The sequence below is a fragment of the Planktothrix tepida PCC 9214 genome, assembly GCF_900009145.1.
Lineage (GTDB): Bacteria > Cyanobacteriota > Cyanobacteriia > Cyanobacteriales > Microcoleaceae > Planktothrix > Planktothrix tepida.
In genome coordinates, this window is record NZ_LN889782.1 from 937510 (window position 1) to 995180 (window position 57671).

49 protein-coding genes and 3 pseudogenes (1 of these 52 running past the window's edge) are annotated in these 57671 nt (G+C 39.4%); 18 read left to right on the forward strand and 34 right to left on the reverse strand.

Annotation, left to right across the window (positions count from 1 at the left end; genetic code table 11):
- Positions 1–466, reverse strand: the start of a protein-coding gene (locus PL9214_RS07050) for a class I SAM-dependent methyltransferase (RefSeq protein WP_072718084.1). Its footprint begins 665 nt before the window's first position; only the first 466 of its 1131 coding nucleotides appear in the window; it begins with the start codon at positions 464–466; its stop codon lies off the left edge, out of view.
- A 146-nt stretch (positions 467–612) separates the two neighbouring features.
- On the opposite strand from PL9214_RS07050, the gene PL9214_RS07055 reads away from it, so the two are divergent.
- Positions 613–993 (forward strand): DUF3110 domain-containing protein, encoded by a 381-nt coding sequence (locus tag PL9214_RS07055; RefSeq protein WP_072718085.1) that lies wholly within the window; start codon positions 613–615, stop codon positions 991–993.
- Between the two features lie 190 nt (positions 994–1183).
- Here the strand turns inward: PL9214_RS07055 and PL9214_RS07065 are convergent, their stop codons facing one another.
- From PL9214_RS07065 to PL9214_RS07105, 10 genes and pseudogenes are all read right to left on the reverse strand, one after another.
- Complete coding sequence (locus PL9214_RS07065; RefSeq protein ID WP_072718086.1) at positions 1184–2932, reverse strand: helix-turn-helix domain-containing protein; 1749 nt, start codon at positions 2930–2932, stop codon at positions 1184–1186.
- A gap of 824 nt (positions 2933–3756) precedes the next feature.
- Positions 3757–4092 (reverse strand): XisI protein, encoded by a 336-nt coding sequence (locus PL9214_RS07070; protein ID WP_072718087.1) that lies wholly within the window; start codon positions 4090–4092, stop codon positions 3757–3759.
- A gap of 235 nt (positions 4093–4327) precedes the next feature.
- Positions 4328–5062: a hypothetical protein gene (locus tag PL9214_RS07075; protein ID WP_072718088.1), complete on the reverse strand. Its 735-nt coding sequence runs from the start codon at positions 5060–5062 to the stop codon at positions 4328–4330.
- A gap of 270 nt (positions 5063–5332) precedes the next feature.
- On the reverse strand, positions 5333–7507 hold the full coding sequence (locus PL9214_RS07080) for a molybdopterin oxidoreductase family protein (RefSeq protein ID WP_072718089.1): 2175 nt from the start codon (positions 7505–7507) through the stop codon (positions 5333–5335).
- Between the two features lie 223 nt (positions 7508–7730).
- The gene (locus PL9214_RS30015; protein ID WP_083579906.1) at positions 7731–9725 is read right to left on the reverse strand and encodes a nitrate ABC transporter ATP-binding protein; all 1995 of its coding nucleotides are present in this window, start codon (positions 9723–9725) and stop codon (positions 7731–7733) included.
- 33 nt (positions 9726–9758) lie between these two features.
- Positions 9759–11762 (reverse strand): ABC transporter ATP-binding/substrate-binding protein, encoded by a 2004-nt coding sequence (locus PL9214_RS07090; RefSeq protein WP_072718090.1) that lies wholly within the window; start codon positions 11760–11762, stop codon positions 9759–9761.
- A 42-nt stretch (positions 11763–11804) separates the two neighbouring features.
- Positions 11805–12644 (reverse strand): nitrate ABC transporter permease, encoded by an 840-nt coding sequence (ntrB, locus tag PL9214_RS07095; protein WP_072718091.1) that lies wholly within the window; start codon positions 12642–12644, stop codon positions 11805–11807.
- 144 nt (positions 12645–12788) lie between these two features.
- A complete protein-coding gene (locus tag PL9214_RS07100; RefSeq protein WP_072718092.1) occupies positions 12789–14126 on the reverse strand; it encodes a CmpA/NrtA family ABC transporter substrate-binding protein in 1338 nt (445 codons plus the stop codon).
- A 65-nt stretch (positions 14127–14191) separates the two neighbouring features.
- Positions 14192–14515 carry a 2Fe-2S iron-sulfur cluster-binding protein gene (locus PL9214_RS33020; RefSeq protein ID WP_367400315.1) on the reverse strand — a complete coding sequence of 108 codons (324 nt, stop codon included), beginning with the start codon at positions 14513–14515 and terminating at the stop codon, positions 14192–14194.
- A 6-nt stretch (positions 14516–14521) separates the two neighbouring features.
- Positions 14522–16051, reverse strand: a pseudogene (locus PL9214_RS07105) (ferredoxin--nitrite reductase); the annotation flags it as partial.
- 588 nt (positions 16052–16639) lie between these two features.
- Here PL9214_RS07105 and PL9214_RS07110 point away from each other — a divergent pair.
- The 3 genes from PL9214_RS07110 to PL9214_RS07120 all read left to right on the forward strand — a co-directional run bounded on the left by PL9214_RS07110 (position 16640) and on the right by PL9214_RS07120 (position 20999).
- Positions 16640–17968, forward strand: coding sequence for a cytosine deaminase (locus PL9214_RS07110; RefSeq protein WP_072718094.1), 1329 nt, complete (start codon positions 16640–16642; stop codon positions 17966–17968).
- 261 nt (positions 17969–18229) lie between these two features.
- Complete coding sequence (locus PL9214_RS07115) at positions 18230–19834, forward strand: PAS domain S-box protein (protein WP_072718095.1); 1605 nt, start codon at positions 18230–18232, stop codon at positions 19832–19834.
- 142 nt (positions 19835–19976) lie between these two features.
- Complete coding sequence (locus PL9214_RS07120; RefSeq protein ID WP_072718096.1) at positions 19977–20999, forward strand: hybrid sensor histidine kinase/response regulator; 1023 nt, start codon at positions 19977–19979, stop codon at positions 20997–20999.
- A 144-nt stretch (positions 21000–21143) separates the two neighbouring features.
- On the opposite strand, the gene PL9214_RS07125 is transcribed toward PL9214_RS07120, so the two are convergent.
- The gene (locus tag PL9214_RS07125; protein ID WP_072718097.1) at positions 21144–21800 is read right to left on the reverse strand and encodes a DUF2301 domain-containing membrane protein; all 657 of its coding nucleotides are present in this window, start codon (positions 21798–21800) and stop codon (positions 21144–21146) included.
- Between the two features lie 197 nt (positions 21801–21997).
- On the opposite strand from PL9214_RS07125, the gene PL9214_RS07130 reads away from it, so the two are divergent.
- The gene (locus PL9214_RS07130; protein ID WP_072718098.1) at positions 21998–22630 is read left to right on the forward strand and encodes a calcium-binding protein; all 633 of its coding nucleotides are present in this window, start codon (positions 21998–22000) and stop codon (positions 22628–22630) included.
- 103 nt (positions 22631–22733) lie between these two features.
- Here the strand turns inward: PL9214_RS07130 and PL9214_RS07135 are convergent, their stop codons facing one another.
- From PL9214_RS07135 to PL9214_RS07145, 3 genes are all read right to left on the reverse strand, one after another.
- A complete protein-coding gene (locus tag PL9214_RS07135; protein ID WP_222425207.1) occupies positions 22734–23480 on the reverse strand; it encodes a DUF561 domain-containing protein in 747 nt (248 codons plus the stop codon).
- Positions 23481–23826: 346 nt separating this feature from the next.
- Entirely contained in the window at positions 23827–24639 is an 813-nt protein-coding gene (locus PL9214_RS07140; protein ID WP_072718100.1) for a creatininase family protein, read from the reverse strand.
- Between the two features lie 46 nt (positions 24640–24685).
- Positions 24686–25722, reverse strand: a protein-coding gene (locus PL9214_RS07145) for an IS630 family transposase (protein WP_139294985.1) whose coding sequence is annotated in 2 segments (ribosomal slippage) — positions 24686–25590 and positions 25590–25722 — 1038 coding nt in all. Because the reading frame shifts where the segments join, the coding sequence is not laid out codon by codon here.
- 327 nt (positions 25723–26049) lie between these two features.
- Between PL9214_RS07145 and PL9214_RS32200 the strand changes: the two are divergent.
- A pseudogene (locus PL9214_RS32200) lies at positions 26050–27143 on the forward strand (ISAs1 family transposase).
- A gap of 150 nt (positions 27144–27293) precedes the next feature.
- On the opposite strand, the gene PL9214_RS07160 reads toward PL9214_RS32200, so the two are convergent.
- On the reverse strand, positions 27294–28490 hold the full coding sequence (locus PL9214_RS07160) for an LL-diaminopimelate aminotransferase (RefSeq protein ID WP_072718101.1): 1197 nt from the start codon (positions 28488–28490) through the stop codon (positions 27294–27296).
- 157 nt (positions 28491–28647) lie between these two features.
- Here PL9214_RS07160 and PL9214_RS33025 point away from each other — a divergent pair, with 157 nt between their 5' ends.
- On the forward strand, positions 28648–28773 hold the full coding sequence (locus PL9214_RS33025) for a hypothetical protein (protein ID WP_367400316.1): 126 nt from the start codon (positions 28648–28650) through the stop codon (positions 28771–28773).
- Between the two features lie 149 nt (positions 28774–28922).
- Here the strand turns inward: PL9214_RS33025 and PL9214_RS07165 are convergent, their stop codons facing one another.
- Positions 28923–29288, reverse strand: coding sequence for a thioredoxin family protein (locus PL9214_RS07165; protein ID WP_072718102.1), 366 nt, complete (start codon positions 29286–29288; stop codon positions 28923–28925).
- 232 nt (positions 29289–29520) lie between these two features.
- Between PL9214_RS07165 and glpX the strand changes: the two genes are divergently transcribed.
- On the forward strand, positions 29521–30558 hold the full coding sequence (gene glpX / locus PL9214_RS07170; RefSeq protein WP_072718103.1) for a class II fructose-bisphosphatase: 1038 nt from the start codon (positions 29521–29523) through the stop codon (positions 30556–30558).
- Between the two features lie 179 nt (positions 30559–30737).
- Positions 30738–32036: a glutamyl-tRNA reductase gene (locus PL9214_RS07175; RefSeq protein ID WP_072718104.1), complete on the forward strand. Its 1299-nt coding sequence runs from the start codon at positions 30738–30740 to the stop codon at positions 32034–32036.
- A 645-nt stretch (positions 32037–32681) separates the two neighbouring features.
- On the opposite strand, the gene trpA is transcribed toward PL9214_RS07175, so the two are convergent.
- The 4 genes from trpA to PL9214_RS07195 form a co-directional block, all read right to left on the reverse strand.
- Entirely contained in the window at positions 32682–33485 is an 804-nt protein-coding gene (gene trpA / locus PL9214_RS07180; protein WP_072718105.1) for a tryptophan synthase subunit alpha, read from the reverse strand.
- Positions 33486–33558: 73 nt separating this feature from the next.
- Positions 33559–33864, reverse strand: a complete 306-nt coding sequence (locus tag PL9214_RS07185; protein WP_072718106.1) for a DUF3007 family protein — start codon at positions 33862–33864, stop codon at positions 33559–33561.
- On the reverse strand, positions 33864–34082 hold the full coding sequence (gene ndhL, locus PL9214_RS07190) for an NAD(P)H-quinone oxidoreductase subunit L (RefSeq protein ID WP_072718107.1): 219 nt from the start codon (positions 34080–34082) through the stop codon (positions 33864–33866). The genes PL9214_RS07185 and ndhL overlap by 1 nt, the downstream gene beginning before the upstream one ends.
- Before the next feature lie 410 nt (positions 34083–34492).
- A complete protein-coding gene (locus PL9214_RS07195; protein ID WP_072718108.1) occupies positions 34493–35554 on the reverse strand; it encodes an Mrp/NBP35 family ATP-binding protein in 1062 nt (353 codons plus the stop codon).
- Positions 35555–35856: 302 nt separating this feature from the next.
- Between PL9214_RS07195 and hemF the strand changes: the two genes are divergently transcribed.
- Positions 35857–36900, forward strand: coding sequence for an oxygen-dependent coproporphyrinogen oxidase (gene hemF, locus PL9214_RS07200; protein ID WP_139294988.1), 1044 nt, complete (start codon positions 35857–35859; stop codon positions 36898–36900).
- Positions 36901–36959: 59 nt separating this feature from the next.
- Positions 36960–37319 (forward strand): annotated as a pseudogene (locus tag PL9214_RS07205) (STAS domain-containing protein); the annotation flags it as partial.
- Between the two features lie 246 nt (positions 37320–37565).
- Here PL9214_RS07205 and PL9214_RS07210 read toward each other — a convergent pair.
- Positions 37566–38192: a chromophore lyase CpcT/CpeT gene (locus PL9214_RS07210; protein WP_072718110.1), complete on the reverse strand. Its 627-nt coding sequence runs from the start codon at positions 38190–38192 to the stop codon at positions 37566–37568.
- Positions 38193–38286: 94 nt separating this feature from the next.
- Here PL9214_RS07210 and psb29 point away from each other — a divergent pair, with 94 nt between their 5' ends.
- Entirely contained in the window at positions 38287–38973 is a 687-nt protein-coding gene (gene psb29, locus PL9214_RS07215) for a photosystem II biogenesis protein Psp29 (RefSeq protein WP_072718111.1), read from the forward strand.
- A gap of 109 nt (positions 38974–39082) precedes the next feature.
- On the opposite strand, the gene PL9214_RS07220 is transcribed toward psb29, so the two are convergent.
- Positions 39083–39673, reverse strand: a complete 591-nt coding sequence (locus PL9214_RS07220) for a late competence development ComFB family protein (RefSeq protein ID WP_072718112.1) — start codon at positions 39671–39673, stop codon at positions 39083–39085.
- Between the two features lie 226 nt (positions 39674–39899).
- Positions 39900–40769: a M23 family metallopeptidase gene (locus tag PL9214_RS07225; protein ID WP_072718113.1), complete on the reverse strand. Its 870-nt coding sequence runs from the start codon at positions 40767–40769 to the stop codon at positions 39900–39902.
- 129 nt (positions 40770–40898) lie between these two features.
- On the opposite strand from PL9214_RS07225, the gene PL9214_RS07230 reads away from it, so the two are divergent.
- Positions 40899–43208 carry a cation:proton antiporter domain-containing protein gene (locus PL9214_RS07230; protein WP_072718114.1) on the forward strand — a complete coding sequence of 770 codons (2310 nt, stop codon included), beginning with the start codon at positions 40899–40901 and terminating at the stop codon, positions 43206–43208.
- Positions 43209–43239: 31 nt separating this feature from the next.
- Here the strand turns inward: PL9214_RS07230 and PL9214_RS07235 are convergent, their stop codons facing one another.
- The 5 genes from PL9214_RS07235 to PL9214_RS07255 form a co-directional block, all read right to left on the reverse strand.
- On the reverse strand, positions 43240–43668 hold the full coding sequence (locus tag PL9214_RS07235; RefSeq protein ID WP_072718115.1) for a hypothetical protein: 429 nt from the start codon (positions 43666–43668) through the stop codon (positions 43240–43242).
- A gap of 202 nt (positions 43669–43870) precedes the next feature.
- Positions 43871–44986: an ABC transporter ATP-binding protein gene (locus tag PL9214_RS07240; RefSeq protein ID WP_072718116.1), complete on the reverse strand. Its 1116-nt coding sequence runs from the start codon at positions 44984–44986 to the stop codon at positions 43871–43873.
- A gap of 41 nt (positions 44987–45027) precedes the next feature.
- Complete coding sequence (locus tag PL9214_RS07245; RefSeq protein ID WP_072718117.1) at positions 45028–46107, reverse strand: ABC transporter substrate-binding protein; 1080 nt, start codon at positions 46105–46107, stop codon at positions 45028–45030.
- 135 nt (positions 46108–46242) lie between these two features.
- Entirely contained in the window at positions 46243–47115 is an 873-nt protein-coding gene (locus PL9214_RS07250; protein ID WP_072718118.1) for an ABC transporter permease, read from the reverse strand.
- Positions 47116–47123: 8 nt separating this feature from the next.
- Positions 47124–48008: an ABC transporter permease gene (locus tag PL9214_RS07255; RefSeq protein ID WP_072718119.1), complete on the reverse strand. Its 885-nt coding sequence runs from the start codon at positions 48006–48008 to the stop codon at positions 47124–47126.
- Between the two features lie 142 nt (positions 48009–48150).
- On the opposite strand from PL9214_RS07255, the gene PL9214_RS07260 reads away from it, so the two are divergent.
- Positions 48151–48819: an RNA polymerase subunit sigma-70 gene (locus tag PL9214_RS07260; RefSeq protein WP_072718120.1), complete on the forward strand. Its 669-nt coding sequence runs from the start codon at positions 48151–48153 to the stop codon at positions 48817–48819.
- Between the two features lie 26 nt (positions 48820–48845).
- On the opposite strand, the gene PL9214_RS07265 is transcribed toward PL9214_RS07260, so the two are convergent.
- On the reverse strand, positions 48846–49379 hold the full coding sequence (locus PL9214_RS07265; protein ID WP_072718121.1) for a hypothetical protein: 534 nt from the start codon (positions 49377–49379) through the stop codon (positions 48846–48848).
- Positions 49380–49699: 320 nt separating this feature from the next.
- Between PL9214_RS07265 and PL9214_RS07270 the strand changes: the two genes are divergently transcribed.
- Positions 49700–49945: a hypothetical protein gene (locus tag PL9214_RS07270; protein WP_072718122.1), complete on the forward strand. Its 246-nt coding sequence runs from the start codon at positions 49700–49702 to the stop codon at positions 49943–49945.
- A 100-nt stretch (positions 49946–50045) separates the two neighbouring features.
- On the opposite strand, the gene PL9214_RS07275 is transcribed toward PL9214_RS07270, so the two are convergent.
- Entirely contained in the window at positions 50046–50615 is a 570-nt protein-coding gene (locus tag PL9214_RS07275; RefSeq protein ID WP_072718123.1) for a hypothetical protein, read from the reverse strand.
- 113 nt (positions 50616–50728) lie between these two features.
- On the opposite strand from PL9214_RS07275, the gene PL9214_RS07280 reads away from it, so the two are divergent.
- The 3 genes from PL9214_RS07280 to PL9214_RS30500 all read left to right on the forward strand — a co-directional run bounded on the left by PL9214_RS07280 (position 50729) and on the right by PL9214_RS30500 (position 52341).
- Positions 50729–51319, forward strand: coding sequence for a rhomboid family intramembrane serine protease (locus PL9214_RS07280; RefSeq protein WP_072718124.1), 591 nt, complete (start codon positions 50729–50731; stop codon positions 51317–51319).
- Positions 51320–51432: 113 nt separating this feature from the next.
- Positions 51433–52200, forward strand: a complete 768-nt coding sequence (locus PL9214_RS07285; RefSeq protein WP_072718701.1) for a DUF1350 family protein — start codon at positions 51433–51435, stop codon at positions 52198–52200.
- Positions 52201–52236: 36 nt separating this feature from the next.
- The gene (locus PL9214_RS30500; protein WP_367400317.1) at positions 52237–52341 is read left to right on the forward strand and encodes a hypothetical protein; all 105 of its coding nucleotides are present in this window, start codon (positions 52237–52239) and stop codon (positions 52339–52341) included.
- Between the two features lie 92 nt (positions 52342–52433).
- On the opposite strand, the gene PL9214_RS07295 is transcribed toward PL9214_RS30500, so the two are convergent.
- Genes PL9214_RS07295 through PL9214_RS07305 form a run of 3 tightly spaced genes read right to left on the reverse strand, consistent with a single transcriptional unit; the run spans position 52434 to position 57629 of the window.
- Positions 52434–54119, reverse strand: coding sequence for an alpha/beta hydrolase (locus tag PL9214_RS07295; RefSeq protein ID WP_083579908.1), 1686 nt, complete (start codon positions 54117–54119; stop codon positions 52434–52436).
- Positions 54120–54178: 59 nt separating this feature from the next.
- Complete coding sequence (locus PL9214_RS07300; protein WP_072718125.1) at positions 54179–55831, reverse strand: alpha/beta hydrolase; 1653 nt, start codon at positions 55829–55831, stop codon at positions 54179–54181.
- 52 nt (positions 55832–55883) lie between these two features.
- On the reverse strand, positions 55884–57629 hold the full coding sequence (locus PL9214_RS07305) for an alpha/beta hydrolase (protein WP_083579909.1): 1746 nt from the start codon (positions 57627–57629) through the stop codon (positions 55884–55886).
- Positions 57630–57671: the final 42 nt, after the last annotated feature.

Genomic DNA, 57671 nt, shown 5'->3' on the forward strand with positions numbered 1-57671 from the left:
GCAGATGACTAAAGAAAGAACAAGCTAAAATACAATCAAAGGATTGTTGAATTGGATAATCCTGGGGATAGGTGGTTGAAACAATTCCTTGAACCCCAAATTGTTCTTTTTGAAATTCAACCGCTTGAGCATAAATATCCGAAATCCAGATCTTTTGAGGAGGGAGATCCTGAACTAAAAATCGAGTGAAACGTCCATAACCACTGGCAAAATCTAAAAAGGATGAAATTCGATTCAAATCTTCAAAATTCCAGTTTAAAACCTGATGAACTGTATCTAAAATTCGACGGCCATTAAAATAATAACGAATACAGGCGCGCTCCGGTATACCGTGATTCGCTAAGGCAAATAAATACATCTCATCCTGAGCACAAATATCGGCATTAAAGGTAGCGGGACATAAGGTTTGATCTTGAATAAACCGTTGCAAAGCTAAGGATTGACGGGATAAATCAACAAGCTGCATTGACTGTTATAAAAAATAAAAGTATTTCTCTCAATGTCATCTTACAGAAGACTGTTACCCAAAACAATCAGGCAGACCTGAAAAAAATTTTGACGGTTTGGCTGTAAGATAGTAAAGCTATAGTTATTACAACTTCATGAAAAGCTATGCGAGTTTATGTGCTGCTGTTCAATGCGGGAACAGAAAATGAGGGGATTCATACGATTCAGATGGGCGATCGCAATAAAGTGTTAATGTTTGAAGATGAGGATGATGCCACCCGCTATGGCTTGCTGCTGGAGGCTCAGGATTTCCCGACTCCACTGGTTGAAGCTCTTGATGCAGAGGAAATTAAGGAGTTTTGCCAAAGCGTTGACTATGACTGGGAACTGATTGCATCTGGAGAGTTAGCAATTCCCCCGGAACAGAATGTGGATAAAACCGACTGGCAAATTGAAGCCGAGCCCTTAGAAGAGGAACAGGAGGAGCCCGAATTTGCCTCTCCTGAACTGGATGATATTCGGAAACGACTTGAAGGATTATTGTAAATGGGGTTATTGGGACTTAAACAAAAATTAAGCCCAAATCAAGCCTAAACTTGTTTTGTAGGCTGCAAATATATCCCTATTATGCTGGAGCCACTCCACAAATCGAAAAGATATTGCTGTGCGAAAGGCTCCAATGGCATCAGCAAATGTGTTTAAGTTCCACTAAGCTGCTAGAATAACCTGCTTTTTCTCAAATGATCGACTTTATCACCCTCTCAACCTGTCGAGGCGCTTCAATTTCTGTAAATAGTTGAATTGCATTATCAAAATTAGGTTTGCTGTTTTCCCTATCCCCCATCTGTTGATAGGTTAAAGCTTGTTGATAATAAGCTTCAGCTAAATCACATTTTGCCCCAATATTTTCTAAAATTTCTATCGATTCTTGATGATGGGTAAGTGCGGTTGCAAATTCGCCTTGTATTCGGTAAAGTTCTCCTAGACCTGTTAAAGACTTTGCTTTTAACTGAGAATAATTACTTTCTTCTGAATATAGGATTGCTTTATCTCGCTCTCGTGTAATTACTTCGCCTGCATTATCAAAATCTTGGATTGCAACATAGTGATAATAAGCTTCTAAAGCTGTTAATCCATCTTGTAGGGTTTCAATACTCTTAACACTCTCTGTCCAAAACTCCGCAGCTTTAATATTAGCGGTTTCCCAATCTCCACTTTTTCTTAAACGTGCGATCGCTTCTTCTCTAATCATCGGATGTAAAAAGAACTCATCCTTTTTAAATTCCACTAAAGAACGATTTTTTAATGACTCAATTACCCTACGCTGTTCACCTTCTGAAACATCCCATAATAAACACAATAACCCATTATAAGGAACAGTTGGAACATCTTGATAACGATAACATCCCAACCGATTTAATAATTTAAACGCATTAATATCAAGTTCTTGCAAACGCTTAAACTGAGAATTCACTAAATTTTTTAAATCGGGTTTAGCTAAAAGTTCAGCTTTATTAAAATTCCAATAAGCTTGAATATCTCCTTGATCATCTTCTTGAACTGCACCACACAGAATTCGCATTGCCTTGGCATTTCCACCATAGGCTTTGTGCATTTCTGTTAAAATAGACTCATGATTATTAATCTGATAATATTCAAAATATTGTTTCCAGGCAGAATAGTCTAAGTCAGGTAAACGATAGGTTTCAACCGTAATATCCCCTTCACACAACCGTTCACGACTGGTGATTAAAGTTACTGACTGCACCATCGAATCTGTTAACACCCTCAATAGTTCAATATAACTTCGATGGGGTTCAATAAATCTAAACTCAGAATCTAGTGCAGGTTCTAAGTTATCAATTAATATCCCAATTTTTTGATTTTGTAACAGTCGTTTTAGCCGTCCCAAGGACACCATAAAATCCCGTCCAGGTTCCTCTTCAAAATCCTTTTTCAGCCATTCCTCAACAATACTTTCAACAGGCGAGATAGTTTCCCTTTCCTTCGCCATCGTCAAATATAAGATTTTATCAAAATTTTGATTCTTCAGAAATTCTGTAGCCAGAGTTGTTTTACCAATTCCTGCTGCGGCTTGAATTAAAATAATTTTTGCACCTTGATTGATTTTAGTTTGAAGGTGAGCGATCGCATTTTCACGACCGATAAAATTAATATTTTCATTAACAATATTTTCAGGAATGGCGATCGCAACTCTGTTATAGTAGCATTCTACAACTGTTTGCACATTATTCTTTTGAACTCTTTCTCCACATAGGTCTGACAACCGCTGCCACAGTTTAGATGCAGCCATCTTAACACTGTGACCTGAAAAGTTATACCAGCCTCCAATTTCGTTATATCTTTTACCATTTATACCCTTCCAGGCTTCTTCCAAGATTATAGTTTCAAGGGGACTCAAGGTCTTGAGTTTCTCAGCCCTCAGTTGTGAACTGATAAAGCCTAACGCTGAAGTGATGTCCATAGATATATCCAGATAGTAAGCAGCAACCTCTAATAACAATTAGAACTAACTTTATTTTACTTTATTTTACTTTGTGTTGGCTTTTTCTATTGAAGTGTTTACTTTATTTTACTTTGTGTTGACTTTTTTCTATTGAAGTGTTTACTTTATCTTACTTATTTCTATTGCGATATTGCATAAATAGTCGCATAATTAACGATTAAAGGATAAAACACACGATAAAAAGTGTGCATGATTTTCAAGCTCTCTGACGATGGCTGCGTAGCCGATCAACCGAAAAAAAGCCAGTTGATTTGCCGATCAACTGGAAATAGAAGGTTAAATTTTATCATTGTTGGCTTATCGTCCGTTAGTGTATCCGGTTCTTAGCTGCTCGTGTCCGCCAAGCCCAAGCAGCTAGATCCACACATAAAATTACTAAAGTTGTGTCACTTAGTAACCCTGCAATGCCTCCATCGGAAATTCGCATTAGAAGCAGAGGTGGGATCAGGCTAAAACGCAAGTATTTAGGATTCATACAATAAATTATCCTTGTCTACATTACGTTAACCTTCTTGTAGTCATGCGATAGCCGTAGCGTCCTCCCTTCAGGTTGGGGCGCTACTTGGCATCTGCAAAAACTACCTGATGGAAATACTAACAAAGAGTTTGCTTAATCTGCAATACTTTTTGGAATTTTTTTTCAGTCATTGCAAAATAACCCCCTTTTGTCACTTTAAGGGAAAACTTTGATTTTCCGTAGGCTGAAACGGCTTAAATTCGTTCAAATACCCCGAACTGACAATCATAGGGATAACTAAACCCGCCCGTAATTGTTTTTATTATTAATTAACAGCAAACTCCGTGTAAGGACGAATATTAGGGGGATGAAACCCTAAAACAATTTTAGTTTTGGGAATTCCTGCCTTAACTAACTCATTGGCAATTCCATCCTCTAATCCATCTCGATGTATCCAAATTTTATCGCCAATCACCTCTATATGAACCAAACATCCATGAATCTGTACATCATCTTCCCATCCCAAAGTAATCAATAAAAAGTTGTTTCTATCTTCACTCACAATCAAACGACATTGTAAATCCCCATACGCATAGGGGATTTCTGTATATTCTTTAAGTTTTGCTTGAATAATTTCTCGATATTGAACTAAACTATCCATTGAACAATTTCCTCCTTTTGACTTTCAAAAATTAATAAATTAACTCGATATTTATTAATCACTAACCTTACTCCTCAATACTAAAAACTTTAGTCAGTTTTAACCAACTAAAGTTTTAGCTTTATTAATTTTTCAACCTATTTTAATAGGTTTGAGCTTTAATTCAAGGCTCTATTTTGGCTTGATAAATCAATCATCCTAGATAGTGTGAACACTGGGATGGAGTACCCTACAATTAACGAGTGTAACGACCATTATTGGGATAGGGTTGGGGATAGGTTTGATTGTTACGATTATAACGATCATAGCGATCGCTGCCATTATAAGTTCCTGAATTATACCGACCATTATTATAATTTCCGTTGTTGTCTCCCCGTTTCCAAGCTTCATATTCTTGATCTAAACGTTGATCTAACTGAGTGTGAGAATCTCGAATCATTTGGGCTTTTTGGGCTGAGGTTAAATTGTTATATTGAGGTTTTCTCACCTCTTGTCGCATTTGCTGTTCTAACTCCGCATGACGGCGTTGACGATATTGATCAAATGATTGTTGGTTATAGCGATCGTTACGATTATTGTTATTATTGCGATTATTGTTATTATAACGACCATTATTATAACGACCATTGTTATTATTACGGCCATTATTAGATTGCCGTTGTTTCCAGGTTTCATATTCCCGATCTAAACTTTGATCGAGGGCATTATGAGCATCCCGAATCATTTGAGCTTTTTGGGCTGAAGTTAAATTGTTATATTGAGGTTTTTTTACCTCTTCCCGCATTTGCTGTTCTAACTGTGCATGACGCTGTTGACGATATTGATCAAAATTATTTTGAGCTAGAATTAAATCTTGAGAGGACTGTCTTGAAGAAGTTGTGTTAATGGGGTTGTTAGGCATCACAGCATAAGCTGGAAGCATAGAACTGGCTGCTAATACCAATGTCGCTAAGGTTAATGTCGGTTTCATAGGTTTGCTCAACTTGAGAAAATGGTGGATTCTTTTCCTGATTTTAAACTAAAACTTTCTGGGGGCGTTTACATCATCCTGAGAGAAGATTTTAACAGTTGTGATCAGAATTCCGAGGCTATCTGGGGAAAAGGCAAGTCAGCAATTTTCCTAACTCCTGACTTACTTTAATAGTCGATGGACATCGCAAAAGGTTCCCTAACCAGCGAGAACCCAAAAAACCCAGTTTCTATTGATATTTAGTGATTAGTGAAAGCATTATAGAGTGAATCAACTATCCACTTCTTGACTGATAACTGATAACTGATGACTGATAACTGATTTCAGTTGGACAGCACAGGCTTTTAATTCTGGTTGGCGAGAGTCGGGACAGGCGTGAGGGTGGGTTAACGTGTTGGCTTCTGCGTCCGATGCCCATAATGTCCCCCAGTGCATCGGGACAAATACAGTTCCAGGGGCGATAAAAGCGGTTACTTTAGCCGGAAATTGACAACTTCCCCGCCGAGAACGCACTTCAACAATATCACCATTTTCAATCCCTAAATTCCCTGCATCTTTGGGATGAATCTCAATAAAGGGGTCGGGGTGCATTTGTTGGGTTTTGTTGGTTCTTCCGGTGCGGGTGAGGGTGTGCCAATGACCATACAGACGACCCGTTGTTAACACATAGGGATAATTCGGATCACTGGGCTCAGCCAACCCTTTAGAATGATACCCGCCAAAAATTGCCCGACGGTCGGGGGTCGCAAAATGATTATCAGTGTATAAGCGTTGGCGACCGGGCTCCGTACTTCCTGCGGGACAAGGCCATTGGGTCGGCCCTTGATGTTGCAAACGGTCATGGCTTAACCCCGACATATCACAGGGACGACCTGACGTGAGTTGCACAAATTCAGCATAGACATCCGCCGAGGTTTGAAAGGCAAATTGTTCTTTAAACCCTAAGCGTCGTCCGACTTCGGCAAAAATCTCCCAGTCATGTCGAGCTTCTCCCAGAGGTTGATCAAACCCTGGACAGTAGGTAACACGCCGTTCTGAGTTGGTCATCACTCCCGTTTTTTCGCTCCATTGGGTGGCGGGGAGGAGGACATGGGCATAGGCTGAGGTTTCGGTGGGATAGTAGGCTTCTTGATAGACAGTAAAGGGAGATTTTAACAAGGCGGCTTTGGTACGTTCGAGATCGGGTAGACTAACAGCCGGATTTGTGGCGGCGATCCAGAGAAACTGCACTTCATCTTGTTCTAAACCGAGAATCATATCCCAAACGGTGCGTCCGGGGGTGGGAGAAATGCGACCTTCAGGAATTCCCCAAAACTGTTCAACTTCAGCCCGGTGTTGGGGGTTGTTGACAAAGCGATAACCGGGTAATAGATGGGCAAGTCCTCCGGCTTCTCGTCCTCCCATGGCGTTGGGTTGTCCAGTGAGGGAAAAGGGGCCACAACCTGCTTTACCAATTTGACCTGTCATTAAGTGTAGATTAATCAGCGATCGCACTTTTGCAGTACCTTCGGAAGACTGATTTAATCCCATTGACCATAACGATAAAATCCGTTTCGATTGTTGCCAATAACGGGCGGCTGTTTCTAATGCTTCAATTGTAATTCCACACCGTTTAGCTACAATTTCGGGGGTATAGGATTGTAAAAGTTGAGCATATTGTTGAAAGTTGCGAGTACATTCATCAATAAAAACTGCATCAATATCCCCCCATCTTAATAATAAATAACCAATGCCATTAAATAAATCAATATCCGTTCCGGGGCGAATGGGTAAATGTAGGTCGGCGGCTTCGGCAGTTGGGGTATATCGAGGGTCAACAACTATTAATTTAACGTCAGGATTTTTTTTATGATATTTAGCGAAACGATTAAAAACAATGGGATGACATTCTGCGGTATTACTACCGACAATAAACGCACAATCGGTTAATTCTAAATCTTCATAACAACAAGGGGGGCCATCGGAACCTAAGCTTTGAACATAACCTGATACAGCAGAAGACATACATAAACGAGAATTTGCATCAAAATTATTGGTTCCTAAACACCCTTTCATCAGTTTTTGGGCAATATAATAATCTTCGGTAACGAACTGACCGGAACCGTACATAGATAACGCATCGGAACCATAATCACGTTGAACCGTTTGGATACGTTCTACCATCAAATTTAAGGCTTCATCCCAACTCACTTGTCGGAAGGGTTGATCTAAGGTTTCTCGGATCATTGGGTGTAAAAGGCGATCACGACGAATGGATTCTGTGACGGTAGCTCCTTTAACACAGACCATGCCTTGACTAGAGGGATGTTGGCGATCGCCTCGAACTTTCCAAATCGGGTTTCCCTGTTCGTCCCGTTTAATCTCTTGATCAGTTGTTGCTGTAGAGACAATTTCTAAACCACAACCCACACCACAAAATGGACAAAGTGTTTGAATTAATTTCATTGTTTTATCATTGTTTGCTCAAAAAAGAGTTGTTTGGCTGAAGCCTCTCAATCTTTAGCCTAAAGCTCAACAACTCAAGATTTTGTATAAGTATTTATTCTTGCGGATCAACTGGCTATAAAAATCGTACTATTTAGGAATTAACTAATATTCCCTATTCCCCATTCTTTTCCCTAGAGGAATTAGGATAATCATTAACTCCCAATTCCTCCGATTCAATTTCCTATTGAGCCGATTTGAGATCTAAAGTTCCTACGGGAGTAAAGGTTGCCTCAAATTGGGTATAAGGAGTTTGGGTAACATCCGACTTGACTAACTTCGGCAAAGGGGTATTATTAACATTTTGAGTCGCATCGGGAGATTTAGCTTCGTAACTTAAAATATCCCCGGTTCGACTTACCTTAATCAAATAAACGGATACAGCCGTTACCGGAGTGTTTGTCCAAGCTTGATTAATGGTGGCAAAAACCTCTTGATTTAACTGTTCAAGATCCTCAGCACTAGGGGTTGCTGTTGTGCTACTAATGGATGTTGCTGATTCAGTCGGCGAGGTGGTAGCCACCGGAGAAGAAGAAACCGAGGGTGAGGCCGTTGTGGTAGGTGCGGTTGCCGTTGCAGATGGGGAAGTTGTAGTCGCCGCTAAACTTTCAGGCGTTGGGGATGCAGTCGCAACGGGAGAGGGTGAAATCGTTGTTGGGGATGGAGATAGGGTTGTTGTCGGGGCAATAGCCGTTGTTGAACTGGGAGAGGGAAGGGTTGTTGTCGATCCAAGGCTATTGGGACTCGGTGATGTCGTTGCTACTGCGTTCGGTGAAGGAGTTGCGGTTGACTCCAAGGAGGGAGAAGGACTGACCGAGGGAACTGTAGTAGGGGATAAGGTAGCAGTCGGAGTGGGGGATAGGGTGGGAGAAGCCGTGGTGATGGGAGTAACCGTTTCAGCAACGGGGGTGGTTTCTGTTTCCATCGTCGTAGCAGATGGTTCTGGGGTTTCTGCCTCTTTATTTGCGGTAGTGGGCGTGGAATTAAAAACTAATGAGCCCACTAAGGTTGCGATAATCACTCCCCAGAGTGAAAATAATATCGCTGTTTTTGTTGCAGGCGACATTTCTTCAGGTGGAGTCGCCGGATCAACCCCATGAGTAAACTCAGGTTCGGGGGTTTTAGCATAGGGATTTTTATCTGGAATTACCGGATCAACCCCACGAGTGAGTTCAGGTTCAGGCGTTTTAGCATAGGGATTTTCATCCGGGTTAGGTCTATTGGGTTGCATATTCAGCACCTCTGTTGCTATATGACTAGAACTGGGTGCTATTGTAGTGCTTTGTGCTAATCCCGTGTCAGGGGTTTTATCTTCTGTTGTGATCTCTTCGGTAGTCTCTTCATCTTCTTCGTGATGAGCAAAACGTCGGAAGAGAAAATCGAGAGCATAGTTCCGCAATTCATAATATCGCGGATCTTCCATAATTTTCGCCCGATTTCTAGGACGGGAGAAGGGAATGTCTAAAATTTCCCCAATTTGGGCGGCTGGGCCATTGGTCATCATCACCAAACGGTCGGCTAAAAACAAGGCTTCATCAATATCATGGGTAATCATTAAAACTGTAATCCGATGATCTTGCCAAATATTGAGCAGTTCTTCCTGTAATTCTTCGCGGGTAATGGGGTCTAAGGCTCCAAAGGGTTCGTCTAAAATTAAAATTTGGGGACGAGTGGCTAAGGCGCGAGCAATAGAAACCCGTTGTTTCATACCTCCTGAGAGTTGAGAGGGTTTTTTATTCGCCGCTTCGGATAACCCGACTAACTCTAAATTTTCTTTGACAATTTCCAGTTGTTCAGCCGTAGATTTGTCAGGATATACTGACTCAACCCCTAAGTGAATATTTTCTTTGGCGGTCAACCAAGGTAACAGAGAATAATTTTGAAACACCACCATCCGTTCTGGCCCAGGTTCGGTGATCAACTGTCCTTGAACGGATATTACCCCGGTTGTCGGTTGATTAAACCCAGCCACCATATTTAATAGCGTGGATTTTCCACACCCAGAGTGACCGATAATGCAAATAAATTCGCCTTCTTTGACCCGAAGATTAACATCTTCAAGCACAATATATTTCCCTTTAGGGGTGTCATAAACTTTAGACACTTGATCAATCACCAAAAAGTCATCGGATTTTAAGGAAGAAGTGGGTTTAGAGGAAATATTATCTAAAATTTGCATAATGTTTGAGGGTTAACGGTTGACAGTTGACAGTTAAGCAGCGATCGGATCAAGGATAATTTCTTCAATCCGAATTTCCTGTTTAATCTTCAGATTTTTGAGATATTTAATCGGTTCATGGGGATTAAATATTGTGCCATCAAACAGTTTTATACTTTGGCGATCGCGTCCCATATCGGATAATCCTAATTCTCTGGCAGCTTGACCATAAACATCCGTTCTTAACACTCGTTCTATAATGGAAACCCAGTTTCTCGGAAAGGGAATAATTCCCCAACGTGCCATTTCTGCCATGATCCAAAGGAATTCTGTGGCATCGGGGCAATTGGTTTTATCCACAAAAAATTGATTGTAATTGACTAATAATTCGGGTGGTTTACCATCCCCCCGTTGAACCGGATCAATAAATCCTAATCGGGTATATTCCGGTGCAGAACCAACATATTCATCGCGGCATAAAATCTCTAAAATTTCTTCTCGATTTCGGCGATCATCGCAATAATCGCAAGCTTCAATTAAGGCTTTCACCAAGGCAATATGGGTCTTTGGATAACGATTTGCCCAGTCTTCTGTTGCCCCTAAAACTTTCTCTGTATGTCCATTGGGGAAAATATCAAAACTATTGGCAATAATAAAGCCTAACCCTTCATGAACAGAGCGAGCATTCCACGGCCCCCCGACACAATAACCATCAATATTCCCCGCTTTTAAATTCGCTTGCATTTGGGGCGGTGGAATCACGGTTAAATTAACATCTTGATCCGGGTTAATTCCTCCTGCGGCTAACCAATACCTGAGCATTAAATTGTGCATGGAACTCGGATGAACCATACCTAATGTATGCACTTTGTCAAGTTTTTTTTCGATATAATTTTTAAAGTCTTCTAAAGTTATAACTCCGTTTTCATACAACTGTTTATTCAAAGTAATGGCATTTCCATTGCGAGATAAAGTTAAGGCGGTTACCATTGGAATTGGGGGATTTTTACCGAAGCCTAATGTCATGGCTAAGGGCATTCCTGCCACCATTTGGGCTGCATCTAAACGCCCTTCAACTACGCCTTGACCTAACAGTTTCCAACTGGTTTCTCGGCTTAAGTTGACTTCCGTTAAGCCATATTCCTCAAAAATTCCTTTTTCTTTGGCAATAATCAAAGGAGCGCAGTCGGTTAAGGGGATAAAGCCGATATCTAAATTGACTTTTTCTAAACCATTTTTGGCAATAACGGTAGGAGCTTTTTTGAGTGTTGATTTTTTGGCTTTTTTCTGTTGGTTTAGGAAATAAACAATTTCATTTCGCAGGGCATAATAGCTGGGATGATTTACCACTTCCATGCGTTGACGAGGACGGGGAATATTCACATCTAAAATTTGCCCAATATGCGCTTCTGGGCCGTTGGTTAACATGACAATGCGATCCGATAAAAGCAAGGCTTCATCGACATCGTGCGTTACCATCACAGCACTGACTTGGTTCGCTTCGCAGATTTTCATTAACTGCTCTTGTAACCCGCCTCTGGTTAACGCATCTAACGCCCCAAAGGGTTCATCTAAAAGTAATAATTGGGGGCGAATAGCAAGGGCACGGGCGATGGCAACTCGTTGTTTCATCCCCCCTGAAATTTCTCCGGGTAATTTATCAGCAGCTTGTCTTAAACCGACTAATTTAATGTGTCGTTCAATAATCTCTTTTCGTTCAGTTTTAGACCGTTTGCGATAAACTTCATCAACGGCTAAGGCAATATTCTCTCGTACCGTTAACCAAGGTAATAAGGAATAATTTTGAAACACTACCATGCGATCTGGCCCAGGTTCACGGACTTCTCGACCTTCAACAATAATTCCACCTTGACTGGCTTGATCTAACCCGGCAATAATATTTAAAAGGGTCGATTTTCCACAGCCCGAATGTCCGATTAATGAAATAAATTCACCTTTTTTAATTTTGAGTTCAATATTTTTCAGTGCAATATATTGTTCTCCATTGGGGAGATTAAAAACGCGATGAACGTGATCAACTTCGACGAATACAGACATAATTTCAGGTAAGAAAGGTGAACAATTGACGGAAATCAGAGTTTATTTTTGCTCGGCGGGAACCACTTTTGAAGCAATGAAACCAATGGTGCGGTCGAGGATTAAACCCACAACACCAACATAGATTAAAGCAACGATAATGGCACTAATTCGAGAACTATTATAGGCATCCCAAATAAAGAACCCAATACCAACTCCACCGACTAACATTTCCGCCGCAATAATGGCTAACCAAGATAAACCGATGCCAATTCTTAACCCGGTAAAGATATAAGGAACGGCGGAAGGAAATAATACTTTGAAGAAGTATTTTTGTCGGGGTAAACGTAACACTCTAGCTACGTTTTTATAGTCTTGGGGAATTTGTTGAACGCCGACGGTGGTGTTAATAATAATTGGCCAAATTGCTGTAATAAAGATGACGAAAATCGCGGAAGGATTGGATTGTTGAAAGGCAGCTAAGGCGATGGGTAACCAAGCCAGGGGAGGAATTGTTCTGAGGATTTGAAATAAGGGATCTAAGGCATCATACATAAAGGTATTTGTCCCGATTAAAATCCCTAATGCAATTCCAACAATTGCCGATAAGGTAAATCCAATGGCAACTCGTTGTAAACTGGCTAGAACTTGCCAAAATAACCCTTTATCTGTACCTCCATTATCAAAAAATGGGTTAATAATTAATTGCCAAGATTCTTTAACGGTGGTAATGGGAGAAGGTAAGTTAGGGTTTTCTCCTGAACATAACAGTTGCCAAAGGGCGAGGAAAATAACTACTGCAATTAACGGGCGGATGATTTTATTACGGTTTTTATTAAACCAATCAAAGACAAAATTGAGAGGATTATTACTGCTAGAACGGACTTTAATGCTAGTGGTCATGACTGTTAGAGATGAGTGAATTTGAATCAGATTTTTACTGATATATCCCTAGATTTGATCCCCCTAAATCCCCTTAAAAAGGGGGACTTTGATTATTGAGTTACCCTTTTTTTTCATGAGTTAGGGGGGGTCAAATAGAGAATATTAGATTTTTTTGATGGCTAAACCATTAAGATAAGCTTGAGGATCATCGGGGTTAAATTGGACACCATCAAAGAAGGTTTCAACACCACGAGAAGGGGTTGCTGGAATTTGTTCTGCGGGAACATTTAACGATTTTGCGGCTTCCTTCCAGATATCTTCACGGTTGACTTTATCAACGGTGGCTTTAATATCTAAATCGGGCGGTAAATATCCCCAACGAATATCTTCCGTTAAGAACCAAGTATCATGGCTTTTATAGGGGTAAGAAGCGTTATCTCTCCAGAATTTCATCGCAATGGGGCTGGCGGTTACAACCCGACCATCACCGAAGTCAATATTTCCCTTAGAGCGCTCAATAATATCTTTTACAGGTACTTTAAACCACTTATCTTGGGAAACAATTTGACACATCTCTTCAATATTTTCGGGTTTATCACACCATTGTTGCGCTTCTAAGACCGCCATTGTTAATGCTTTTGCGGCTTTGGGGTTTTTATCTACCCAGTCGGCGCGCATACTAAAGGCTTTTTCCGGGTGATCTTTCCACAATTCTCCAGTAATTAATGCCGTATATCCTGCTTTCTGATTCACTAATTGAGCATTCCAAGGTTCACCCACACAGAAGCCTTCCATATTGCCAACTTTCATATTAGCAACCATTTGGGGAGGCGGAACTGGAATAATCGAAATATCACTATCAGGAATTGTCCCCCCTGAAGCTAACCAGTAGCGCATCCATAAATCGTGGGTTCCTCCGGGGAATGTAATGGCGGCTTTGACTTCTTTTCCTGAATTCTTTGCCCCTAATACAAGGTCTTTGAATCTAGCACTATCATTAATAGTTATTTTAGCATCCAGGTAATCTTTCCCTAATGAAATTGCCTGACCGTTGGTATTTAATCGGGCTAAAAGATACATGGGAACGGGTTGTTTGGTAATCGTTCCTAATGTCATTAAATAAGGCATAGGGGATAAAATATGAGCCCCATCAATTCCTCCACCAGCAGACCCTAATTCTAAGTTATCACGGGTGACAGGCCAAGAGGCTTGTTTAACCACCTTAACATCCGTCATTCCATATTTAGCGAATAAGCCTTTTTCTAAGGCAATAATTAAGGGGGCAGAGTCGGTTAAAGCAATAAATCCTAATGTTGCCGTTGGTGTTTCTGGTGCATCAGCCGGATTAATATTCGCTGCGGGAACTGCCGTTGCAGCCGGGGAAGGATTAGAGGCAGTTGTTGAAGAATTAGTACCGGAAGTACAACCATGTACAAAGATGGTTCCCGCCGCAGTAACACCAGCCGTCAAAAGGAATTTACGTCGTGAAAGCTTACTCATGTCCTATGTCTTTATTCCGTGTTGGTAAATAATTGATGGGGTTTTCTTGCTTAATCTTTGAGTCGTTAAGCATCAATAACGACTGTATTTATCGCCTGGGCACTACAGGTTAAAATCATACCCGGTTCTAGGTCTTTCGCAGCATCAGGATTGTTATTATATTGGATCTGCCCTTCAATTAATTTTTGTTGGCAAGTTCCACAATTTCCTGAACGGCAGCTACTGGGAATTGGAATTCCTTCCCGTTCTGCTACGTCGAGAATGAGTTCATTTTCTGTACAGGTAATGGTTTTACCCGATTTAGCAAAAACAATTGTGGCTGTTTTAACGGGTATTTCTGGGGTATTGTTTTGGGAATTAATCTCAGAGTCTGAACTTGTTAAATCCACTCCATCTTTGAGTCTAGCGCCAAATTGCTCTACAAGAATTTGTCGCAAAATGGGTTTTAAATCGTCACAAGGAATGGATTTTTGAACACATTCACCGAGTTGAGCATCTTTCCCAACTTTTCCGCCCATATAGAGGTTAACGCCTTCAACAACTTTACCATCTTTGCGGGCTTTTGTTCCCATTAATCCAATATCAGCGACTTGGGGTTGTCCGCAGGAATTAGGGCAGCCTGTCCAATGAATTCGCACGGGTTTTTCGACAGTTAATTCTGCTTCTAATTCTTTTACTAATGCCGTAGCCCGATTTTTAGTTTCAACTAAAGCAAAGTTACAGAATTGTGCGCCTGTACAGGACACTAACCCTCGGCTTAAACCCGATGGACTAATGGAGAATTTCTCTAAAAGGGGTTCAGTGAGAAAAGCTTCTAAACGGCTATCAGAAATATGGGGAATAATGACATTTTGCTCAACGGTTAAACGAATTTCACCAGCACCATAGACTTCAGAAATTCGGGCTAATTCTAACATATCGTTGGCATACAACCGCCCAACAGGAACGTTTAATCCCACATAGTTGAATCCTGGTTGCTTTTGTTTATAAACCCCAATATGATCCCGTTTTTCCCAGAGAATTTCGTCTTTTTCCGCTTCGGGTTCTAAAGAATAACCCATTTGTTTTTCCACTTCCGAACGGAACTTGTCAATCCCCCATTCATCAATTAACCACATCAACCGAGCTTTTTGACGACTTCCTCTTAACCCATTGTCTCGATAAACTTCTAAAATACCTCGACACAAACCCACTACTTCATGGGGTTGTACCCAGGCATTTAAGGGAATAGCAGCCGCACAACGGGTGGCAGAAAAGAAGCCTCCCACTAAGACATTGAACCCAAAAATATCCTGTTTAAATGCGGGAACAAAGGCAATATCATTGATTTCAGCATGAACGGAATTATCCCGACATCCGGCGATCGCAATATTGAATTTTCGCGGTAAATTAGTAAATTCAATATTGCCTTTTCCGTGATTGGTAATTAAGTCTTGAACTTGTTGGACTAACTCGCGGGTATCATACAGTTCATCTGCATCTAACCCCGCAACGGGTGAACCTGTGATGTTTCGCACGTTATCCATTCCTGACTGAATGCTCGTGAGTCCAACGGTTTCAAAGCGCCGGAAAATGTCAGGAATATCCTCAAGCCGAATTCCTCTTAACTGAAGGTTCTGTCTTGTGGTAATATCAGCATTACCGTCATCACCGTAGCGTTGCACGATTTCCCCCAAAACCCGCATCTGCTCACTGGTGATGACCCCATTCGGTAAACGCATTCGCAGCATGAATTTACCCGGAGTCACCGGACGAAAGAAAACCCCTAACCATTTCAGGCGGTAGTCTCGGTCTGTTTCGTCCATTGCTTCCCAACCCAGTCGGGTTAAGGTTTCGATTTCGTCTTTGACGGCTAAACCGTCTTTTTCTGCTTTGAGTTTCTCAAATTTGTTGGTAGCCACCTTTTGTGGGAGTGTGCTGGTCATAGCCTATTCCTCAGTATTGCTCGGTCTCGAACTCGTTAGGCCAAAATGAAAAATGGATCAAATTTGGCCAAATCCTAACAGGTCTATTCAAGGCAAACCGTATCATGCGAGACTCAAATGTCAAAAATTGCTGAATTTTAGGGTGAAAATCATCCTAAAGTGAGAGCTTTCATCTCTGTTCTTCAACCAAACGGTTAAGGAATATGAATAAGTTAGTGCTGAAAATTCGATACAATCGTAGCTAATGTTACAAAACTTAAAAGTTTATGAAAATTTAGCATTGCTACCATACATTTTTTGCATAATCCTCAATCTTTAGAGAGTTTTTAGCTTTGGCGTAGGAAAACCCTGCTTAGACTCAAAAACCGGGCTTCTTACGGAAGAAGCTAAAAAAGCAGAGAAACCCGGTTTCTAGTCCCCTGCTTAGACTCAGAAACGGGTTTTCTTTCCAGTTGTTGCTGAAATCATGTTAAAAAGCAGAGAAACCCGGTTTCTATTGCTCTACTTAGACTCAGAAACGGGTTTTCTTTCCAGTTGTTGCTGAAATCATGTTAAAAAGTATAGAAACCCTCTTTCTATCCGCCACTTATGATTCCTAATACCTCTTGTTATTGCTTAAAAAATGTTCGTGTTCCCGTTTGTGTACTCAAAGATAAAGATGAGTCCATCGCAAATTCAGTCAATCAAGAAGGTATGGCAGTCGTGGATGTTCAAATTGCATCGGGACTCTTTGAGCAAATTGTGATTGCGGGTCAAAGTGAATCAGATAATATTACAACCGTAGATTTACAGAGACAACAGATTTGGCCTTGTTTTGTAGATGTTCATACCCATTTAGATAAAGGTCATATTTGGGAACGTTCGCCGAATACAAAAGGAACCTTTAACGATGCGTTAACGGCCACGTTTAAAGATGAAGAAACCTGGACGGCGGAAGATATTTATCGACGCATGGAATTTGGATTAAAGTGTAGTTATGTACATGGAACAAAAGCGATTAGGACTCATTTAGATTCTTCAGGACGGTTAATAGACTTAAGTTGGGATGTGTTTAAAACCCTAAGAACAGAATGGGAAAATCGTTTAATCTTACAAGCGGTGGCTTTAGCTTCTTTGGATTATTATTTAACGCCAGAGGGTGAACAACTTATTGATAAAATTGCAGAATTAGGCGGAATTTTAGGGGGAGTTGCCTATATGAACGCTGATTTAGATCAGCAAATTAACCGAGTTTTTGAAATAGCTAAAGAACGGAAATTAAACTTAGATTTCCATGTTGATGAAACGGGAGAAGCAGAATCAATTTGTTTATATAAAATTGCTGAAGCAGCGTTAAAATATAATTTTGAAGGTCAAATTGTTTGCGGACATTGTTGTAGTTTAGCCGTACAACCCGATGATGTTGTTCAACATACCTTAAATTTAGTTAAATCAGCCGGAATTGGGGTTGTGAGTTTACCAATGTGTAATCTCTATTTACAAGATCGTCAATATCATTCCTCTGAATCTCCAAAAACCCCCCACTGGCGAGGGACAACCTTAGTTCATGAATTGAAACAAACCGGGGTTCCCGTTGCTTTTGCGAGTGATAATTGTCGAGATCCGTTTTATGGATTTGGCGATCATGATAGCTTAGAAGTGTTTAAAATGGCGGTGAGAATTTGCCATTTAGATCGACCTTTTGAAGATTGGTTATGTAGTGTTACAACAACTCCAGCCGATTTAATGGGGTTATCAGATGTAGGACGAATTGGTGTCGGACTTCCAGCAGATTTTATTATTTTTAAAGGTCGTTATTTGAGTGAAATCTTATCCCGTCAACAAAGCGATCGCATTGTGGTAAGAAAAGGTAAAATATTAGAGGATAAATTACCCGATTATTCAGAATTAGATGATCTGATTTTCCATCACCCTTAATTAAAGTTGAGATTATAGGCTTCTAAGTTTTGATTAGATCAACCTAGGGAAATTCTTCTCAAAAAAAAGCGGTTTTAAAAAGACAAGATTTTAATGATTTATTTTTGTCTATATTAATAATTGATTGTTATATTTATAACAATCAAAAATATTTATTATAAATTTTAAAAACTAAAAATTTCATAAAGAATCTTTTTTTACTTTACTACAGATTTAAACTATACTTTAATCAAGCAAACCAGATTATGACTTGCACCCTGTATGAATAACAAACCCACCTACACCATTTTAACTGTAGATGATAGTGCAGAAGATAGAGAAATTTTTTGTCGTTATTTATACAAAGAGACGATCTGCTACTATCAAATTTTAGAAGCAGAATTAGTGAGTGAAGCATTAGAGATTTGTGATCGGACTCTACCGGATCTGATCCTGTTGGATTATCTATTACCTGATGATAATGGATTGGTATTTTTGCAGGAATGGCAAAAACGCTATAGAAACAGCGTTGTCCCGGTAATCCTGTTAACAGGAGAGGGAAACGAAACCATCGCCACCGAGGCTATCAAATATGGTGCATACGATTATTGGGTTAAAGGGAAATTGAGCAGTTCTGAGATTCGCCAGAAAACTCTGTTTTTATTACAACAGTTAAGCTTAAAACGGCAAATCGCCCGTCAACAAGAACAGCAGAATTTAGTTAACAGTATTGCCCTGCGAATTCGCGAATCTCTGCGATTAGAACAAGTATTACAAAGGACTGTGGAGGAAGTGCGGGAGTGTCTCCAGACTGATCGGGTTTTAATCTACAAATTTTTGCCTGATTTCAGTGGGGTGATGGTAGCAGAATCCGTATTACCCCCGAATAGGGTCTGTTTCAACCTCCAATTCGAAGATGTCTGTTTTAAGGAAAACTATCTGCAACCCTATCGCCAAGGTAGAGTTTTTGTAGCCTCAGATATTGACATCGCTGACATCGCTGAATGCCATCGCGAGATGTTAAAAAGCTTTGATGTTCGGGCTAATTTGGTTGTGCCACTCTTATTAAGTAACTACAATACTTCAGAAACCAGTTGTTCAATCTCAAAACCAGAAACTGAGTATAATTTATGGGGGTTATTAATCGCCCATCAATGTGATCGCCCCCGTCAATGGCAAGATGACGAAATCAATTTGTTACAGCAGTTAGCGTTACAACTGGTGATCGCCATTCAACAAGCAGAAATGTATGAATGGTTAGAGACAGAACTTTACAAACACATCGATGCTGAATTACTCGAACGCCAGCGCGTAGCGGCAGAATTTCGCGCTTTAGTCGAAAACGCCACAGATATTATTTATCGCATTGATCTCGAAATGCGTTATCTCTACTTTAATCCCGCGATCGAGAAGTTAGTCCAACAACCCGCGTCTAACTTAATTGGCAAGACCCCGGAGGATTTAGGAGTTTGTTCAGAGATTATTAATTTATGGAATACTACTCTCAATCAAATTATTCAGACAAAAACTCAAGAAACTATTGAACATCCCTTTCCTGATTTGAATAGCTCGATTTGGCTTCAAATTCGGATTGTCCCCGAATTCAATGAAGCCGGGGAAGTTTATTCATTTCTCTGTATTGCCCGCGATATTAGCCAGAACAAACATCATGAACAAATGTTAAAATTTCAAGCTGAGATTCTCGAAAGAATCCACGATTCGGTCGTTTCTACTGACCTTTCTGGGAAAATTTGCACTTGGAATCGAGGAGCGGAAAAACTCTATGGTTATACTGCTGCTGAAGCCATTGGTCAAAATATTAGCATACTCTATTATCCTGAAGATTTTCCTNAGCAGTCTATTTTAATCCTGCCATCGAGAAGTTAATGCAACAACCTGCCACTAACTTAATCGGTAAGACCTTGGAAGATTTAGGATTTTGTGCAGAGATTATTAATTTATGGAATACTACTCTCAATCAAATTATTCAGACAAAAACTCAAGAAACTATTGAACATCCCTTTCCTGNATTTTTGATACTTTACTAGCAAAAGAAGGTTATGAATTAGGTTACGTTTCTAAGGCAAAACAAGCTTTTAATCTTCTCGAAACTTCTCAACCTGATGTCATTTTGTTAGATGTGATGATGCCAGAAATGAATGGCATAGAATTCTGTAAATTATTTAAAGCGAATCCCCAATGGTCACATATTCCGGTGATTATGGTGACAGCCCTTTCGAGTAAAGAAGATTTATCCCAATGTTTACAGGCGGGTGCTGATGATTTTATTAGTAAACCCGTCAATGGAATTGAACTAAGAGCCAGAATTCGTTCAATGTTACGCATTAAACAACAGTATGATCGCATAGCAATGTTGATGCAATTGCGAGAAGACATGGTAAACATGATAGTACATGATCTCAGAAATCCTTTGGCGGGTATTCTGTTTTCAACCGCGATACTGAAAAAGCCCAGTTTATTACCGGAAAGACAGCAGAAAAAAATTCAACAAATTGAGGCAAATTCCACTCAATTACAAGTCATGATTGATAGTTTATTGATGATGGCTAAGTTAGAATCAGGGAAGATGATGCTCAATTTTAAAACAATTGATTTAGGTGAAATTTGTAGATTAGCGATCCAAGATTTTGAGTTAATTTCCATGCATAAAAAAATTACAATTGTTTCAGATTTACCTCCTCTGAGGGGCAACATTTCAGTTGATGCTGTTATCCTTCGCCGAGTCATTGATAATTTACTTTCTAATGCAGTTAAGTTTTCTCCCAGTCAAAGCCAGATCTTATTACAAGCAAAATATTTAGAAAATGGGGGCGCAACAGTGAAAGTGATTGATTCAGGGCCAGGTGTTGGTGAAAAAACCCGACAAACACTTTTCCAAAAATATGAGATTGGTACAATTCAAGAAGGTGTGAGTCAAATTGGTTTGGGTTTAGCGTTTTGCAAAATCGCAATAGAAGCCCATGGCGGTAGTATTTCCTTGGAAGATCATCACCCAAAAGGATCTATTTTTACAATTCATATTCCTGGGTAATCAGGTGTCAGATGTCGGGAATTTATCATCAATATTATAGGAGGAATTACCAGATTATTCAGATGATTAAAGCTTTGATCAGATCCCCCTAAATCTGCCTTGTTAAGGGGGACTTTGATCCCTACCTAAAACCTAATTTATGTATTAGGCTGACTGTCTATTTTTTAAATAGTCAAAAACGCTTTTATCCCCAATATCTCCTGGAATATCTTGGAAGATTTTTCGACCCGCAAAAATGATAAATTGAATCGCCCAAAATGCTAAGAAAATTTTTTGAGCAGAAACCGACCAAATTCCCGCAATAAATCCCAGTAATAATAAAGGAACTAGCGGCGTTAATAGTTTGGTTTCCATGCGATTAAAACAGAAGGCTTCTTTAAAATAAATCCCCGTTAACGCAACAAAGGTAAACCCTACCCCAAATAAAGTATAGGGATGGTGATAAATAGTTAACGCTAAAGGTTCGTCATCCACCCAAGCAAATACCGCAGAAGCAATTCCTCCAATTAACCAAAAAAGTTGTAATAATTGGTGTAAAGGGATTAAATAAATATGAATCATGACTAAACTCAACCCTAACCCAAACCAAAAACAGAAGTAGATGGGGGTTAATGCTTGTATAACCAAAGGATTATTTTCTTGGAACAAAATTAATCCGGTTGCTATGGTAAAGCATAGGGCTGCTATGATTAAGCCAGTCCGGTAAAGGATCACACTCCAGCGATCGCTATCATCAATTGTGTACTCACCAAATTGTCCTTGATAAATAACGGGTAGAGAAGGTTGTTGTGTTTGTACCATAATTGTTCCCCTTGATAATTCAAAAAAGACCTGTACCACGATATACTAAATTTTACTCCCTTCCCCATAGAAAAATCTTGAGGTCGAAATGGGTCGAGATGTGGCTTAAAGCATCTCTACAACTAAAAACCTTAAAAAAGATCACTTAAAAATACTCTAGGGTTGAGATAAAGAACTACTGTGCTTGGTGTAACGGAATGTCTAAACTGTATCAAAACAAAAACAAAAAGAAATTACAACCACCAGGAGAGGATTTGAAACCCCTTCAAATCGATGAAACGATTGTATCGGGTTTAGTTAATAAGCAAAGAGAGCATTTTAAAGAAGAGTTACTCAATTCCATGACCAATCTCATTGAACAAATGGAGTCAATGGGATTTTTGAATGTTTCCAGTTTGTTTGAAGATGATGATTTTAATGTTGAAGAATTTGAGGAAAAAATGGAAAAGATTCTAGGTACTGATGACCTAGAAGTAACTTCCAAAACTTTAAATCGATATCTGAAATATTTAAAAGCTCAGATTAAATTACCTTGTTATTTAACAGGAACAGAGGAATTTATTTGGGAAGAAGAATATCTTTATGGTTCAGGGAGTTCTAGTGAATATGAAAAATTGAAAAAAACAAATCCTTCTTACACGGATATTTTTTTGTTAGGGCAATTTCAAGACAAAACTGATGAAATGGAAGGGATTCTGGTTGATGTTAAACGAGTCAGCGATAATCGAAAATTTACAATTCCTTTAGCTGAATTAAAAGTATCCGATGAAGATTCTCCAAACTTTAGTTTAATAGAAGATTATTTAACGTGGTTTGTGAATTATTTATAACAGGGAACAGGGAACAGGGAACAGGGAATAGAAGCGTTCTTACCCATTACCCATTCCCTATTCGTAATTCGTAATTCGTAATTCGTAATTCCCTATTGCCTTTTTAAGCGTAAACTCGGTTAGCTTGAACCGTTGCTAAGGCTTCGACTAAGCTACGAACCACCGCCACCATTGCGACTTCGTTATCGAGACGGTTAATGGCTGAACCCACGCCAACACCCGCAGCACCCGCAGCAATGGCCATCGGTGCTGTGACATTAGAAATACCCGAAGCGCATAATACGGGAACGGAGACGGCGCGAGAAATTTCTGAGGCGGCGGCTAAGGTGGGAGCGGCTTTTTCAATGAGTCCTAATGTGCCACCATGAACCGGGGAAGAACTGGTTCCGCCTTCGGTTTGGATGATATCTGCACCCGCTTTGACGAGTTCGAGAGCCAGTTCAACTTGTTGGTCGAGTTCGAGGATATGGGGAACAGTAACAGACAAGGTAATATGGGGTAATAACGCACGGGTTTCGTGGGTCAGTTGCAGCACTTCTGCGGCTTCAAAACGTCGTCCTTGAGCATAGAACGCATCGAAGTTGCCAATTTCAATTAAGTCTGCACCCGCTTCGATGCAAGTTACAAATTTCTCAGGTTCAACCGCAGAAACACAGATGGGGAGAAACGTTAATTGACGGACGATTTGAACTAAGCTAGGATCGGCTGCGATATCCACAAAGGTTGCACCGCCTTGAGTTGCTGCTTTCACCACAGAGGCGACCCGTCCGACGTTAAAATTGGTTAAACCGCTAATTACTTTCAGGGCGTTACCTTGGTTGAATGCTCGTTGTAAGGATGAATTCATCATAATTCTATTATTGACGTAGTGAGCCCTTCAGGACTCTGACTATCTGAGGTAAAAAACATTGTGCCATAACTTATGACATTCCGGTGATAATAACCCTAAAAATTATTTGTTATCTAAAATTATAGCATTTTTATTTGAGTTTGGTGTGCAATTATATAAATTAAAGTAGTGCGAGCGTCCTCGCTCGCTGGTTATAAAAATCAAATCTATTATAAAAATAAAACCTATTGTTATAGAAATCAAATCTATTGTTATAGAAATCAAATCTATTGTTATAGAAATCAAATCTATTGTTATTGTTAGAGAAACTAGCGAGCGGGGACGCTCGCACTGCATTAATATTTAATTAATCCCTAAATTTTTGGGGTTGTTTGAATTTATATAAATCCTCAATAACTTGTACCCAACTATTAACTAAAGAAGCTAAAATGCGATCGCCTTTTTCCTTAGTCGCCACCGTTGCATCCCCTAAAACACCAGTTTTCGTTAAATCTTGTGTTACCCAAGCAAAGGGTAATTTTCCCTCCATACTTAATAAACTATTTTCGGGTAAACCTTGGGGATATTCACACACCGCTTTCTCCATTTTAACTTGTTCTGGTAATAAAGATAACATTAAACTGGTTTCAGCATCTCCGGCATGAATTCCTAACTCTAATTCTTTCGGAGTTAAGAGTTCCCCAGCAATATTAGCAACCCGCCAAACAAATAAAGGAAATACGGAAAAATCTTCATATTTTTGATGTAAATCCCGCGCCACCATCTCTAATATTTGCGGTTGTCCGCCATGAGCATTAATAAAAGCTAATTTTCTAAATCCCGCCCGATAAATACTTTCGCCTAATTCCATTAATACCGCCATTAAGGTTTGGGAACTTAACGTTATTGTTCCGGGGAAATGCCAATGCTCGTTAGATTTTCCATAATAAATTGTTGGCAAAGCATAAGCCGGAATGTTATCATTAAGTTGGGCTAAAGCTTGACCTGTTACCGCCGTTGCGATCGCAGCATCAACAATTAACGGTAAATGGGGGCCATGTTGTTCAATGGCTCCAATCGGTTGTAAAATAACCACATTATTTTTATCAGCCATTGATTCAATTTCTGCCCAAGTTAAATAAGGAAAAAACCGTTCAGGGGGAATAAAATTGTGGAGCATGGGTTCAATTCCGTTAATTCAAGATAATGATTTAACTATAGCAATCCTAAATAGGTTGTGGCAAAATCCCATACATAAAAATTTTGGGGAAATCAAAAATTTGACCCTGAGCGAAAAACTCGAATAGCCACTTAATTACTTTAAAAGATGGGCATAAATGATAAAATTTTCTCACGAAATTTTTGGTTTGTAACCAAATATCTTCTACAGGATTTTGTTCAGGTGCATTGGGGGCAAAATTTAGACAAGTAATCCGCCATTCTTCTTCCGATAAATTTTGATTAACTTCAGTTAAATAATCTCTAAACTTTTGAGAACAATGATAAGTGGCATTATCCCAGACTATAGCTAACCTTTTCCCCGGATTTTGCTGCTGTAAATACTGGATAAAGTCTACGGTATTTTCTGTATTTCCCGCCGCATAACCTTTGATAATAAATTCTTTCGTTTGGTAATCTAAAGCTCCATAATAAGTTTGCCTTTCTTTTTGATTTTTGATCGGAATTTCTATTCTTCTATCTGTTCTTCCCCACACATACCCTAAAATATCTCCCCAGAGAAGATGACATTCATCAATCATAAACACCGTCAGCTTTCCCGCCTCTATTTCTTCTTTCCAACTCGCTAACTTTTTTTCAATTTCTTCCTTTTTCTCTTGGACTAACTGCTCATTCTTAGCCGGATTCTTCTTTTGGCTTTTTTTCCAACTGATGCCAGCCTCTTCCAGCAAGCTATAATAACTTTGATGGGATTGAAACACGACTCCATACTCCCTTTCTAACAAAACTTGTAAATCAGACAATCTTAACCAATCTCTTTCCCTTAATTCTTCAATAACTTTCTGTTTATCTTCGGGACTTAGATAGCCTTTTCTTCCTTTATATTGGAGTTTTAAACTCTCTACTCCTTCCACAAGAACCCGATTTTTCCACTGGCTAATAAATCCTTTATAACTTGTAATAAGTCTTGAATTTCCCGGTAGGCTTTCCCTTGTAATTTGAGTTTGACAGCGATCGCTCTTTTAATTTCTCTAGGATCTTTTGTCTGATTGATAAAATTGTCTATTTCGTTGATTAGATTCATTTTCCGTTGCCAGCTTTGGAGGATTATTGCTAACCTTACATTTATTATAACTCATTTGGAAGTGCTATACTAATAACACTTCCCATAACCCATACCTTTTTCCCTGACTTTTTCTAAAATCCTTGACTTCTTTTAAATTTTCTATTAAACTTGTTAGCATCTTTATTTTAGAAAAAATGGCGATCGCTCTTCATTTTATCAGGCTGCGATCGCTATTTCTTTACTCTTTTTCCCCCGACTTTGAAACAGCCCTGGGGGGGGCGCAGGGCTGTTTCATTCCGCAGAAGAGACTGCTAAAATAGAAGAGAAACTTCTGGGGAATGAACAATGGAAACAAATCTGGTAGAAGAACTGAAAAAAATTAAAGACTTCCGAATTAATGAAGGGAGAAGACACCCGTTATGGTTAGTATTGCTGATTGTAATTATGGGAACAATGAGCGGATATTTAGGATACAGAGCATTAGGAGATTTTGTAACAAGACATAAGGAAGCATTAATTCAAACATTGAAAGTCCCTAAAAACCGTCTACCCTCTTATTCAACAATCCGTAGAGTGATGATGGGGATAGACTTTGAAGAATTTTTATCGGTGTTTAATAATTGGGCGATCGCGACGATGGAACCGGAAGGGAGGAGGTGGTATGCAGTGGATGGAAAAACTCTAAGAGGAAGCCAGAAAACCTTAGAAGAAAATTATACACAATTTGTACAAGTTGTGTCAGTGTATAGCACAACTCAAGGATTAATAGCGGGAATGGCAGAATGGTTAAGTCAGTCTAATAGTGAACTAATAGTGGTGCAAAACTTAATTAAAACCTTGGGATTAGAGGATGCAGTCTTTACCTTAGATGCCCTTCATTGCCAAAAAAAACCACAGAAGTTATTATTAAGAGCAAAAACCACTATATCATCGCCGTCAAGAAGAACCAAAAAAAGCTGTATGAAATGTTAGAGATGAAACGAGAAAGCTGTGAAAGTGTAGACCAGCATATTAGTCAAGATAATACAAAGGGAAGACAGATTACCCGAAGGGTAGAAGTTTTCGATAATCTCAGTTGTATTAATCAAAATTATTGGAAAGGAATTAAGAGCTTTGTTTGTGTAACTCGAAGCGGAATTAGAAAAGCAAAGCCTTACTACGAGAGAGTTTACTACATTAGCAGTATACTGATTAGTGCGGAAGAATTCGGGGAGAAGATTAGAGAACATTGGTTAATCGAAAACCAAAATCATTGGATAAGGGATGTTTTATTCCGTGAAGATAGTTCTAAGATTCGCTCAGGTTGGGCTGCACAAAACTTCGCCATTATCAGAAGTATTGTCCTTAATCTTCTCAGAATTAACGGCTATCATTCTCCCACAACAACTCAAAGAATGATAGCCGACAATATCAATTATCTTTGCCTTTTGTGTACCTAATTTTTTTAGAATGAAACAGCCCTGGGGGGGGGCGGCCGGTGTAGGTAGTTCACGGAATTTCCATTGAAAAAACCCTGTTTCCAGGCAATTGCTAGAACAGGGGATGAACAAAAAAAGAGTGAAAACCCTAAAAAATCAAGGGTTTAGGGTTTAGGGAGATGATTGTAAAAACTGGGCAATGCGATTGACCGCCGTGACTAATACTTCTGGAGGATGGACTAAGGCAAACCGCACATATCCTTCACCGGATTTGCCAAACCCAACCCCCGGAGAAGCCGCTACTCCCGTTTGTTCTACCAGTTGGCGACAGAACCCAATAGAATCCTGTGACCAAGGTTCGGGTAGTTTAGCCCAAATATACATCGTGGCTTTTGGTTTGGCGACATTCCAACCGATATCCTGCATCGCTTGAATAAAGGCATCCCGTCGTTGACGGAAAATTCCCATATTCTGAATAATATGATCCTGTGGCCCCGTTAAAGCGGCGATCGCCCCATTCAAAATCCCGATATATTGGTTAAAATCAACAGTTGCCTTAATCTGGCGTAAAGCCAAAATTAACTCTGCATTCCCAATGGCAAAGCCAATGCGGAACCCGCCCATATTGTAGGATTTAGAAAAGGTAAAGAACTCAATCGAAACGCTTTTGTCTGGATCAGCTTGTAAAATTGAGGGAGCTAATTCTGCAACCGTCTGATCTTCTCCTTCTGGAAACACAAAATCCATATAGGGAAAATCATGAACTAAAACTAAATCATGGTTTTGGCAAAAGGCCACAGCCTGACGGAAAAACGATAAAGAAGCCGTTGCAGATGTCGGGTTATGGGGATAACTCAACACCATCATGCGAGCTTGGGCTAAGACTGTTTCTGGAATCTCCTCAAAAACCGGTAAAAAGCCATTTTCCTCGCGTAAGGGCATCGGATACATTTGGCCCCCCGCTAAATAAACCCCACCAATATGAGAGGGATAACCGGGATCTTGTAATAAGGCAAAATCACCAGGGTTGAGAATCGCTAAGGGTAAATGGGCCGTTCCTTCCTGGGAACCAATGAGTTGTAAAACCTCCGTTTCAGGGTCAACAGCAATACCATAACGGTTGCTGTACCACTGAGCAACGATTTCTCGAAACCCTTGAGTATTGCGAAATAATAGATAACCATGAGTAGCGGGATCAGACACAGAGTCCTGGATCGGCGTAATAATATGATCAGCAACGGGTAAATCTGAAGAACCCAAGGATAAATCAATTAAATCCTGTCCTGCTAATACAGCCTTGGCTTTGGCTCGATCCATATCAGCAAAAACATTAGAGCGTAACAGGTCTAAACGATTAGCAAATTTCATAATTCATTGAAGGAAATCAAACAATATTGTTGTCTCTGACAGTATTAAGATTAATCTCTATTGCTAATTTATCAAATTTAGTTGCAAAATATTCTATCCCTTTTCTAAACCAATACAAACTAGGGATGGACAATCCCGAAGTAACGCTGCAACAGAAATAGATCAAGCCTTAAAGAGCCTACCGGGTTGGGTAGTCAAAGAAGGCAAATTGTACAAAAAATTTGAGTTTCATTCTTTTAATGAAGCAATAATGATTAGGGGTAAAATTAAATCTGTCACTTAAGAAAGAGACAACCAGCATTCTTCTGTGAAACAAGAATCCCCCGTCGAGCGCGCCAGACTTCGGTGTGAGCGGTAGTTGAGCAATAACGAAACTCAGCCGAACCCTTGACGGGGGAGTGTCAATTAAGCCTGTCAGAAATTGACAGCGACTTAAAGGCTGGAGCCTTTAGGGGTGGGAATGTCAATGGAGGATAAGCCAGTGTCAAGCCATTCGATTAACTTAGGTTTGCTAATGGCGCCCTCATGAGATTGAACAATGTCTTGACCGTTAAATAATCTCAAAGCCGGAACTCCTTCAACCTTACACAGTTTGACGGTATCGGGATTGGGGTCTATTTCCACCTTAACTACTTTCACCTGATCACCATAGGTTGCGGCGATCGCTTCTATGGACGGAGAGACAAGCCGACAAGGGCCACACCAACCCGCCCAAAAATAAACTAAAACGGGTTGTTCAGCTTGCAGCACTTCGGAGTCAAATTCCGAATCTTGAATCACAAGAACGTTATTACTCATGGGTAGTTGCGTAATTGACTGACCTACAAATCTCTATTCCAGATTAAACTGTCTTAGCACTCTTAAGTCGGTCAGACGATCCCCTTGTCACTCAATTTAGGTTGAATGCAGCAAAAATTAACAAAAACGATATTCCCTGAAATGTAAAGGAAATCCCCCCCTCTGATAGACTAAAACACTGGGAGTATGTAATCAATCCGGCAATCTCAAACTGTTGAGAGGAGAAAATTCTGTGGATAATGTTATTGGATTAGAGATTATTGAAGTCGTCGAGCAAGCTGCGATTGCTTCTGCTCGTTTGATGGGTAAGGGAGACAAAAATGAAGCCGACCATGTGGCGGTGGAAGCCATGCGTCAACGCATGAACCAAATTCACATGAAAGGACGAATCGTCATTGGGGAAGGAGAACGGGATGAAGCCCCCATGCTTTATATTGGTGAACAAGTCGGCATCTGTACCCAAGACGATGCCGCTAAATATTGTAACCCGGATGAACTGCTTGAAATTGATATCGCCGTTGACCCCTGCGAAGGGACAAACTTAGTCGCCTACGGTCAAAATGGATCGATGGCTGTATTAGCCATTTCTGAAAAAGGCGGTTTATTTGCGGCGCCTGACTTCTATATGAAGAAGTTAGCGGCTCCTGCGGTGGCTCAAGGTCATGTCGATATTAACAAATCTGCCACTGAAAACTTAAAAATTCTCTCGGACTGCATGAACCGCTCCGTTGAGGATTTAGTGGTGGTGGTGATGGATCGTCCCCGTCACAAAGATCTGATCAATGAAATTCGGACTGCTGGCGCCCGTGTACGTTTGATTAGTGATGGTGATGTTTCGGCTGCAATTTCCTGTGCCTTTTCAGGAACGAATATTCATGCTCTCATGGGTATTGGGGCGGCACCAGAAGGAGTGATTTCTGCGGCGGCAATGCGGGCTTTAGGCGGTCACTTCCAAGGTCAGTTAATTTATGACCCTGAAGTGGTGAAAACCGGATTAATTGGGGAAAGCAAAGAAGGCAATATTGCTCGCCTCAAAGAAATGGGAATTACTGAACCGGATAAAGTCTATAATGCAGAGGAATTAGCTTCTGGCCAAACGGTGTTATTCGCAGCCTGTGGAATTACACCGGGTACTTTAATGGAAGGAGTGCGCTTCTTTAAAGGTGGTGCTCGTACTCAAAGTTTAGTCATTTCTTCTCAGTCGAAAACGGCTCGTTTTGTGGATACTATCCATATGTTTGAGTCACCTAAGAATATTCAGTTGCGCTAAACTTTTCAGTAAATAGTAATCAGTCATCAGTTTTTGGTTTTTATCCAACAGTTAACAGCTATTAACTATTAACTATTAACTGAAAGATATCTACTCTTAACTGATAACTGATAACTGATAACTGATAACTGAATTACTGTTTGATCTTTTTTTAAAACCCTATTTATATCAACTGTTGTATGAATATTGCTGTTGTCGGTTTAAGTCATAAGACCGCGCCTGTTGAAGTACGCGAAAAATTGAGTATTCCTGAACCTCAGTTAGAAGCTGCGATCGCTCATTTATTAAGTTATCCTCATATTGAAGAAGTTGCGATTCTCAGCACCTGTAACCGTTTAGAAATTTATTTAGTCGCCACAGAAACTCAACCGGGAATTCGGGAAGTTACTCAATTTTTATCAGAAAAAAGTAAGTTATCTTTACATCAATTACGCCCCCATTTATTTACTTTGCTTCATGATGATGCCATTATGCACTTAATGCGAGTGGCGGCGGGTTTAGATAGTTTAGTTTTAGGGGAAGGTCAAATTTTATCTCAAGTTAAACAAACTCATAAATTAAGTCAGCAATATAAAGGGATTAGTCGCATTCTGAACCGTTTATTTACCCAAGCGGTGACGGCTGGAAAACGGGTGAGAACGGAAACAAGCATTGGTACGGGTGCAGTTTCTATTAGTTCTGCGGCGGTGGAATTAGTTCAGATGAAAGTCCAGAACTTAAGTAATTATCGCATTACGATTTTAGGTGCGGGTAAAATGTCGCGTTTATTGGTTCAGCACTTATTATCAAAAGGTGGGAACCAAATTACCATTTTAAATCGAACTTTAGGGCGTGCTAAAGAATTAGCTCATCAATTTCCTGATGCGAATTTAAAAATTGATACGATGTCGGAAATGATGTCTGTAATGGCTAATTCTGATATTGTGTTTACTAGCACTTCAGCGACAGAACCAATTGTAGATCGCTCTAAGTTAGAAACGATTTTAACCGCCTCTCAATCCTTAATGTTAGTCGATATTTCTGTCCCTCGGAATGTCGCTACTGATGTGAATGAGTTAGCCCATGTTCAAGCTTATAATGTGGATGATTTAAAAGCGGTTGTCGCGCAAAACCACGAAAGTCGCCGTCAAATGGCTCAGGAAGCGGAAGTTTTATTGGAAGAGGAAGTACAAGCCTTTGATGTTTGGTGGCGCAGTTTAGAAACAGTACCCGTGATTAACTGTTTACGCGATAAAATTGAAGGAATTCGAGAACAGGAGTTAGAAAAAGCTTTATCTCGTTTAGGGACAGAATTTGCTGATAAGCATCAAGAAGTCATAGAAGCCTTAACGCGAGGAATTGTGAATAAGATTCTCCACGACCCGATGGTACAACTTCGCGCTCAACAGGATATTGAAGCTCGACGTCGGGCGATGCAAACCTTACAGACCTTATTTAATTTAGAGCCTGAAAAAAATTCCAGCCAGCAATATAGTTAGGTGGGCTCTGTTTTTCCTGGATTGTTTCTACCAATAACGCGGCGATCAAAAACTGTTTTTGATCGTCGTTAACCCTATTTGTCTAGGGAGATAGGGGAATTAATAACAATCTCCAAGGATTACAACCCACGAAGAACCAAGGTTTCACCCCAGTTTGACAGACCATCATTAATTGAGAATCAAGCCAGAATCCCCTGTAAAAAGGGCGATCAGGTTTAGCCGAGGACATTAAAACTATTGAGTTTGCTTTTTCCCTAGAGCAAAAAATAACTAAAAACAGCCAGCCAAGGGATTTATAGACACCCCTAACCTAAAAAGTGGGTGATTGCAAAAGACCTCTTGAAATCCCTAAGCAAGCTTGCAATAATAAAAAACAGAAAGGCACATTACGAGGGTTTCAAGGAGCTGGAAGTGATGTGTTTATGGGAGCACAATACTTCCAGCGTTCTTGCTTTTTTTCAATGAAACCCGTCAAAGTTCGCCTAGTTATTAAAAAATCAAGTAGATCAGAGTGTATTTAGTAACAACACATCTGCTCAAGATTATACACAAAAATTGTCGAACAGGCTACATTGCTCTTCAAAAAACATTACAATTGCTACATTTATTCCCCTGAATAGGGACTTGCTTTGCAAGTCCTGTATTTTAATTTTGGATTGCGGTTTTTAGATCTTGACAAAATCGACCAATATCTGCTAATGCCTGTTCCGGTGTTCCCTCAGCTAATCGTTTGACAAAAGCACTTCCAACAATCACCGCATCCGCACCCCAATCTCGCATTTGGGTGGCTTGTTCGGGTTGAGAAATCCCAAACCCAACTCCAATGGGTTTATCCGTGAGAGTTCGCATTTCCTTGAGAATATCTTCAACACGGGTTTGGACTTGCGAACGCATCCCCGTTACCCCGGTAACACTGACTAAATAAATAAACCCTTGAGATTGACGAGCGATTAATTCAATTCGTTCTTTAGGGCTGGTCGGTGCCACCAGTAACGTGACTTCTATGCCGATTTGACGGGCAGGTTCTAGTAAAGTTTCGGCTTCTTCTAAAGGTAAATCCGGTACGACTAAACCCCTAGCTCCCGCTTGATAAATCTGTTCTAAAAAGGGTTTAATCCCTCGGTGCAAAATGGGATTATAATAGGTAAATAAAATAATTGGGGCTTTCAGCGTTGGGCTAACAGTTGCCACCATTTCTAATACTTGATCTAAACGAGTTCCTTTTTGTAAGGCGCGAGTTGCAGCCGCTTGAATAACAGGCCCATCTGCCAATGGATCAGAATAAGGAACCCCCAATTCAATTAAATCCGCTCCATTTTGATCCAGAACTTGTAAAGCTTTCGCCGTTGTTTCTAAGTTCGGATCACCGGCGGTAATAAACGGAATTAAAGCACAGTTTTTTTTGTCCGAAACTCGTAAAGATTCAAAGCATTGAGAAACAGAAATCATTCAAATAAACTCAAATAAACTAATTAATTATCCAATAACTTCAGATCCATTGAAGAAGAGAAAAATAAAAGACTTAACTCCTTTTCTCTTCTTCAACTTCAGCTTGAAGTTGAGCCAGTTCTTCTGGAGTCATTTCTTCCAGTCGTTTTTGTAATACCGCATCTTCATAGTTTTTAAGTTGTTGGTTATAAGTCATTTTATGAGTACCAACTCGAAATAAATAAGTTAGTAACCAAATCACTAAACCCCCCACTAAAACCGCTTGACTCCAGATTCCAGCATCGGCGCTATCAAAACCTATCCCTTGGAAGATGAGGTAAATCAATCCACCGCTTAAAAAGACAAGAATTGTAATGACAATGACATCAATTCGTCGCATTAGCTGGCAATTTTTCGAGGTTGAGGACGTAAATTCAAGAAGGGTGCAAGCAGAATTAATCCAGGGAAAAAGAAGAAGACTAAAAAGTACATAAAAGCTCGTTCAAAGGAACTGGCTACATACCAACGAGCATTCATATAGGCATATAAAGCAGCCGGAAGCACTAATAAATAAGCACCAGCAAGAGCCGCATAGAGTAATAGGGTAATCAGTAGCATAATTGCAGGTTTAACGATAAACAGCAGCTAACGTTAGACAATTGTAAACTATAGTGCCCACTGGAGGGAATAGGGACAGGGCTATTTGATTTTCTGCAAAAACGAGTGTTACCTTTCCCCCGACCCGTCTCCAAGATGACTATAGTGCTACTTGAAGAGGGAACAGGGAATAGGGAACAGGGAACAGTAAGAATTGAAAGGGTTTTAGAGTTTAAAAATGTCCTAACCGTCATGCGTAGCGCCATATATTTGAGTTCAGGGGCTAATATCTGTATCGTCGAGAGAGGACTCCCGCCACAGCGTAAGACTTCGGCGTGAGACTTCGGCGTGAGCTCAGTCGAACGCTTGACGGGGGAGTGTCAACAAAAATAGCGTGAGTCCCCACCCGTACCCGTCAACAGTCAATACCCCTAAGTTAAGGCGAAAACAGAGACTTTTCCAGCAATGCGTTGGGCGATCGCCGTTAATTCTAAAGCCGAAGCTGAGTTAGGATCAGAAATCACAATGGGAATTCCTGCGTCTCCCCCTTCTCGCACGGGCATTTCTAAAGGAATAGCACCCAAGAGGGTAACACCAAGCTCGTGAGCGGTTTTTTCGCCTCCGCCAGAACCAAAAATATCGTATTTTTTATCCGGGGCATCAGGGGGGATAAAATAACTCATATTTTCCACAATTCCCAACACCGAAACCCCCAACTGTTGGAACATTTTTAACCCTTTCCGGGAGTCAAGGAGAGAAACTAACTGAGGTGTTGTCACAATTACGACCCCAGACATGGGAACCGCTTGGGCGAGGGTGAGTTGAGCATCTCCGGTTCCCGGCGGCATATCCACCAAAAGATAATCTAATTCACCCCAATTAACTTGATAGAGAAATTGACGAATAATCCCATTTAACATGGGGCCACGCCAAATCACAGGTTGATCTTTATCGATGAGAAATGCCATCGAAACCAACTTTACCCCATGATTAAATGCAGGTTCTAGGACTTCTCCTTGGGGACTTTGCTGCACCCTGACTTGAGCATCTGCCAACCCTAACATCGTGGGGTCATTAGGGCCATAAATATCCGCATCAATTAAACCAACTTTCGCACCCGTTTGAGCTAAGGCAACCGCAACATTAACCGCAACGGTACTTTTTCCGACGCCTCCTTTGCCACTGGAAATGGCTAGAATATTTTTAACCCCTGGAATACCTTGACGGTCAGGTAAAGCTTTTTGTTGAGGGGTTTCGGCGGTAACATCAACAACAACCGTTTCCACCCCTGGGAGTTGTTTAACGGCTTTTTGACAATCTTCGACGATAAATTCCCGTAGGGGACAAGCAGGCGTGGTCAGGACTAAGGTAAAGCTAACCTCACCCCCTTGGATTTTCAGGTTACGAATCATGTTTAATTCCACCAAACTCTTTTGGAGTTCAGGGTCTTGTACAGGTCGTAACACCTCTAAGACTGTGTTGAAATCAAGCATATTGAATCAGAGTGTTTCCAATTTGAGCAATAAATGAAGGGCTATTGTCGGGAGTAGAGAGTCTATCCCCCGTCTATTATTCAAGAATTCGGCAATTTAACGGCTCTTCATATTTTGATAATAAGTGTTAAAAACGCTTAAGCTAACTTCAAATTAAAGTAAAGAAGATTTACAGTCTCAGAAATTTAAGGCATCAGTAGCCATTAGCCACTTGACTCCAGGGACACAATATAGACATGATCATAACGCTTGGCGAGATTAAAACAAATGGTTCGCCAAACAAGATAGGTTAAAAAAAAATTATGACAGCTTCTCAGATATCGGAAATTACTACGCCCCAGTTGATCCCTCCGACTGACTCCAAAACCCGTGTCAGTGAGTTTATGAAACAAATCCAGGATGAAATTTGTCAAGGCTTAGAAAAACTCGATGGCCTTGGCAAATTTAGAGAGGACTCTTGGGATCGCCCAGAAGGCGGTGGCGGTCGGACTCGTGTGATTCGAGATGGGGATGTGTTTGAACAAGGGGGAGTGAATTTCTCCGAAGTTTGGGGCGAAACATTGCCTCCTTCAATTCTGACACAACGTCCAGAGGCAGCCGGACAGGGATTTTATGCCACAGGAACCTCAATGGTACTCCATCCCCGCAATCCCTATATTCCAACGGTACACCTTAATTATCGCTATTTTGAAGCGGGGCCTGTATGGTGGTTTGGGGGCGGGATTGATTTAACCCCTTATTATCCCTTTGCTGAAGATGCTCACCATTTTCATCAAACCTTAAAACAAACTTGCGATCGCCACCATGAAGAGTATTATCCTGTATTCAAACGTTGGTGTGATGAATATTTCTATTTGAAACATCGCCAAGAAACACGAGGGGTGGGGGGCATCTTTTTTGACTATCAAGATCCCCAAAGTCAACTTTATAAAGGCCCTGATCCGAAAGGAACAGCAGCCTTGTATAGTAATGAAGTGGGAACCCCAGATTCGAGAGATTGGGAATCTTTGTTCAGTTTTATTCAAGACTGTGGACAAGCTTTTCTACCTGCTTATGGGCCGATTGTAGAACGGCGGCGTTCTCATGAATACGGAGATCGAGAACGACAGTTCCAATTATATCGGCGAGGTCGATATGTGGAATTCAACTTGGTTTATGATCGAGGGACGATTTTTGGCTTACAAACCAATGGTCGTACTGAGTCCATTCTCATGTCTTTACCGCCTCTGGTACGATGGGAATATGGCTATGAGCCGGAACCGGGAACTCCAGAAGCAGAATTGTATGAGACTTTCTTAAAGCCTCAAGATTGGGCGAACTGGACTGCTCCTAACTCACAGGTCTAAGTTAAACTACTGTCAGATAAGCAACCAACGCAATATCAAAAATTCCGAGGGGACGGTCAGTGATTCATATCGATCAAAAAGAACATACGACCCAGGATGGTACAAAGGTCATTGTCTTGGCACCAACAGGACGCCTAGACATCACAACAGCTTGGCAATTCCGCCTCAAGTTGCAGGAATGTATATCTAAATTGAGTCGCCATGTCGTAGTAAATCTAGGTCAAGTGAACTTTATTGATAGTTCGGGTCTGACTTCACTGGTTGCTGGAATGCGAGATGCTGACAAAGTGAAGGGTAGCTTCCGAATTTGTAATGTTCATCCAGAAGCCAAACTGGTATTTGAGGTGACCATGATGGATTCTGTCTTTGAAATTTTTGAGACGGAAGATGAAGCCCTTGAAGGTGGGGTAAGAGAAAGTTCAGGGGGGGACAATCGCCCCCAACCCAGACAGGGCCGGGGTGGGTTAGAAACCCATAAACCCACAGAAAAATAGCAAGCTTATCCAGTAATCTTTCTATCTCTCTTGTCGCCCCCTGAAAAGAGCCAGTGGAAATCAGATCACGGCACGCTAACCCTACTCGGCTTTCTGTCAAAACAAGAGGCGTACTTCTGTACGTCTCTCAGCAGAAGCCTGATCTGAACAAATTTTCAGTTGGGATTGAGATTAAAGGTCATTAGGCAGTAAAGAAGCAAAACAAGACTGTTTTTGGAATTGAAATGGCCCTAACATCGCCCCCCACAATGGTTTTCCAGTGGTAGGGTCAATACCTTTGTCATAGCTGAAAAATTCATCCTGGGTGGCTTCAAAACCCAATTCAACTTGATAGGTTTTGTTTTGATAACTAAAGCAACAGATTTGGTCTTTTGGAGGTATGGCTTTGAATCGATAATGATTAGGGCTTAAGACTTGATAAGTAATATTTAAGGTACAACCGGGCAAAAGTTTTAAATCCTCTGGGGTAAGATGTTGCAACCGTTCTGGATCTTGTCCAGCACCTTGCACCTGAGAAATATTTTGAGGCATATAATATTGAGCCTCTAAAGGGAACTCAGGATTAAGGGAGGAGCGTAACTGAATAAACCGAGGACGATAGGGTTGATTCAGGTTAACAATATTGGCTTGTTCGGCAAATAGGATCAAGCTGGGTTCGGGAAACAGATTGAAGGGAACTGGACGATGCCAGAGGTGTAAATGGACATACCAAACGGGGTCAGCCAAGGCTTGGGCTTGATTATTAAACTCTCCCGCCATATATTCCGCTAAAGCTCTAAGTTCAGGGGATATTACCATTGGTTGTTTCCGTTGTGATTGTTTAATTTCTAGGATTCAAAATCCTGAACACAAAAAAATTAAAATAGTATTTAGTCCCTTTTAAGATTGGCTTGTGAACAACATCCGCACGGTTTCAGATACAAAGCGTACTTTTTACAGTCTACACACTCGCCCGATCAATTCCATCTATCGTCGTGTGGTCGAGGAGTTGATGGTGGAAATGCACTTGCTCTCGGTCAATGTTGACTTTAGCTATGACCCCATTTATGCGTTGGGTGTTGTAACAGCTTTTGATCGCTTTATGCAAGGGTATCAACCGTCATCCGATCAAGACTCGATTTTTAATGCGCTGATCAAAGCACAACAAGATGACCCGCAAAAATATCGGGGTGATGCTCAACACTTAACAGAATTAGCCAAAACTCTATCGGTTAAAGATTTAATTGTTAATTTAAAGGCTTCTCCTGATGAAGTTGCGGAGACTGAGTTGCTAGGATATTTCCGAACCGTCGCAACTAATCCCAAATGGAAATACAGTCGCTTGTATGCCATTGGTTTATACACCTTGTTAGAGGTTGCTGATCCCAATGGAATTCAAGACAAAGCTACAGGCGAACAAATCTTAACTCAACTGGCTGAAGCATTACACTTGCCTCAAGATAAACTGCTCAAGGATTTAGATCTCTATCGCAGCAATCTTGAAAAAGTGGCGCAAGCCCGCATCATGATTGAAGAAATGACCCAAGCGGAACGGAAGAAACGGGAACAACGAGCTAATGAAGCGGTTGGCTTAAATTGAACGCAGCCAAAAGTTCCCCATTAACATCTCTCAATCAGGAGTTATGAGAGGTTCAGGTTAATCAAAGTTGTCCATCAGCAACCCTGATTGATCTGAACCTATCCCCAACTCAATAATCCTGACCAATTTCATGAACTGAGGAGGTGTTAATCGGTTTAGAGGTCATGTTAGAGGTCGGGTCATAGTTTTGGGCATAGGTCTGTAATAGTGAACTGACTTGAGATAAGACGGCTTCCCCTGTAGATTTCCCGAGAACCGTTTGATTTTGAGCCGCACGGTTTAAGTTACGCTCAATCGCTTCTTTAACCTGATTGGCAATCAGCACTTGGAGTTCTTCTTTGGCTCTTGAGCGTTGATATTGGGCTCCTTCTTCCGTTGTGGCATAGAGGGGAGGAAGACGATTTAACGCATAGGCAGCAATATCCCCCACATCTAAGCTTTGCTCACTATTTTCTTCAATTTCTGCAACCCGAGCGATCGCTTCACTCAGGACTAATTCCTCCATCACATTAATAAATTGTTTCCGGGGTAAAACGACGACTTCACCCGTTAACAAGGCTCCCATCAACCGATCCAGAGCCATATATTCTTCAATGGAAAGTTCTGAGGCGGTATTACAAATTCGTCCAACCTCTGCCTCCATTGAGGGGGTCAGATAACCATCTTGCAATGCTTGCTCAACAATCTTTTCAATACTCATAATGCTTTTACACTTCGCATCATTATGTTTAACTGCTCTTGCCTAAAATATTCCCTAAAAATAGAAATTAATATACTCAGGGAATTAGGTTGAACCGAGCCATAATCTAGGGTTTTGTTTTTTTAACATTCGCTAAGAATATCATATTCAGGCTATGGCTACTTCTTCTAGGATACCATTGGCAAGGTGATGGGAATTAACCGGATGAATCTGGGGAAATACAAATTTAATCAATGGCTGCATAACGCCAGGGAACCGGATCAACAGATTGACCCTGCACATAGAGTCCCCAATGGAGATGGGGGCCGGTAGAAGCCCCGGATGAACCCACCGCCCCAATCACTTGACCCGCTTGGACAAAATCCCCCTCTTTCACATCAATCCGGCTGAGGTGCATCAAAATACTCCCCACCCCTTGACCATGATCTAAACCAATCACATTGCCATGAATCTGAAATCCTTCTGATTCCCGTCCCACCAGGGCGACTCGTCCAGCCGCTGGGGCAATCACCGGGGAACCCATCCCCCCGGCATAATCCACCCCTCGATGATAATAGTCCTCAGCAAAATCCCCATTGTAGTAACGACGCACACCATAAATCGTGGTAATTTCACCTGAATTCGGTCGTAAAAAAGGGCCGTTCCAATATTTTTCCGGGGTGACAAGGGCTTTAAACGCATCGACGCGATCAAATTCGTGATCGGTTCCCTGGAGTTCTTCTTTATCCGGGGGTAGCCAAATCGATTGAGTCGGAAAATCGCGATCGCGCAGTTGTACCGTTACATTCTGTACCTGTGTCCCATCATTAACTTGTAGGGATTTGGTTCCCGGCTGATCTAAAGGCGTGGTGGGTAATAAAACCCGCATTCGGTTCGGGCCAATGGCAAACATGGGATAAGTTTTCCCCTGCCAAGTCACCGTGGGTTGGGTTGCTGAAGCAGCAGACTCCAAAACCACAGACAGGGTATCTCCCAACTCAGGAGAGGAGGGATTCACTCGTACCTGGGCTGCGAATCCTGGAAGGGCCAGGACGACTGCAACCGTGATTAGGCTTAACATTAACGACTTGATCCCCCTACGCACTTTCAGTCTCATCTTTACTCTCTCCAATATTGATGGATCGTCCGGTAAAATTTTAGGGCTGATGTCGGAATCTTGACAATTTTAGTATCCTTAGAATAAGTAACAGAACGTTACATTGAATCACTTAGTCTAAGATAAACCGTGCCAGAAGATTTTCGCTTAATTGTAGATTTAGTTCTTGTCCTTGCGGCGGCGACGATTGGAGGACTGTTAGCATCTTTACTCCGACAACCTGCGATTCTGGGTTATTTGATTGGGGGAATGATTGTTGGCCCTAGTGGATTAGGGGTAATTAAAGAATTAGTTCAGGTGGAAACCCTCGCTCAATTTGGAGTCGCGTTTCTTCTCTTTGCCTTAGGGGTGGAATTTTCCTTTGCGGAATTAAAGAAAGTTCAAGGAATTAGTTTAGGAGGAGGGGGGTTACAAATTGTTTTTACAATATTAATTACCGCCCTAGCTATGGGAATTTTGGGTTGGGATACTTCTCCGATTCAAGGCATCTTTTTAGGGGCAATTTTATCTTTGTCTTCAACGGCGGTTGTCCTCAAATGTTTGATGGAACGCAATGAAATGGCAACCCCGCAAGGTCAGGTGATGCTAGGAATTCTGGTGGTACAGGATTTAGCCTTGGGGTTAATGTTAGCGGTGTTACCTGCTTTAAATCAACCCCAAGGTAATGTGATTTTTGAAGCCGTAGGACGCTCACTTTTATTAATAGGATTATTTGCTTTAGGGGCTATTATTGCGGGGATTTGGATGATTCCTCGGCTGTTACGATTTTTAGCCCAAACCGAAAGCCGAGAGCTTTTTTTATTAGGGGTTGTGGCGTTATGTTTAGGGATTGCACTATTAACAGAACATTTAGGGTTTTCCATTGAAATGGGAGCCTTTGTTGCCGGGTTAATGATTTCTGAAGTGGAATATGCGGATCAAACTTTAACCTATGTGGAACCGATTCGAGATATTTTTGCAGCTTTGTTTTTTGTCGCAGTGGGAATGTTAATTGATCCGGTATTTCTGTGGCAACATTTAGAATTAATTATCGGATTAATGGTATTAATTGTAGTGGGGAAAACCTTAATTATTATTCCGATTGTTAAACTATTTGGCTATTCTTGGAGAACGTCAATTATTACGGGATTGGGATTAGCTCAAATTGGAGAATTTTCCTTTGTTTTAGCCAGTGCAGGGCAAGGATTAGGTTTAGTTTCTCGACGGATTTATTTATTAATTGTGGGAACCACAGCCCTGACATTAATTATTACCCCGTTTATTTTACAATTTGCACCTAAACTCTTAGACTGGATAGAAGAAAAATGGGATTTGTCGAGTGTTTTAGAAAAAAGTCAGAAAATTAAGGAAATTTCTGAAGAATTACCCCAACAAAACCATATTATTGTGTGTGGATATGGACGAGTCGGGAGAAATTTAGTTCGGCTATTACAAAGTCATAATTATTCGGTTGTTGTCATTGATCAATCGGAACAATCTGTACAGGAATTGAGAAATAATAACATTCCTTATTTATATGGAAATGCGGCGAGTTTGCACGTTTTAGAAACCGCCGGAGTGGATCGGGCAACCTCAATGGCGATCGCTCTTTCTGATCCAATGAGTACCCGATTATGCTTAAAACGATCCTTAGAATTTTCACCGAATTTAGATGTAATTGTTATCGCTGATCGGGATAAAGATATTGAACTTTTGTATCAATTGGGTGCGAAAGAAGTTGTACAACCTGAGTTTGAAGCGAGTTTAGAATTATCGACTCATTTATTAACAAGAATGGGTTTACCTGAAAATAAAATTAAACAGGAAATGCAAGAAATTCGTCAAGATCAGTATTCGGATTTTCGCCCTAAACAATCTCCTCAAGAAGTGGCGCGGGATTTACAGCAAGCGACTCAAGAAATGAATAGTAAATGGTATACCTTACCCCCGACTTCTCCCTTAACAGGAATGACTTTAGAAGAAAGTAATATTCGTCCGATGACGGGAATTAGTGTGATGGCAATTCGCCGTTTGACGGGGGAAGAAATTGATTATCCTGATGGTCAAACTCGTTTAGAAAAGGATGATAAATTATTAGTTGTGGGGGAAACGGCAGCGTTAGAAACGTTAGATCAATTGGCAAAAGGGGAGGTGACAATTCCCGCAGAAAGTATTTCTTGTCAATGGTTAAATATTCCTGAAAATAGCACGGTGATCGGTAAACCTTTATCTAAATTAGATTTAGCAAATCGTTTTAGGGTACAAGTTCAAGCTTTACGTCGAGAAGATAAATTTTATCGCTGGCCGAATCGAAATTTAGATTTGCAAGTCGGCGATCGCTTATTACTGTGTGGTAGCTTTCATGATTTAAACCAAGCCAGACGAGAAGTAATTCCTGTTAATATTCCGCCTTTGAAGATATTAAAAGAAACCGAGGAGGATTTAACAATTAAAAATTAAGGGTGTTTACAGTTAACGATTGGCTGTTGACTTAAAACCATTGTCCTCCCCGAAAACGCCATTGGGGGAATAAAATTCTAATTAGACTTTGTGAAGTGATAAAAATAGCAGTCCAAACACAACTGTAGTGAAAAATAAATAATCCTAAATTAAATTTAGAGGGAGAAATACCAGGTAAACCGATCATTTTGATCAAGGTTACTAAAAATAACGCTTCCCAAATCCCGGCTAAGAGTTGAAAAGCTCCTGGCCAATCTCGATCCCAGCGAAATTTTTGAAGCTTGATATAGAGAATATCCCACAAAAATCCAAAACAAGTAATATATCCTAAAATCCAAAAATAAATTGATCGGGGTTGATCACCGATTTGTAGTATAAAAAAAGCTAAGGTTACTAAAACACCAATAGTTGCAAACAGAAATAGACGAGTTTGCCAACGTCCGATTAATGTTGGAGTCATGGAGATAAAAATTGAAAATTTTAGCAGAGATTATTGTAAATTTTTGTTAAAGACTTTGATTTTATATTCCTCTAATCAGTTTAGAATATTATAATATAAATTGATAGCATTGCACCCGGATTGAGCGCCCATTGTGTTAATTATGGGCGTTTTTTTATAAAAAATTGACTCTTCAGTATTGAGAATACTATTCTATCTTAATTTAATATTCAATTATCCGAATACTATTGGGCGGAATGGCTACATTAACCTGTTGACCGATTGTAAAGCGTTGTAAATCATCTTGATGGCAATTTTGAATACGAATCATGATGACCATTTTATCAGTTAAACGGACATTATAACGGGTATCCGTTCCTAAATAAATTGATTCTTCAAGGATTCCTTTCCAAGTTTCAATATTGGGGTCATTTGTCTGATTTTGAGAATGATTAGGATAGAGAGTTATTTTTTCAGGACGAATCACTAAATTAATAATTTGTCCTTCAATAACGGGTTGAGAGGTTGTCAGATGAAGGGTGAGTTGTTCATCGACTAAAATTGTGATTTCTTGTCCTTTAATTTGGGTGACTCGTCCCGTTAAAACGTTAGTTTCTCCAATAAAATCAGCTACAAATTTAGTTTTAGGATATTCATAAATTTCCAGGGGGGTTCCGACTTGTAATAATTCTCCATGATTCATGACACCAATGCGGTCGGACAGGGTTAATGCTTCTTCTTGATCATGGGTAACATAAACAAAAGTAATGCCTAATTGTTTCTGCATTTTTTTGAGTTCTAACTGCATTTCTTTTCGCAGTTTTAAGTCTAAAGCACCCAAGGGTTCATCAAATAATAACACTTTAGGCTGTTTAACTAATGCTCTTGCTAAGGCTACCCGTTGTTGTTGTCCACCGGAAAGCTGACGGGGATAACGAGTTTGGAAATCCGTTAATTTAACTAAAGATAATGCGTCTGCGACTCGACTCTTAATTTGAGGACGAGGCAAATTTTCCATTTCAAGTCCAAAGGCTACATTTTCCGCGATGGTTAAATGGGGAAATAACGCATAATTTTGAAAAACGGTATTGACTGGACGATGAAAGGGAGGACGATTTTTCATCGGTTCTTGATGAATTAAAATTTCCCCAGAAGTCGGAAGTTCAAATCCAGCAATCATTCTTAATGTTGTGGTTTTTCCACAGCCTGATGGCCCTAACAAGGAGAAAAATTCTCCGGTTTTGATTTCTAAATTAACTTGATTAACAGCCAAGAATTCTTTGCTATTTAATCCTTTAAATAATTTAGAAACGTTCAATAATTCCACCGCAAGATTCATAAACCAGCACTCCCTATTCTCACCCTAAACCTGAAACTTGATTATTTACCGACACCGACTTTAACTTCTGTCCAAGCTTGATCATAGAGTTGGGTCGCTTCTCCGACATCTTGAAGATATTGAAGTTTGTCAAAAATTTCTGGAGGAGGATAAATACCAGAGTTTTTTAAGTTTTTTGCTTCAATTAATTTTTGATCAATTGCAACTTTGTTGGGGGAAGCAAAATCAATAAAATTAGAAATTTTTGCACTATTTTCAGGTTCTAAAACAAAGTTAATAAAGGTTTCAGCGAGTTTTTTATTGGGTGCACCTTTGGGAATCACCATATTATCCATCCCAATAATACTCCCTTCTTTGGGAATTACATAACGTAAATCTGGATTTTCTGCCATTACTTGAAAAATATCACCACTATATTCCATTGTTAAACTCACTTCTCCTTGATTTAACAATTGTTGACCTGTATCGGGTACAAATGCAGCAATATTATCTTTATTTTGAATCAGAAAATCTCGCGCCTTTTGGATTTCTTCGGGGTTTTTCGTATTAGGACTATAGCCTAAATACATTAGAACAGCCCCCATTGTATGGCGCATATCATCTAATAAACCGACTTTTCCTTGATATTTTGGATCGACTAAGGCTGACCAACTGTTAATTTCTTCTCCTGTTTTTTTCAGGTTATATCCTATCCCTAAAGTCACCCATTGATAGGGAATACTATATTTATTACCGGGGTCATAAGGAGGATTTAAAAATTTAGGCTCAATATTTTTAATGTTAGAGATGTTAGCACTCTCTATTTCTTCTAACATTTGTTCATTAATCATGATTTTAACCATATAATCAGGAGGGAAGGCTACATCATAACCGGGGTTTCCCGCTTTTAATTTAGCGTAGAGGCTTTCCGCACTATCATAAGTATCATAATTAATTTTTACTTGATATTTTTGTTCAAAGGCTTTAAGAACTTCCGGGTCAATATAGGTTGACCAGTTATAAAGATTGAGAACATTTGCAGTAGAGGGACTTGGGGGAGTATTAGATTGATTTTGTGTACATCCGAAGGGCAAAAATATGCCTAAACAGAATAATAAAATTAAGGTTAAAATTCGTTTCATGTTGGGAAAATAAATATTAGGGAAAATAGATAGGGTTGTGATGTATCAAGTTATAAGCAAAGCCCATCGTATAATTGTAAACTGAATGGGGTGTAAAAACAAGACTGTTTAAATTTTAATTAGGATTAAGTGTTGTCAATGTTTAACACTGACTTGATCTTGCAATTTCAAAGATGAGATGACTAAGAAAAGAGAAGCCAATAACATCAAAGTTGAAATCGCATTAATGACTGGAGTGATGGACAATTTAATCATGCCATAAACAAATAAAGGCAAAGTTGTTGCGCCAACTCCTGTTGTAAAAAATGTGACAACAAAATCATCTAATGATAAGGTGAAAGCTAATAATGCACCGCTTAAAATAGCCGGAAAAATTAAAGGGAAGGTAACTCTCCAAAAGGTTTTCCATTCATTTGCCCCTAAATCTAAAGCAGCTTCTTCTAAAGCCGGATCTAAGTCAGCTAAACGCGCTCTCACAGTAATAGTAATAAAGGCAATACTAAAAGTTGCATGGCTAATTATAACGGAAGGTAAGCCTAATGTTAAGCGAATTCCAGTTAGATTTTCAAGGATTCTAAAAAATAACGTAAAAAAGACTAATAAAGATACCCCTAATGTAATTTCAGGAATAATAATTGGTAACAATAATAATGCTTCTAATACTTTAGAACCGGGAAACCGAAAGCGTTCTAAAACTAATGCCATCATTGTTCCTAGAATAGAGGCAATTACAGTAGAAACAATAGCAATTATTAAGCTATTTTGCAGAGAAATCCAGAGACTTTGAGTAGAAATATCGGCGGTACTTTCTGTTAAGCCACTGAATAACTTTTGATACCATTTTAAGGTAAATCCTGTCCAATTGGAATTCAACCGAGAAGCATTAAAGGAATAAATAATTAAGATTAAAATTGGTAAGTAAAGAAACGTGAGAGCAAAGGTGGCTTGTAGGGCTAGTCCTCGTCTTCCCCAAGCATAAATAAAAGTCTCAAGAGTTGCGGTTTTCATTATATTTATTAAATAGAATTTTCCGAATTAGAACTGCGAAAATAAATCATGACCGGAATTAAGACTAAAATCATTAATCCCATTGATAAGGCTGACCCAAAAGGCCAATGACGAGCTTGTAAAAATTGATTTTGAATTAAATTACCCACCATAACCGTTTTTGCACCTCCGAGAATATCGGGGGTAATAAATGCACCTAAAGCCGGAATAAAAACCAAAATAGACCCGGCTATAATTCCAGGAGAAGTTAAGGGTAAAATTATTCTAAAAAATGTTCTAATATCGTTTGCTCCTAAATCTTGGGCTGCTTCAACTAAAGAAAAGTTTAATCGTTCAATCGTCGCATAGAGGGGAAGAATCATAAAGGGTAAATAACCATAAATTAGACCCAGAATAACAGCAAAAGGAGTAAACAATAAGTTTAAAGGTTCTTGAATTAAATTTAAACTTTGGAGTACAGTATTAATCACACCTTCAGAACGCAAAATAATAATCCAAGCATAGGTTCTAACCAAGAAATTTGTCCAGAAGGGAATAATCACTAAAAATAAAAGTAGATTGCGCCAACGTGGAGAAGCAGTGGCAATAAAAAATGCTAAGGGGTAACCAATAATTAAGCAAATTAAAGTTGTTAATGCTGCTAGTCCGAGGGAACGCCCAAAAACATTTAGGTATAAATCATTGGCTAACCTTTGATAATTGCTCCAGGTAAATTCCCAAGTGACTCCTCCATAAGTTCCTCGTTGTAAAAAACTATAAATGAAAACAATCACCAGGGGAATAATAAAAAAAACAAGTAACCAAATTGTCGGGGGAAGTAATAAGAGCGATAAGTTTTTTGTTTTTCGGGTTTCTAGGGTTGAATGAGATGATTTTTGCAGCAAGAAAGCCATAAATCAAAATTAAGAATATTGGAGTCAAGGGATGAGGAAGTCAGCAGAGAATAAATTAAGGTTCAAGAGTTGATTTCCGATCCAAAATCAGCTATCATGCAACGGGAAAACACTATCCAGCTAAAATTCGCTGTGAGTTGCCGTGCAAACGCTTCATTTACCTGAATCAAATCATCCCCTGGTCAAATCTCTATTTCATCACAAAGACCAGGAATTGTTAACTCTGTTTCAGAATTATCCTGATCAGGGGAAATACTTTGTTGCTATTTTCTGCCGCTATGGTTTAATTGTCTATACATTAATTCGTCATTCGGTACGCTCCCCTGTACAAGCCGATTATTTATTTTCTCAAACCTGGCGACATATTTTTTATGAAATGCGTCCTTTAAATTTAAGGGAACAAGAGAATACAGACGGGGGAACCACGCTACAAAACTGGTTAATTAATGTTACCGCAGTTTGTATTAATCAAGCCGAGTTACCCCCTGTAGAATCAATTCAATATTCTTTATCCGCAGCACCCCCTCCTCTCTGGTGTTATGTGGGATTAGTATTAGATCGAATGGAACCTTTATTAAGGTTAATTCTCGTCATGGCGCAAACTTTTCATTGGAGTGAAACTCGTATTTCTGCTTACTTGCAAGCTGAGGGAGAGTCTGTTTCTCCGAATGAAATCAAAGAACTATTGAACGGAGCTTATCGCACACTAGAGGAAAATTTACCCACTGATATTCGGGAAATTTATCTTAATGAAAAGAGTTTGGCTTCTCAGTTAGAGCAAAATCCCGATCAACAAATATTAAAGCCTTAAATTGGTAGGGAAAATGCGAATCGAAATTAATTCAAAAATACACTTCCTGTTTCCGTAATATTGAGAGATCTCGTATCAATATTTAAATCATTGGTCACTCGGAATTGAACTTCTAAAACCCCAGGGGAAGTTTGCTTGGGTTGAACAAGTAATAAACCTCCATCTTGGCGACGATAGGTTAACGTAATCGGAGGTGAACCTTGTACTTGAATGGTTGAATTTTGCACTAACCATTCTTCACGAGTTCCCCCAATCACTTGATATTGAATGGGTACATTTGCATTATTAATTAATTTAAGGGTTACGACTCCATTGACTGCACCAACTCTTGCACTAGGTAAAGGAAATTGAGGGGGAATATTATTTGTTTCAGCATTAGAAGAATTAGAATTAGAATTAGAGGGTGTTGAATTAGAGGGTGTTGTGGCAGGTGCTGCTTGTGGTTGTGATGGTTTACCAGGAGGGGGGCCACCTGCTAATGTGATTGTAGAGAAAGAGGTAAATCCTCCACCTACTATAGCGAGGAACACAATAATCAAGCGGGATAAAGTGGCTTTCATGATCCATCTTCCTTTAATAAATATTTACAAAATTTGGGATCAGTTGATTTAATCCAGTTTAAGCTAGATTAACAATTTGAGGCTGTAATTTGTTTTTTGTTTAACTTTTACAGAAAATCTGCTGTTGTTCAAACCCTCACCTTTGATATTGATGAGTTTTTACACTGAATTCAGACTTGCTCTATAATGGGTACATCATCCTGATCCGATTCACCCAAATAGGTAACAGGTTAAAACCCAATATTGTGATCATTTTAGCTATGAAATTGCTCAGAAAATTCCCAATTTTTATCTTAACCTTCAGTGTTCTGATTGTCTCTATGTTAGCAATCGTACAACCCCTTTTAAATTCACGGCATACTCATCAGTTAGTGGCTCAATTCATCCCCATCATTCGTACTAAAGTTGCCTTTGTAACACCTCAAAATTCCCGGAATCAGGTTATTGAAAAAAACATCAGCCTCAATCAAATTTCTGCTACCTTAGCTTCAACGTGGACAACGACGGATCACAGCAACACTGCTATTACAGGATGCAATTGTCCTCAATGTCAATTAACCGTTTAATTTAACTTAACGAATTACTTCTGGTGTTGGCTAAAATTTAAAAACAACATCAGAAGTTTATCATTTTAAGCAACTTCCCTCTCTAAAAGAAACAAATTAATCAGAACTCTTTTGCTATTTTAACCCAAACTTCAATTCCTTTTTGAGTCGGTTTACCCGTGGAGGTAAATGTCCAAATACTTCGTTTTTGTTCGGGGCCATAACTAATATGAATCGGTCTATTTTTACCATAAAAATAGAGAGAATCAAAGGGAAGCCGTTTTTTTAAAATCCAATCAACTAATTGATCACTCTCTAATTCTAAAATCAGGAAATCACAAGCCGCTCCTAATCGTTTACAGTAATACTCTCCATTCTGTTTAACTTCATGGGCAATATGTTGATCAAGGTTAGGAGCAACTCGACCATTTTTTAATCCGGTTATCGGATCTTTTTTCTCCAAATAAATTCTTAAATTATGGGAACAAAAACCGTAAGTTAGCTTAAATCTAGCTAGACTAAAATAGTCAATAACGGGATCAATAATATAATAATTTAACGCTTTTAAAGCTTGAATTGATTCTTCAGAATTAGGATAAGGATTAATTTGATCTGAATATTTTTGATAAGTATTTGTACAGGTACAAAAATGATTTAAGCTGAGATATTTTCCTAATAGAACGTCTATCATGGGCAATTGACTCAATTTTTGATTATCATATAATTGATAATAGCCGAATGCGAAACGACGAAAGCTGGTTTTGTAGTTAACCCAAACACCTGATCTTCCAAGCCTAAACCATTATGTCTCATCAAACCGAAACCTCACTCACCCAGGAACTCAAAAGCCATATCCTCATTTTAGGGGGAATTGTGGCATTGCTGTGGATTATTGAAATTATTGATTTTTTTGTATTTAGAGGCACATTAAATCGCTTAGGGATTCGTCCCCATAGTTTACAAGGGTTAGAAGGCATTTTTTTCGCCCCGTTTTTACATGGGAACTTTAATCATTTAGCAGCCAATACTTTACCTTTAATTACATTGGGTTGGTTTATCATGCTGCGGGGTGTTAAAGATTTTTTTGTAGTCACATTCATAACCATGATGGTTAGTGGTTTAGGAGTGTGGTTATTTGGTTCTCCCTATACCATTCATATTGGGGCGAGTGGCGTTATTTTTGGATATTTAGGATTTTTGTTATTAAGAGGATTTTTTGAACGCAGTTTCGTTTCCATTGCGTTATCCTTACTGGTAGGTTGGCTTTATGGAGGCTTAGTTTGGGGAATTTTACCCTTACAATATGGGATTTCTTGGCAAGGACATCTATTTGGATTTATCGGCGGGGTCTTGGCTGCACAAATGCTGGCTCAATCTCACCGAACTAAAGCATAATTTAGATTAACCCAAAATTCTCATTCATTAGGTAACATACATTTAAAACCCTCTGTACCAGAGTCAGAAGCATGGCTCCAGAGGTTAAACCAAATTATAATATAAAAGGGTTCATGGACTGGCTTTCAATTTCTGGAAATTGGGTTTTAATTCCCCCTCGTCCTCAAGCAATCGTGCATTTTTTAGGAGGGGCATTTGTGGCAACAGCACCCCATTTAACCTATCGTTGCTTATTAGAAGAATTAGCACATCAAGGTTATGCAATTGTTGCGACTCCTTTTGTAAATACCCTCGATCATACCGCCATTGCTAAAGACGTTTTATGGACATTTGAAGATGGGTTAGAAGATTTATATGATCTGCAATTCTTAAAACGGCGAGGTTTACCGATTTATGGATTAGGACATAGTATGGGATGTAAAGTACATTTGTTAATGGGTTCTTTATTTCCCATAGAAAGATCGGGGAATATTTTAATGTCATTTAATAATTATGCTGCTCGTCAATCAATTCCCTTGGTTGAACAAATTTCTCAAGTTATGGACGTGGAATTTACTCCCTCTCCTGAAGAAACAAACCGTTTAGTCGGCGATCGCTATCAAATTCGACGGAATCTTTTAATTAAATTTTCTAAAGACACCATTGATCAAACGTCTAACTTACATCAAATTTTAGATCAACGGTTTCCAGGGTTAACAACCTTGCAAAAACTCAACGGTGATCATCAAACTCCCCTAGGTCAAAATGTTAGTTGGTCAGTAGGAGAAACCTTTACCCCTTTCGATGCTGTCGGTCAATGGATTAAACAAGCGGTTTATCAAGATTTAAACCAACTCAAAAAACAAATTTTGTATTGGTTAAATCCTTTAATGTCCGTTTAAAATACAGAAGTTTAAACTCAAGCCTTATTAGGAAATATTTATGTACAGATGGAACAATGGCAAGACGCTATCGTTTGCTATCAAGAAGCGGTTAAAGCTTATCATCAAGCTACCGAATTAGCCAAAAAATTAGTGAATTAAAAGTTTCCTAATTCCCTTTATACAACAGCCAAAGTATTACCTTTGTTTCCTTTTGAGGGAGTAGAGGTAATACTTTTCCCTATCAACCCCAATTAACGATGTTTATTAATGGCTGATTCAATATCCTCTTGGGTTAAAGAATTAACAATAGTTAAACTAAAAGGAGAAGTTTCTCCTCTCTGGATATAACCCGCATTCAAATAAGGTAAATATTCGGTTTGATTGCGAATATAACGATTAAAAAATACCAAACTAATTGCTTTCAAATAAGGAAAAGCTAATTCAGGTTCTGGGCCTATTAATTGAGGAGGAACCGGAAGAACGGATTTTTCTCCAGGTTCTAAGAAGGAAAAATGGGTTCCTCGCTCTAATAACATCAAGTATTTATTTGGACTGGTTAACCAAGAAAAGGGATAAATTTGTTCAGGTACTGCGGGAGCGATATAATCATCACTACCCCCAATCATTAAGATCGGAATTTTGATTTGACTCATCCCTTCTTGACCAAAAACAACACTTGTAATGGGATTAATGGCAATAATTGCTTTTACTCGTTCATCTTTAAGATTTTGACCTTCATTGGCAACGGAACTAGCTTGACATTGCAGTAATATCGAAATATTTAAGGTGAGTTGTCGGTTAACAGACTCTGCACACTCTTGATTAATTTTACGGGTATTAAATCCTGCACCCCCTACCGCTAAAGCCGTATAACCGCCGTAAGATTGACCTAAAACACCGACATTATTTAACAGTAAAGGACTGGGAAATTCAGAATTTTTAGCTTTTTGTTCTAAAAGATTGAGAACAGAAGTAATATCTAAGGGACGATTAATAAAGACTTCTGGGCCAGGAGGAGGAGCATTCCCGGCTAAGAAATTAGCCAACCCATTTGCACTGGTTTCTAAATGTTCAGGAACTGCAACAAAATACCCATGAGAAGCTAAATGTTCGGCTAAATATTTAAACGTAGTTCGGTCGGAACCCAAACCATGAGAAATCACAATTACCGGAGTCGGAGTAGAAACTTGAGGGATATAAACATCAACCGGAGAAGAAATATTTCGTTGAGTATGTTCATAAGTAAAGGTTTCTTTTTTCCATTGAATTGTACCCGGCTCTTTCAATTGAGTGGGTGGATTATTAATAGCAGGATTATCGGTTTGTGTTTTCGCCTGTTGGTTAATCCAATTCATGACAGATTTATCTTCATAAATAACTTGAGATAAATCTCGAATGGCTTCTACAGCAAAGTTAACATCAATTCCTAGGGTTTGACCCGGAAATTTTTGTAAAACGCCCAGTAAAGTCAAACCTCCGGGTAGTTGAGAAGCTTGATTAATTGCCGTTTTTAGAGCCGTTACACCATTTTCACCGTTATCTGTTTGGATAAAATTCCCAAAGCGAGTTAACATTGTTATACCCATGGTCGTGTTATTAAATTGTTCAATACTCCAAGGGCTGGCGGTCATCGGAGTCAATAAAAGTTGACGCAGTTTTTCAGCATCTTCAACCTTCAAAACTTTGCCATAAATTGATAAAACGGGGGAAACATCTCCTGTTTTTGCAAAAGTTTCTAAGTCTTTAACAGAAATAAAAGCCGTACCAATATTATACCGGATAGCAATTGTTTCAGCCGCAACTGCTGAACTGGTTATAGCACTCAAACCAGATATTATTCCTAATGAAAATTTTAAAAGTTGGAAGTAAAAAAAGCCAATAGTTTTCTTGTTTTGAGTGTATTGTCTATTATTCTCTTGTTTAATCGGTGATTTCATGGGGTATTAGAATAAAACGAATAACCTGATATTATCATTAAAGTTTTAATTTGGTAAAGTTATTCCGAGGTAACACCATTAATTGCATTGGTTAATTGGTTAGGTGTTAAAGATTGAATTAAACTGACCGGATAAAGGGGATCACTAATGGTTTGAGTATAAGCGGCGTTCAGATAGGGTTTGTATTGAGAATTTTGGCTAAGGTAGGTTTGAAAAAATGCTGTACTTAAAGCTTTAATATAAGAGCGAATAATTTCTGATGTCGGAATAATTATGCTTGAATTTCCTAATACTTCCGATGCGTTTTCAGAAGTAATATCATAAAAATGAGTGGCATGATTTTGCAAGACTAAATATTTATTAGAAGTGGTTAACCAAGTAAAAGCATTTAACTGTTCTAACAACGCTGGAGCTAAAAAATCTTCGGTACTTGCTGTGATGAAAACTGGAATTTTAATTCGACTTAAACCCGATTTTCCTAAAATACTACTATTCACCGGATTTAATATAAAAATAGCTTTGACTCTGGGATCTTGTAGCATATAATTTTCCGGCCGAAGTTCCAACGCTCGACACTGAAGAAATAGGGAAGGATTTAAGGGAATATTCGGTTGTTGACAGTCGGTTTTAAGCTGGGTAAAATCAAGGGTTGCTCCTGCTAATGTTAAGGCTGTATATCCTCCTAATGAATGACCAATAACCCCTACATTTTGTAAATTTAATTGCTGATTAAACTTAGTGGAATTAAGTTTTTCAAGTTGGTTGAGTAATTCAGTAATATCTCTAGGTCGATCCAGAAATTGTTCAGGTTCAAATAAGTCTTTTGCGTCTCCATTGAGTAAGGATTGAAATTGCTGATAATCACTTCCTGGATGTTGAGGAACAGCGACTACAAAACCATAGGAAGTGAGATGTTTAGCTAAATTTTCAAATCGTGAGCGATCAGAGGCTAATCCATGAGAGATAACAATCACAGGATAAGATAATGTCTGTGAATTTTGCCCCTCTGGAGAAATAGGTTTCGGAAGATAAATATCTACTTCAAAGCGACGATTATTGTGAGAATTATTGACCGTTAGGGTTTGTTTTGTAGACGTATAAAGTTTTCCTAAAATTCGCAAGTCTGGCATCTTACTAAAATTTGTAATCGTTGCTTTCTGGGCTTCTATTTCTGATAACACTGCTAACGATTGTGTGACCGCATGAGTTTGTCGAATAAATGCAAAAACTTTGGTTAATGTTTTTAAGGCGAGTTCCACATTCAAGCGAATTTCTGGACTGGGAAATTGACGCATAACTTCTAATACTGTAAACCCATTGGGTGCATTTGCGACATCAATTAAACTGGCACGAATGGCATCGGCTCCATTTTGTTCAGATTGAGTTTTAATGATGTTTCCAACATGAATTAAAAAAGCTACCAGTAAGGGTGAATTAACAAATTGTTCAATTGAAATATCGGGAGGTGTGTAACGGGTTTGCAAAAATTGTCTTAAACTTTGTTGTTGTTCAGGACTTAATAATCCTAGATAATTAGCCAAAGGTTCTTGAGGGTTAATTTTACCTTGATTAACATAATTTTCTAAAGAATCTAGGGAAATAGAAATCGTTGTTTTTCCCAAGGGGACAATAATAAATTCTGCGGCAACTGCGGGTAGAGTTGCAAACAGGATAGATACACTTGTTAATACAAAAGATACAAACCATTGCATCGTTTTCTTTTCCTTTTAGGCAACAGAGGGGTTCAATGTTTAAAATTCTAGTTTAATTATTCTGAGAATCAGATGGATTTTTAACGTGTTTTACTGCTTGAAAAAATTGGTCTAGGGAGAGAGAATGGACTAAACTCAGGGGATAAGCAGTTTCACTAATTGTTTTAGCATAGGTGGCTTTTAAATAGGGACGATAGGTTGAATCTTGATTGATATACACTTCAAAGAAAGCAAGACTAAAAGCCCGAATATAATCATTAACAGGTTCGGGAACTGGAGCTACAATTTCTTTTAAAGAGGCACTCATACTTTGATTCATTGCGGTTAAATTTAGATTAATATGGCGATCGCCTTCTGCTAAGAGTAAATATTTATCGGGTGTTGTTAACCAAGTATAGGAGCGAACTTGTTCCCAAGCCACAGGAGCGATATTATCTTTACCACTGGTTTTCCAGAATACCGGAATCTGAATTTTGCTTAAACTTTGTTGCCCAAAAATGCTACTATTAATCGGATTCATCAAAAAAATTGCTTGAACCCGTTCATCTCTCAAATTATAGTCTTTTTGAGGTATTTCTAAGGCTCGACATTGAAAAATTTGGGCGAGATTAACAGAATTAAATGCCGAGTTACAGTCTTGTTTTAAGTGATTAAAATCAATTTCTGCTCCCCCTAAAGCTAAGGCTGTATAAGCACCAAAAGAATGCCCTGCAACGCCAACTTGTTTCAGGTTCAGTTGACCGTTAAATTCCGTTGTATTCAAGCGTTCTAATTCATCTATTAAAAACTGAATATCTAGGGGTCGGTCAATAAATTCACTCACTTTGAACCCATCGGATGCGTGACCCGATAACCAAGCTTGAAGTTGATTGGTATCACTTCCCGGATGTTGAGGGAGAGCAACGACAAATCCATAAGATGCTAAATGTTCGCCTAAATAGGCATAATTTTTTCGATTTGCAGCTAATCCATGAGAAATGATAATCACAGGAATTGCGTTAGGTTTTCCGCGTTTGACGGTATTTAAGGGTGTGGGAATATCAAGATCGACAATCAATTCTCGATGACGTTTGGAGTCTGTTAAGGTTAGGGTTTTGGAGGTAACATCAAAGTCTCCAGTTTGCTTTAAATCAGGTTTTTTACTAAAATCTGAAGCCGGGGATAAGGCTGATTCTTCTAAGGATAATTTAACAATTTCTGTAATAATAGAATTAGTTTCTTGTACCAGAATATTGACTTGTTCTCGGAGTTGAAAAATCTTGTGGATATTTAATTGAATTTCTGCTGCTGGAAATTGACGTAAAATATTGAGTAAGGTGATGCCTTCAGGATCTTGATTAGCTCTCATTAATGCTATTTTAAGCGCTTCCGACCCATTTTTAAGCGTTGATAAATTGTGCGAATCGGTTTCGGATTGAATAATATCTCCCAGTTTATTCAGAAATAATGCTCCTGTGGGGGAATTTAAAAATTGAGAAATTATTATAGGATCTAATTGATGCTGATCTAATAATACTGTTTTAAACTGATTTTTATCAGTTTGATTTAATAACAATAAAAAGCTTTTTAATTCTGGATCAATTGTTCCTGATTGAGCATAGTTTTCTAACGCTTGTACGGATACAGAAATTTTAGCTTGTCCTAGGGCTAAAGATACATTTTCGGCTGCTTGTACGGGAACAGCAGAAAAAGCCAGGGCGAAAAGTCCACCCAGTAGAGACACAATTCTTCGCCGATTTAACGATAGATTTAATGTTAAGCTAGATGGGGCTGTAATCGCCAGTTTATGTTGATTCATAATTGGGTTAATTGCCTCTAAATATCAGTTACAATGTTCTTA

Coding starts and splice junctions, on each gene's coding strand:
- PL9214_RS07280 (WP_072718124.1), top strand. CDS start 50,729: ATGTCTCATCAAACCGAAACCTCACTCACCCAGGAACTCAAAAGCCAT.
- PL9214_RS07070 (WP_072718087.1), bottom strand. CDS start 4,092: ATGGATAGTTTAGTTCAATATCGAGAAATTATTCAAGCAAAACTTAAA.
- PL9214_RS07235 (WP_072718115.1), bottom strand. CDS start 43,668: ATGACTCCAACATTAATCGGACGTTGGCAAACTCGTCTATTTCTGTTT.
- PL9214_RS07110 (WP_072718094.1), top strand. CDS start 16,640: ATGATTCCTAATACCTCTTGTTATTGCTTAAAAAATGTTCGTGTTCCC.
- trpA (WP_072718105.1), bottom strand. CDS start 33,485: ATGATTTCTGTTTCTCAATGCTTTGAATCTTTACGAGTTTCGGACAAA.
- PL9214_RS07055 (WP_072718085.1), top strand. CDS start 613: ATGCGAGTTTATGTGCTGCTGTTCAATGCGGGAACAGAAAATGAGGGG.
- PL9214_RS07285 (WP_072718701.1), top strand. CDS start 51,433: ATGGACTGGCTTTCAATTTCTGGAAATTGGGTTTTAATTCCCCCTCGT.
- PL9214_RS07080 (WP_072718089.1), bottom strand. CDS start 7,507: ATGAAATTAATTCAAACACTTTGTCCATTTTGTGGTGTGGGTTGTGGT.
- PL9214_RS07220 (WP_072718112.1), bottom strand. CDS start 39,673: ATGAGTATTGAAAAGATTGTTGAGCAAGCATTGCAAGATGGTTATCTG.
- PL9214_RS07165 (WP_072718102.1), bottom strand. CDS start 29,288: ATGAGTAATAACGTTCTTGTGATTCAAGATTCGGAATTTGACTCCGAA.
- PL9214_RS07245 (WP_072718117.1), bottom strand. CDS start 46,107: ATGAAACGAATTTTAACCTTAATTTTATTATTCTGTTTAGGCATATTT.
- PL9214_RS07250 (WP_072718118.1), bottom strand. CDS start 47,115: ATGAAAACCGCAACTCTTGAGACTTTTATTTATGCTTGGGGAAGACGA.
- PL9214_RS07295 (WP_083579908.1), bottom strand. CDS start 54,119: ATGAAATCACCGATTAAACAAGAGAATAATAGACAATACACTCAAAAC.
- PL9214_RS07270 (WP_072718122.1), top strand. CDS start 49,700: ATGTTAGCAATCGTACAACCCCTTTTAAATTCACGGCATACTCATCAG.
- PL9214_RS07175 (WP_072718104.1), top strand. CDS start 30,738: ATGAATATTGCTGTTGTCGGTTTAAGTCATAAGACCGCGCCTGTTGAA.
- PL9214_RS07075 (WP_072718088.1), bottom strand. CDS start 5,062: ATGAAACCGACATTAACCTTAGCGACATTGGTATTAGCAGCCAGTTCT.
- ntrB (WP_072718091.1), bottom strand. CDS start 12,644: ATGACCACTAGCATTAAAGTCCGTTCTAGCAGTAATAATCCTCTCAAT.
- PL9214_RS07090 (WP_072718090.1), bottom strand. CDS start 11,762: ATGTCTGTATTCGTCGAAGTTGATCACGTTCATCGCGTTTTTAATCTC.
- PL9214_RS07130 (WP_072718098.1), top strand. CDS start 21,998: ATGTCTAAACTGTATCAAAACAAAAACAAAAAGAAATTACAACCACCA.
- ndhL (WP_072718107.1), bottom strand. CDS start 34,082: ATGCTACTGATTACCCTATTACTCTATGCGGCTCTTGCTGGTGCTTAT.
- PL9214_RS07195 (WP_072718108.1), bottom strand. CDS start 35,554: ATGCTTGATTTCAACACAGTCTTAGAGGTGTTACGACCTGTACAAGAC.
- PL9214_RS07305 (WP_083579909.1), bottom strand. CDS start 57,629: ATGAATCAACATAAACTGGCGATTACAGCCCCATCTAGCTTAACATTA.
- PL9214_RS07100 (WP_072718092.1), bottom strand. CDS start 14,126: ATGAGTAAGCTTTCACGACGTAAATTCCTTTTGACGGCTGGTGTTACT.
- hemF (WP_139294988.1), top strand. CDS start 35,857: ATGACAGCTTCTCAGATATCGGAAATTACTACGCCCCAGTTGATCCCT.
- PL9214_RS07135 (WP_222425207.1), bottom strand. CDS start 23,480: ATGATGAATTCATCCTTACAACGAGCATTCAACCAAGGTAACGCCCTG.
- PL9214_RS07210 (WP_072718110.1), bottom strand. CDS start 38,192: ATGGTAATATCCCCTGAACTTAGAGCTTTAGCGGAATATATGGCGGGA.
- PL9214_RS07265 (WP_072718121.1), bottom strand. CDS start 49,379: ATGAAAGCCACTTTATCCCGCTTGATTATTGTGTTCCTCGCTATAGTA.
- PL9214_RS07065 (WP_072718086.1), bottom strand. CDS start 2,932: ATGGACATCACTTCAGCGTTAGGCTTTATCAGTTCACAACTGAGGGCT.
- PL9214_RS07255 (WP_072718119.1), bottom strand. CDS start 48,008: ATGGCTTTCTTGCTGCAAAAATCATCTCATTCAACCCTAGAAACCCGA.
- PL9214_RS07185 (WP_072718106.1), bottom strand. CDS start 33,864: ATGCGACGAATTGATGTCATTGTCATTACAATTCTTGTCTTTTTAAGC.
- PL9214_RS07300 (WP_072718125.1), bottom strand. CDS start 55,831: ATGCAATGGTTTGTATCTTTTGTATTAACAAGTGTATCTATCCTGTTT.
- PL9214_RS07240 (WP_072718116.1), bottom strand. CDS start 44,986: ATGAATCTTGCGGTGGAATTATTGAACGTTTCTAAATTATTTAAAGGA.
- PL9214_RS07160 (WP_072718101.1), bottom strand. CDS start 28,490: ATGAAATTTGCTAATCGTTTAGACCTGTTACGCTCTAATGTTTTTGCT.
- PL9214_RS07225 (WP_072718113.1), bottom strand. CDS start 40,769: ATGAGACTGAAAGTGCGTAGGGGGATCAAGTCGTTAATGTTAAGCCTA.
- PL9214_RS07125 (WP_072718097.1), bottom strand. CDS start 21,800: ATGGTACAAACACAACAACCTTCTCTACCCGTTATTTATCAAGGACAA.
- PL9214_RS30015 (WP_083579906.1), bottom strand. CDS start 9,725: ATGCAAATTTTAGATAATATTTCCTCTAAACCCACTTCTTCCTTAAAA.
- PL9214_RS07275 (WP_072718123.1), bottom strand. CDS start 50,615: ATGATAGACGTTCTATTAGGAAAATATCTCAGCTTAAATCATTTTTGT.
- PL9214_RS07140 (WP_072718100.1), bottom strand. CDS start 24,639: ATGCTCCACAATTTTATTCCCCCTGAACGGTTTTTTCCTTATTTAACT.